Source organism: Enterococcus sp. 3G1_DIV0629 (assembly GCF_002141285.1).
Taxonomy (GTDB): domain Bacteria; phylum Bacillota; class Bacilli; order Lactobacillales; family Enterococcaceae; genus Enterococcus_B; species Enterococcus_B lactis.
On sequence record NZ_NGLI01000003.1, the window covers coordinates 115,344 to 173,014 of the forward strand.

General features: G+C 38.2%; 52 protein-coding genes, 1 tRNA gene and 1 pseudogene (2 of these 54 cut by a window edge). 42 read left to right on the forward strand and 12 right to left on the reverse strand.

The window, feature by feature from the left end:
- The 5 genes and pseudogenes from A5816_RS12825 to A5816_RS12845 form a co-directional block, all read left to right on the forward strand.
- Positions 1-848 (forward strand): annotated as a pseudogene (locus tag A5816_RS12825) (peptide cleavage/export ABC transporter); its annotated part reaches 511 nt to the left of the window's first position; the annotation flags it as partial.
- Positions 817-2,232, forward strand: a complete 1,416-nt coding sequence (locus A5816_RS12830; protein WP_002348772.1) for an HlyD family secretion protein — start codon at positions 817-819, stop codon at positions 2,230-2,232. The pseudogene A5816_RS12825 and the gene A5816_RS12830, both read left to right, overlap by 32 nt.
- Positions 2,233-2,264: 32 nt before the next feature.
- Positions 2,265-3,299, forward strand: a complete 1,035-nt coding sequence (gene sppA, locus A5816_RS12835; RefSeq protein ID WP_002294607.1) for a signal peptide peptidase SppA — start codon at positions 2,265-2,267, stop codon at positions 3,297-3,299.
- A gap of 1 nt (position 3,300) precedes the next feature.
- Positions 3,301-3,822, forward strand: a complete 522-nt coding sequence (locus A5816_RS12840; protein ID WP_002294608.1) for an RDD family protein — start codon at positions 3,301-3,303, stop codon at positions 3,820-3,822.
- Positions 3,819-4,205 (forward strand): DUF4064 domain-containing protein, encoded by a 387-nt coding sequence (locus tag A5816_RS12845; RefSeq protein ID WP_086311479.1) that lies wholly within the window; start codon positions 3,819-3,821, stop codon positions 4,203-4,205. The genes A5816_RS12840 and A5816_RS12845 overlap by 4 nt, the downstream gene beginning before the upstream one ends.
- Before the next feature lie 496 nt (positions 4,206-4,701).
- On the opposite strand, the gene A5816_RS12850 is transcribed toward A5816_RS12845, so the two are convergent.
- Positions 4,702-4,774, reverse strand: a tRNA-Lys gene (locus A5816_RS12850).
- A 381-nt stretch (positions 4,775-5,155) separates the two neighbouring features.
- Here A5816_RS12850 and A5816_RS12855 point away from each other — a divergent pair.
- The 7 genes from A5816_RS12855 to A5816_RS12885 all read left to right on the forward strand — a co-directional run bounded on the left by A5816_RS12855 (position 5,156) and on the right by A5816_RS12885 (position 12,353).
- Positions 5,156-5,722 (forward strand): DUF1836 domain-containing protein, encoded by a 567-nt coding sequence (locus A5816_RS12855; RefSeq protein WP_002290590.1) that lies wholly within the window; start codon positions 5,156-5,158, stop codon positions 5,720-5,722.
- Positions 5,712-6,572, forward strand: coding sequence for a DegV family protein (locus A5816_RS12860; protein WP_002374830.1), 861 nt, complete (start codon positions 5,712-5,714; stop codon positions 6,570-6,572). The genes A5816_RS12855 and A5816_RS12860 overlap by 11 nt, the downstream gene beginning before the upstream one ends.
- Before the next feature lie 189 nt (positions 6,573-6,761).
- Positions 6,762-7,466 (forward strand): response regulator YycF, encoded by a 705-nt coding sequence (gene yycF / locus A5816_RS12865; RefSeq protein ID WP_002374828.1) that lies wholly within the window; start codon positions 6,762-6,764, stop codon positions 7,464-7,466.
- 4 nt (positions 7,467-7,470) lie between these two features.
- The gene (gene walK / locus A5816_RS12870; protein ID WP_002290593.1) at positions 7,471-9,306 is read left to right on the forward strand and encodes a cell wall metabolism sensor histidine kinase WalK; all 1,836 of its coding nucleotides are present in this window, start codon (positions 7,471-7,473) and stop codon (positions 9,304-9,306) included.
- Entirely contained in the window at positions 9,303-10,619 is a 1,317-nt protein-coding gene (locus A5816_RS12875) for a YycH family regulatory protein (protein WP_025478526.1), read from the forward strand. Before walK ends, A5816_RS12875 begins: the two co-directional genes overlap by 4 nt.
- Positions 10,620-11,489, forward strand: a complete 870-nt coding sequence (locus A5816_RS12880; protein WP_010732913.1) for a two-component system regulatory protein YycI — start codon at positions 10,620-10,622, stop codon at positions 11,487-11,489.
- Positions 11,490-11,543: 54 nt separating this feature from the next.
- Positions 11,544-12,353: an MBL fold metallo-hydrolase gene (locus A5816_RS12885; protein ID WP_086311480.1), complete on the forward strand. Its 810-nt coding sequence runs from the start codon at positions 11,544-11,546 to the stop codon at positions 12,351-12,353.
- A 100-nt stretch (positions 12,354-12,453) separates the two neighbouring features.
- Here A5816_RS12885 and A5816_RS12890 read toward each other — a convergent pair whose 3' ends face one another.
- Complete coding sequence (locus A5816_RS12890; RefSeq protein ID WP_086311481.1) at positions 12,454-13,083, reverse strand: NAD(P)-dependent oxidoreductase; 630 nt, start codon at positions 13,081-13,083, stop codon at positions 12,454-12,456.
- 169 nt (positions 13,084-13,252) lie between these two features.
- Here A5816_RS12890 and A5816_RS12895 point away from each other — a divergent pair, with 169 nt between their 5' ends.
- On the forward strand, positions 13,253-14,551 hold the full coding sequence (locus A5816_RS12895; RefSeq protein WP_086311482.1) for a PTS sugar transporter subunit IIC: 1,299 nt from the start codon (positions 13,253-13,255) through the stop codon (positions 14,549-14,551).
- A gap of 76 nt (positions 14,552-14,627) precedes the next feature.
- Here A5816_RS12895 and A5816_RS12900 read toward each other — a convergent pair whose 3' ends face one another.
- Entirely contained in the window at positions 14,628-15,290 is a 663-nt protein-coding gene (locus A5816_RS12900) for a CPBP family intramembrane glutamic endopeptidase (RefSeq protein ID WP_086311483.1), read from the reverse strand.
- A gap of 223 nt (positions 15,291-15,513) precedes the next feature.
- On the opposite strand from A5816_RS12900, the gene groES reads away from it, so the two are divergent.
- The 5 genes from groES (at position 15,514) to A5816_RS12925 (ending at position 20,505) form a co-directional block, all read left to right on the forward strand.
- Complete coding sequence (gene groES, locus A5816_RS12905; RefSeq protein WP_002288862.1) at positions 15,514-15,798, forward strand: co-chaperone GroES; 285 nt, start codon at positions 15,514-15,516, stop codon at positions 15,796-15,798.
- 51 nt (positions 15,799-15,849) lie between these two features.
- Positions 15,850-17,475 (forward strand): chaperonin GroEL, encoded by a 1,626-nt coding sequence (groL, locus tag A5816_RS12910; RefSeq protein WP_086311484.1) that lies wholly within the window; start codon positions 15,850-15,852, stop codon positions 17,473-17,475.
- Between the two features lie 330 nt (positions 17,476-17,805).
- On the forward strand, positions 17,806-19,212 hold the full coding sequence (locus A5816_RS12915; protein WP_002310042.1) for a PTS sugar transporter subunit IIC: 1,407 nt from the start codon (positions 17,806-17,808) through the stop codon (positions 19,210-19,212).
- A gap of 82 nt (positions 19,213-19,294) precedes the next feature.
- Positions 19,295-19,567 carry a hypothetical protein gene (locus A5816_RS12920; RefSeq protein ID WP_002310043.1) on the forward strand — a complete coding sequence of 91 codons (273 nt, stop codon included), beginning with the start codon at positions 19,295-19,297 and terminating at the stop codon, positions 19,565-19,567.
- Between the two features lie 14 nt (positions 19,568-19,581).
- A complete protein-coding gene (locus A5816_RS12925) occupies positions 19,582-20,505 on the forward strand; it encodes a LacI family DNA-binding transcriptional regulator (protein WP_086311485.1) in 924 nt (307 codons plus the stop codon).
- 115 nt (positions 20,506-20,620) lie between these two features.
- Here A5816_RS12925 and A5816_RS12930 read toward each other — a convergent pair whose 3' ends face one another.
- On the reverse strand, positions 20,621-21,373 hold the full coding sequence (locus tag A5816_RS12930) for a MerR family transcriptional regulator (RefSeq protein WP_086311486.1): 753 nt from the start codon (positions 21,371-21,373) through the stop codon (positions 20,621-20,623).
- Between the two features lie 222 nt (positions 21,374-21,595).
- Here A5816_RS12930 and A5816_RS12935 point away from each other — a divergent pair, with 222 nt between their 5' ends.
- On the forward strand, positions 21,596-21,952 hold the full coding sequence (locus tag A5816_RS12935) for a DUF1827 family protein (RefSeq protein ID WP_086311487.1): 357 nt from the start codon (positions 21,596-21,598) through the stop codon (positions 21,950-21,952).
- 423 nt (positions 21,953-22,375) lie between these two features.
- Here the strand turns inward: A5816_RS12935 and A5816_RS12945 are convergent, their stop codons facing one another.
- Positions 22,376-23,917, reverse strand: coding sequence for a helix-turn-helix domain-containing protein (locus A5816_RS12945; protein WP_086311488.1), 1,542 nt, complete (start codon positions 23,915-23,917; stop codon positions 22,376-22,378).
- A 440-nt stretch (positions 23,918-24,357) separates the two neighbouring features.
- Here A5816_RS12945 and A5816_RS12950 point away from each other — a divergent pair, with 440 nt between their 5' ends.
- From A5816_RS12950 to nadE, 7 genes are all read left to right on the forward strand, one after another.
- Positions 24,358-27,150: a hypothetical protein gene (locus tag A5816_RS12950; protein WP_086311489.1), complete on the forward strand. Its 2,793-nt coding sequence runs from the start codon at positions 24,358-24,360 to the stop codon at positions 27,148-27,150.
- 73 nt (positions 27,151-27,223) lie between these two features.
- Positions 27,224-27,520, forward strand: coding sequence for a hypothetical protein (locus A5816_RS12955; protein WP_010732927.1), 297 nt, complete (start codon positions 27,224-27,226; stop codon positions 27,518-27,520).
- Positions 27,510-28,082, forward strand: coding sequence for a hypothetical protein (locus A5816_RS12960; RefSeq protein ID WP_002374805.1), 573 nt, complete (start codon positions 27,510-27,512; stop codon positions 28,080-28,082). Before A5816_RS12955 ends, A5816_RS12960 begins: the two co-directional genes overlap by 11 nt.
- Positions 28,083-28,104: 22 nt before the next feature.
- Positions 28,105-28,728 carry a hypothetical protein gene (locus A5816_RS12965; protein WP_086311568.1) on the forward strand — a complete coding sequence of 208 codons (624 nt, stop codon included), beginning with the start codon at positions 28,105-28,107 and terminating at the stop codon, positions 28,726-28,728.
- A gap of 106 nt (positions 28,729-28,834) precedes the next feature.
- Entirely contained in the window at positions 28,835-29,863 is a 1,029-nt protein-coding gene (locus A5816_RS12970) for a DUF916 and DUF3324 domain-containing protein (protein ID WP_086311490.1), read from the forward strand.
- A gap of 552 nt (positions 29,864-30,415) precedes the next feature.
- A complete protein-coding gene (locus A5816_RS12985) occupies positions 30,416-31,888 on the forward strand; it encodes a nicotinate phosphoribosyltransferase (protein WP_002374800.1) in 1,473 nt (490 codons plus the stop codon).
- Between the two features lie 11 nt (positions 31,889-31,899).
- On the forward strand, positions 31,900-32,724 hold the full coding sequence (gene nadE, locus A5816_RS12990) for an ammonia-dependent NAD(+) synthetase (protein WP_038399083.1): 825 nt from the start codon (positions 31,900-31,902) through the stop codon (positions 32,722-32,724).
- Positions 32,725-32,798: 74 nt separating this feature from the next.
- Here the strand turns inward: nadE and A5816_RS12995 are convergent, their stop codons facing one another.
- On the reverse strand, positions 32,799-33,689 hold the full coding sequence (locus tag A5816_RS12995) for a transcriptional regulator (RefSeq protein WP_002310057.1): 891 nt from the start codon (positions 33,687-33,689) through the stop codon (positions 32,799-32,801).
- A 201-nt stretch (positions 33,690-33,890) separates the two neighbouring features.
- On the opposite strand from A5816_RS12995, the gene A5816_RS13000 reads away from it, so the two are divergent.
- The 3 genes from A5816_RS13000 to A5816_RS13010 all read left to right on the forward strand — a co-directional run bounded on the left by A5816_RS13000 (position 33,891) and on the right by A5816_RS13010 (position 37,345).
- Complete coding sequence (locus A5816_RS13000) at positions 33,891-34,892, forward strand: family 43 glycosylhydrolase (RefSeq protein ID WP_086311491.1); 1,002 nt, start codon at positions 33,891-33,893, stop codon at positions 34,890-34,892.
- 17 nt (positions 34,893-34,909) lie between these two features.
- On the forward strand, positions 34,910-36,148 hold the full coding sequence (locus A5816_RS13005; protein ID WP_086311492.1) for an oligosaccharide MFS transporter: 1,239 nt from the start codon (positions 34,910-34,912) through the stop codon (positions 36,146-36,148).
- Between the two features lie 117 nt (positions 36,149-36,265).
- Entirely contained in the window at positions 36,266-37,345 is a 1,080-nt protein-coding gene (locus A5816_RS13010) for a GntR family transcriptional regulator (RefSeq protein WP_086311493.1), read from the forward strand.
- Between the two features lie 58 nt (positions 37,346-37,403).
- Here A5816_RS13010 and A5816_RS13015 read toward each other — a convergent pair whose 3' ends face one another.
- Positions 37,404-38,804 (reverse strand): sugar porter family MFS transporter, encoded by a 1,401-nt coding sequence (locus A5816_RS13015; RefSeq protein WP_086311494.1) that lies wholly within the window; start codon positions 38,802-38,804, stop codon positions 37,404-37,406.
- Positions 38,805-39,022: 218 nt separating this feature from the next.
- Between A5816_RS13015 and A5816_RS13020 the strand changes: the two genes are divergently transcribed.
- The 4 genes from A5816_RS13020 to A5816_RS13035 all read left to right on the forward strand — a co-directional run bounded on the left by A5816_RS13020 (position 39,023) and on the right by A5816_RS13035 (position 44,247).
- Positions 39,023-40,684 (forward strand): xylulokinase, encoded by a 1,662-nt coding sequence (locus tag A5816_RS13020; RefSeq protein WP_086311495.1) that lies wholly within the window; start codon positions 39,023-39,025, stop codon positions 40,682-40,684.
- Positions 40,641-41,339, forward strand: coding sequence for an L-ribulose-5-phosphate 4-epimerase (locus tag A5816_RS13025; protein ID WP_086311496.1), 699 nt, complete (start codon positions 40,641-40,643; stop codon positions 41,337-41,339). Before A5816_RS13020 ends, A5816_RS13025 begins: the two co-directional genes overlap by 44 nt.
- Before the next feature lie 15 nt (positions 41,340-41,354).
- On the forward strand, positions 41,355-42,779 hold the full coding sequence (gene araA, locus A5816_RS13030; protein ID WP_086311497.1) for an L-arabinose isomerase: 1,425 nt from the start codon (positions 41,355-41,357) through the stop codon (positions 42,777-42,779).
- A gap of 307 nt (positions 42,780-43,086) precedes the next feature.
- Entirely contained in the window at positions 43,087-44,247 is a 1,161-nt protein-coding gene (locus tag A5816_RS13035; RefSeq protein ID WP_002374788.1) for an NAD(P)-dependent oxidoreductase, read from the forward strand.
- Here the strand turns inward: A5816_RS13035 and A5816_RS16575 are convergent.
- Positions 44,224-44,364, reverse strand: coding sequence for a hypothetical protein (locus A5816_RS16575; RefSeq protein WP_002321042.1), 141 nt, complete (start codon positions 44,362-44,364; stop codon positions 44,224-44,226). The genes A5816_RS13035 and A5816_RS16575 overlap by 24 nt on opposite strands.
- Here A5816_RS16575 and A5816_RS13045 point away from each other — a divergent pair, their 5' ends adjacent.
- Positions 44,365-46,224 carry an LTA synthase family protein gene (locus A5816_RS13045; RefSeq protein WP_086311498.1) on the forward strand — a complete coding sequence of 620 codons (1,860 nt, stop codon included), beginning with the start codon at positions 44,365-44,367 and terminating at the stop codon, positions 46,222-46,224.
- 109 nt (positions 46,225-46,333) lie between these two features.
- Positions 46,334-46,768 carry a hypothetical protein gene (locus tag A5816_RS13050; RefSeq protein ID WP_002310078.1) on the forward strand — a complete coding sequence of 145 codons (435 nt, stop codon included), beginning with the start codon at positions 46,334-46,336 and terminating at the stop codon, positions 46,766-46,768.
- Positions 46,769-47,024: 256 nt separating this feature from the next.
- Here A5816_RS13050 and A5816_RS16335 read toward each other — a convergent pair whose 3' ends face one another.
- Both A5816_RS16335 and A5816_RS13060 read right to left on the reverse strand, forming a co-directional pair.
- Complete coding sequence (locus A5816_RS16335; RefSeq protein WP_002310079.1) at positions 47,025-47,186, reverse strand: hypothetical protein; 162 nt, start codon at positions 47,184-47,186, stop codon at positions 47,025-47,027.
- 18 nt (positions 47,187-47,204) lie between these two features.
- Complete coding sequence (locus tag A5816_RS13060) at positions 47,205-48,227, reverse strand: lactonase family protein (protein WP_086311499.1); 1,023 nt, start codon at positions 48,225-48,227, stop codon at positions 47,205-47,207.
- 127 nt (positions 48,228-48,354) lie between these two features.
- On the opposite strand from A5816_RS13060, the gene A5816_RS13065 reads away from it, so the two are divergent.
- Together A5816_RS13065 and A5816_RS13070 are read left to right on the forward strand one after the other, a co-directional pair.
- Entirely contained in the window at positions 48,355-48,708 is a 354-nt protein-coding gene (locus A5816_RS13065) for a PTS glucitol/sorbitol transporter subunit IIA (protein WP_086311500.1), read from the forward strand.
- 11 nt (positions 48,709-48,719) lie between these two features.
- Positions 48,720-49,886 carry an AI-2E family transporter gene (locus A5816_RS13070; protein WP_002291475.1) on the forward strand — a complete coding sequence of 389 codons (1,167 nt, stop codon included), beginning with the start codon at positions 48,720-48,722 and terminating at the stop codon, positions 49,884-49,886.
- 89 nt (positions 49,887-49,975) lie between these two features.
- Here A5816_RS13070 and A5816_RS13075 read toward each other — a convergent pair whose 3' ends face one another.
- Both A5816_RS13075 and A5816_RS13080 read right to left on the reverse strand, forming a co-directional pair.
- Positions 49,976-50,596 carry an NAD(P)H-dependent oxidoreductase gene (locus A5816_RS13075; protein WP_002287272.1) on the reverse strand — a complete coding sequence of 207 codons (621 nt, stop codon included), beginning with the start codon at positions 50,594-50,596 and terminating at the stop codon, positions 49,976-49,978.
- A gap of 190 nt (positions 50,597-50,786) precedes the next feature.
- On the reverse strand, positions 50,787-51,083 hold the full coding sequence (locus A5816_RS13080; protein ID WP_002291478.1) for a rhodanese-like domain-containing protein: 297 nt from the start codon (positions 51,081-51,083) through the stop codon (positions 50,787-50,789).
- Positions 51,084-51,286: 203 nt separating this feature from the next.
- Here A5816_RS13080 and A5816_RS13085 point away from each other — a divergent pair, with 203 nt between their 5' ends.
- From A5816_RS13085 to A5816_RS13105, 5 genes are all read left to right on the forward strand, one after another.
- A complete protein-coding gene (locus tag A5816_RS13085; RefSeq protein ID WP_002374782.1) occupies positions 51,287-51,937 on the forward strand; it encodes a TetR/AcrR family transcriptional regulator in 651 nt (216 codons plus the stop codon).
- Between the two features lie 15 nt (positions 51,938-51,952).
- The gene (locus A5816_RS13090; RefSeq protein WP_002314103.1) at positions 51,953-53,680 is read left to right on the forward strand and encodes an ABC transporter ATP-binding protein; all 1,728 of its coding nucleotides are present in this window, start codon (positions 51,953-51,955) and stop codon (positions 53,678-53,680) included.
- Positions 53,677-55,569, forward strand: coding sequence for an ABC transporter ATP-binding protein (locus A5816_RS13095; protein WP_010732943.1), 1,893 nt, complete (start codon positions 53,677-53,679; stop codon positions 55,567-55,569). The genes A5816_RS13090 and A5816_RS13095 overlap by 4 nt, the downstream gene beginning before the upstream one ends.
- 204 nt (positions 55,570-55,773) lie before the next feature.
- The gene (locus A5816_RS13100) at positions 55,774-56,643 is read left to right on the forward strand and encodes a VOC family protein (RefSeq protein WP_010732944.1); all 870 of its coding nucleotides are present in this window, start codon (positions 55,774-55,776) and stop codon (positions 56,641-56,643) included.
- Between the two features lie 207 nt (positions 56,644-56,850).
- A protein-coding gene (locus A5816_RS13105) for a serine hydrolase (RefSeq protein ID WP_086311501.1) crosses the window boundary here: on the forward strand, positions 56,851-57,671 show its 5' portion. 205 nt of this gene lie beyond the right edge of the window; the window shows 821 of its 1,026 coding nt (coding positions 1-821); it begins with the start codon at positions 56,851-56,853; its stop codon lies beyond the right edge, outside the window.

A 57,671-nucleotide genomic window follows, 5' to 3' on the forward strand; every position in this document is an offset into this window, starting at 1 on the left:
AAAACATTATTAATTTACAAGTGAAAATGCAAACGGCTCAAGTTGCAAATAATCGTTTAAATGAAATTTTCGCGATTGATTCAGAAAAATCGAACCAGTCTTTTGAATATATGCTTTCTGAACAATTATTTCAACAAGATATCACTGTAAAAAACGTTTCATTCTCGTATAGCATGAAGGCCCCAACGTTGAACGAAATTTCATGTACAATTCCTTCGCACAGTATAACGGCTATAGTTGGAGTTAGTGGTTCTGGAAAATCAACTCTTGCAAAGTTATTTGTTCGTTTTTATGAAGCATCAGAAGGATCGATCCATTATGGAAACATTAATCACTTAGACATTCCTTTTCAGATATTACGCGATCGAGTGACATATTTGCCTCAAGAGTCATTTTTCTTTAGTGGAACAATCATTGAGAATCTTATATTCGGTTTAGATAGCCCACCAAGTTTCGAACAAATAATAGAAGTTTGTGAGATAGTCCAACTAAATGAATTTATTAATCAACAGCCATTACGTTACGAGACTTTGTTGGAAGAAGGTGGAAATAATCTTTCAGGAGGGCAACGACAACGATTAGCCATAGCACGGGCTTTATTAAAAAATCCGGACATATTAATTTTAGATGAAGCAACTAGTGGATTAGATACCTTGTTAGAACATGCCATTATGAATTATCTCCTCAATTTAAAAGAAAAAACGATTATTTTTATTGCGCATCATTTACCAATAGCAAAAGCATGTGATCAAATTTTAGTTCTCCATGAAGGGCATTTGGTAGAAAAAGGAACGCACGATGAACTTCGTTTTGCCGATGGTATCTATCAAAAATTATGGGAAATCTAGGAGAGGGAAACAATTTATGCAGAATAATAATTGGTTCGAACATTCTAGTATCTATACTAAACAACATCATAGCTTCTACCGTTGGGTGTTATACCCTGTAATTCTTTTTTTATGTATTATTGGATTGTTTTTAACCTTTGCTAAAAAAGAGGTTGTTATTCGGACAACGGCTCAATTGAACCCCGAAAAAATAGAGAAGTTACAAGTGCCATTAGAAGCTAAAATAATGGAAAACTTCCTAAAAGAAAATCAATTTGTTCATAAGGACGATGTGTTGGTTAGATTGGATTGTTCTTTAATAGAGAATGAAAAGGCTCAGATAGAACAAGAAAACCAACGTATTACTCAACAAATAAAGATGGCTCAGCTATTTATTGAAAGTATAAGTAAAGGAAAAAATTTGTTTTCAACGGATGACAGTTTTGGCTACAGTAATCAATTAAAGAGCATGTTGTCAGAAAAAGAATCACTCCGCTACGCTTTGAAGCAAAGTGAATTAAATGATCAAAAGCAATTAGAAGTATACGAAAAGACAAAAAGACAACTAGAAAAACAAATTGAGAGTTCAGATAGTAAATTACAAGAATGGCAACAAGTACAGGTAGCTTGGAGTAATAATCAATCATTAAAAGATTTTTCAAAAGAAATGATGGCAAACTATGAGAATTGGCAAGAACAACTAAATAATGTTTCTGATGATCAAAAAAATCAAGTGAAACTGACAATTTCAGCAAGCATAAATGAACAAATTGAGCAACTAAAAAAAGAAGTAGAACAGTATCAGTCAGAAAAAGCTAAATTAGTTAAACCAACTACTTCTGAGAATGACAGAATTAGTCAAACGGAAAAAGGAAAGCAAGAGCTAGAACAAGCAATAACAACTGTAAAACAAACAGTTACAGAGCTAAATGAAAAACAAGAGAAGAACCAGTCAGTTATCAAAAGTTTGGACGATCAACTTTCAAAAGGAATACTAAAAGCTCCTGTATCTGGAACGGTTCATTTAAATGAAGAAACAAAGGGACAAGCAGAACTAGCCAAAGGAACAGTGCTTGCAGAAATTTATCCGATCCACGAAAAATCAAAAATGAAATTTACAGCACTTTTACCTGCGAATGAAAGTACCTATATTAAAGAAGGGATGAAGGTTCATTTTAAATTGGATCAAAAAGGTGGGGCTCCGATTACGATCGACGGAACTTTAGATGAAATTTCAGAAAATTCTACTGCCACTGAGAAAGGTGTTTTTTATGCAGTGAAAGGAACGTTAAAAACAACTCAATCGTTTCCGTTTCGTTATGGATTAACTGGAGAGTTGTCTTTAATTGTAGGAGAAAAAACATATTGGCAACAAATTGTCGATGTGTTTCTAAATAAAAAATAATTATTTTTACTAAGAATATAGGAGGAGTTTATATGAATAAAAGAAGATGGATTGCTGTGGGAGTAGCGTGCGGATTATTGTTACTATCCATTATCGTCGCGCTAATTCCAGGAAAAGATAAAGAGGAAGCATCAAATACAACCCTAACAGGAATAAATAAGATTTTTTACGGATCTAACGAAATCACAGAAGAAACGTTAGAAGAAGGCGCATCAAATAAAAAGATTGTCAAACTATCCGTCAATGGAGTTATTGCAGATACAGGTGAAAGCAATCTTTTTAGTAGGGAACAATATAACCATCAGAATTTTTTAACACAGCTAAAGAAAATTCAAGAAGACAAAGCGGTTAAGGGAGTGTTATTAGAAGTAAATTCACCTGGGGGAGGAATATATGAAAGTGCTGAGATTGCTAAAGAAATGGCAAAAATTAAAAAGCTAGATATTCCTATCTATACTGCATTTAAAAATACAGCGGCAAGTGGAGGTTACTACATTTCTGCTGGATCAGATAAAATATTTGCTACGGAAGAAACAACAACTGGATCAATTGGTGTCATTATTTCTGGTTTAAATTATTCTGGCTTATTAGAAAAACTTGGCGTAACTGATGCGACGTATAAAAGTGGTGCATTAAAAGATATGATGTCACCTCAACACAAACCTTCAGAGGAAGAGAATAAAGTTATACAGGAATTTGTGATGAGTGCTTATGATCGTTTTGTCAATGTTGTAGCAAAAGGAAGAAATATGGATACTAATGCAGTGAAAGAACTTGCGGATGGAAGAATTTATGATGGTAACCAAGCAGTAGAAAATGGGTTGGTGGATCAAATTGGTTACTCTGAAGATGCATTAGATTCCCTAAAAAAAGAGAAGAAATTAACTGATGCGACGGTTATAGAATATAAAAATGACACAACTGGCTTTGCTTCTTCTTGGTTAGGTAATAAGATTGCTGAATGGCAAGGGCTAAAGGCAACTACATCAGATCGTGTAATTTCAGTTTTTGAAAAACTTGGATTTTCTGATACTCCAAAACCAATGTATTACTATGGAGGGCTATAAAATGAATAAGAAGAGTGGCATTGAAACTTTGCCTAATTATGTATTTGCGGGATTTTGGTTACGATTTTTTGCTTTTCTTATTGATTTAATTTGTATTAGCATCATCACCCATGCTACTATAGGTCTCTTTTACAAAATCATGGGACTGGAATCTGACAAATCCATTATTACTTTTTATGGTATAGCGTCATTAGCTATTTATTTAACCTATTTTGTACTTTTGACTAAGCTGAATTCAGGACAAACAATTGGGAAAATGATTTTTGGGATAAGAGTAGTGAGCTTTGAGGAAAAAGAGCTAAGTTGGCAAACTATCTTTATTCGTGAGTGTATATGTAGGTTTATATTAAAAAATTTTGTATTTCAAATTGGGTATTTGGTGGCTGCTTTCACACCCAAGAAACAACATATTGGGGATTATTTTTCTAACACGTCAGTGGTTGTTATTCGTTCATTAGAAGCTATTAACTATGGTCAAAAAATTTCTAATTCTAAAACACTTAATCTGGAGAGAATTAAATGAATAAGAGAAAAACAGAGTTTATTTTGATTTTAATTAGTGGAATAACAGGGATTTTATGTAGTCTTTTAGCATTGATGGGTGGTATGTTTCTATCTTCTATTGATTCAACTACTTTAAATACTACAGAACTAACCAGTAAGGATATAGATATGTTAGTCAATCTAAGCGGGAATGCTGTTTTATTTGGAGGAATTACCCTAGTTTTTTCGATAATGATTTTCATAATAGGTTTTTTAGTAAGAAAAAATCAAAAAACAGTGGTCTATGGTATTAGTTTACTCATTTTATCTATTATTCCATTTTTTCTTTTAACATTATTGTGGGTAATTCCTGGAGTTTTAGGTATTATTGCGGGATTGATGCTTCTAATAAGAAAGTCTTAATTAGGCAATGTGTAGACAACGTGAAACGAATTAATCAATTAAAAGCTAAATACGTTTTGAGAAATGATAACTTGTAGTCGATGGAAGACATGTAGATAAAAAAACTACGTGTCTTTTATTTATTCTAATTTTTTCGAAAAAAAGACACTCTCTGATTGTTGTATTAATGGAAAAGGGGAAAGCAGCAAGTAAATTTAGTTTTTCTATTAAATATTCTCCACTTTTTAACCTTTTATAGTACTTAGATTTAATCCTATATGTTTAGAGAGTTCATTGGCAGCATGATTTTGCAAAGCTTCTCGAATTATTGTTATATTAGAAACTTTACTGTTCATAATTATGCTTCTTTTTTAACTCAAAGTCCAAAGGGCTACAGTGGACTTTGAGTTAAAAATAAAAAGCCCTAGTTATTTTGAAAAATAAAAAAAGAACAGCGTAAATGTTTTCGAAATGCTTTCGCACCAACATTTACCTGTTCCGTGGGTTTGGCACCCAATGGGCCGTGAGGGGCTCGAACCCGCGACCCGCTGATTAAGAGTCAGCTGCTCTACCAACTGAGCTAACGGCCCGTACAAAAAGTACTTAATAATAGTAGCACTAAGAATTTTAAAATGCAAGACTACATTTAAAGAAAATCAGAAAAATCTTTACTTCCTTATAGGAAATCATTCATAGATTATTCACATTTGCTCGCTATTATATAAGCATACCAACAAACAAAGTTCTTGCAAGAGAACAAACCCTAACACTTTTTTCATTTTTTACTCCTTTCCCGCCGTCTCCCCGGCGGGTCTCCTGTTCTTAACGATAAAAGACAAGAAGGCTTGGCCTTCTTGTTTTTTTGCTTTTATAAAATTCCATTAATTAAATCATCTAGTTCAAACAACTAGATTGAATGTTTATGATAACTTTGGTATCATGTTAATGAAATGAAAAAAGGAGCGGTTACGATGGAAAAAATGCGTCAGCAATTAATGGAGTGGGGAAAAGAACTGGAAACATTCCGTCTGCCTCACTGGGAAGAGCTCCCCGACCTAGAACTTTATATGGATCAAGTCAGAACGTTAGTTGATCGTTATCTTTCACCTGTGATACAAGGAGAAAAGCATCCATTGCTGACCTCCTCTATGGTAAACAACTACGTTAAACTGGGTTTGATACCAGCACCAGTTAAAAAAAGATACAACAAAGAACATGTAGCATTTTTACTTGCAATTACTACATTGAAACAAGTATTGACTATTCCTGAAATCAAAGAAGGAATATTGTTCCAAGGAAAAACAGTGGGGATTCGTGAAGCTTATAATCTATTCTGTGATGAACAAGAAGCAGCTGTATGGATGGTCAGCCAATTAGCACAAGGCAAATCCCATCCCCAAAAATTCGACCAGGCGACCCCTGTAGAATATATTGCTGTAAGAGCAGCAACTTTATCGTTTGCAATGAAACTTCTTGCGGAAAAAACGATTGTTCTAGAAACCGAATACTTAAAAGAGGAGAAAACAAATGAAAAATGATAAAATCGCGATTTTAGTAGATTCTGGTACGGATGTGCCAGAAGAATTGATAAAAAAATATGAGATGTACATGATTCCTTTGAAAATTATTTATAAAGATCAGGTATATACAGATAAAATAGATATTACACCTGAAGAAATCTATCAACGTTTGCCAGAGGAAATTCCAGGTACATCTTTGCCTGATGGCGAGTCGATCACAGAAATCTTTGAGCAAATCAAAAAAGATGGTTATGAAAAAGTACTTGCGGTAACGATTTCCAGCGGATTGAGCGGGACGTATAACGTGGTTCGTTTGATTGCAGAACAGCAAGAAGAATTGGAAGCTTATGTACTAGATACGAAAAATATCGGTATTGGCGCGGGTTTTTCTGCAATACAAGCAGCGAAATGGCTAGAAGACGGTGTCGAGTGGAATCAGCTGATCAGTAATTTGAATGAATTAGTCGAAAGAACAAAAGTTTTCTTTAATGTTGCGACATTGGAATATCTCCAAAAAGGTGGACGGATTGGTTTAGTTGCTTCTATTTTAGGAACCGCTTTAAAGCTTAACCCGATCATCTCCTGTAATGATGAAGGAATCTATTACACAGTAGGAAAAGCTAGAGGACGTAAAAAAAGTTTGGATAAGACGGTTGCTTACGTCAAAGAAAAAATCGGCAATGCCAAGGTTTTTAACTTAGCCGTTGCCCACGGTGATGCGAAAGAAGAAGCGATTGAAATGGAAGCGAGGCTCAAAAGAGAGTTCCCGCAAGCAAACCAAATCTACTTTGGTCAAATTTCTCCGGCATTAGTAGTCCATACTGGTCCGGGATTATTAGGTGTCGGCGTACAAGTTTTAGAAGGATAAATCAAAAAAAGGAAAACAGTGAGGTGAAAATCAGTGTTTTCCTTTTTTTATTGAAGTTAGAACAAAAAAAGAAAGTATTTTGCACTCCCATGTTAATTTTCTCTTTTGTTTTATAGGCAAAGATGAAACAAAACCAGAAATACGGTATAATGAAAAGGTGTGACAATAATATATAAGAGGTGGCTCTTTATGAAAAAAGTTTTAGTTGTCGATGATGAGAAGCCGATTTCGGATATCGTCAAATTCAATTTAGCCAAAGAAGGCTATGATGTTTATACTGCATATGATGGGGAAGAAGCCTTGGAAAAAGTTGCTGAGGTAGAACCTGATTTGATTTTACTTGATTTGATGCTACCTAAAATGGACGGCTTAGAAGTGGCTCGTGAGGTACGCAAAACGTATGACATGCCAATCATTATGGTAACAGCCAAAGATTCTGAAATTGATAAAGTCCTAGGCTTAGAATTAGGCGCGGATGACTACGTGACTAAGCCATTTTCCAATCGAGAATTAGTGGCAAGGGTCAAAGCGAATCTTCGTCGTGGTGCCACGGCTACGAAGGAACCAGAAGATGCGGCTCCTGCGGAATTGACGATTGGTGATTTGACCATCCATCCAGAAGCTTACATGGTGACGAAACGAGGAGAAACAATCGAGTTGACACATCGTGAATTCGAACTACTTTTTTACTTGGCGAAGCACCTTGGGCAAGTGATGACAAGAGAACATTTATTACAAACGGTTTGGGGCTATGATTATTTTGGAGATGTACGAACAGTGGATGTAACTGTACGTCGGTTGCGCGAGAAGATCGAAGATAATCCAAGCCATCCAAATTATTTAGTGACACGCCGTGGTGTCGGTTACTATTTGCGTAACCCAGAACAGGAGTAATTGGATGAAAAGAAAAGTCCGCTTTTTTCGATCAGTCAATTTTAAGATCGCTATTACTTTTATTTTGATTTTATTGATCTCGATCGAAATTATTGGCGCCTATTTTATACGTGGATTGGAACGTTCCACGATCAATACATTTATTAAAGATATGAATCAAACGGTGGAATCATTAGCGACGACAATCAGTCCGGAATTAAATCGCAAAGATAACGTAGATGACGAAGAGGTAAATGCGAATATCAAGAGATTTATTGAAAACAGTGCGACTAGCGATATCATCGAAATACGGGTCGTTGACGAAAAAGGGATCATCCGAGGAACAACTGATGTCAATGAACAAAGCGCTGTGGGAAAGAAAAATGATTATGTCGATATCAATGATTTCACAACTAAACGGTATGTTGCTTTAGATAACGACGATAAACGGGTGAATATCAATGTTCAACCGATCCTGTCCCCGACCGGCGATGCCGTTATCGGGGCTCTTTACGTCAAAAGTAATATCGAACAAAAATATTCGGAAATCAATAATACAGCAGTCATTTTCTTTACTGCCTCACTGATTGCTGCGTTTATTTCAATGATCGTCTCCGTTTTAGTGGCTCGTTCGATTACTCAGCCAATCGGTGAAATGAGAGAACAAGCCATTCGAATCGCTAGAGGAGACTACAGCCGGAAAGTCAAAGTGCATGGACAAGATGAACTAGGGCAGTTGGCTGATACCTTCAATCAGTTAGCTGAACGTATCGAAGAAGCTCAAGATACAATGGAAGCTGAACGCAATCGGTTGGATAGCGTGCTGTCTCATATGACAGACGGCGTCATCGCGACAGACCGCAGGGGGAAAGTCATTACGATCAATGATATGGCTGTTTCCTTGCTAGATGTCAAAAATGAGGAAGCAATTGGACAATCGATTTTGACACTTTTGGATATCGAAGAAGAATATACCTTGCGTAAATTATTAGAAGATCCAAACGAAATGGTACTTGACCGTTCAACCAGTACATTGGAGAGCGATCAGATGATCTTACGAGTAGACTTTTCCATGATCCGTCGTGAATCAGGTTTTATCAGCGGATTAGTAGCTGTCTTGCATGATGTGACAGAACAAGAAAAAACAGAACGGGAACGCCGTGAATTCGTTTCTAATGTTTCCCATGAGCTTCGTACACCACTGACAAGCATGCGCAGTTATATCGAAGCATTGAGCGAAGGTGCATGGAAAGATGAAGAAGTAGCACCAAATTTTTTGAAAGTAACATTGGATGAAACAGATCGGATGATTCGAATGATCAATGATCTCCTGAATCTATCTCGCATGGATACAGGAAATACCCAGCTTCAATTAGAGTATGTCAATTTTAACGAGTTAGTGAATTTTGTTCTTGACCGTTTTGATATGATGGTGGGAAACCAAGAAAAAAATTATAAGATCCGTCGTGAATTCACGCAAAGAGATCTTTGGGTCGAAGTAGATACAGATAAAATCATCCAAGTAGTTGATAATATCATGAATAACGCGATCAAGTATTCACCAGATGGGGGAACGATCACCTGTCGCTTATTAGAAACGCATAATAACGTGATTTTAAGTATTACCGACCAAGGATTGGGGATTCCTAAAAAAGATCTGAACCGAGTGTTCGAACGATTTTATCGAGTAGATAAAGCACGTGCAAGAGCACAAGGTGGGACAGGACTTGGATTAGCTATTTCTAGAGAAGTAATCAAGGCGCACCGAGGCGCGATTTGGGCAGAGAGCAAGGAAGGAAAAGGATCGACTTTTTATATCTCGCTGCCATACGAACCTTATGAGGAGGAATGGTGGGAATGAGAATTTCTGAAAAAGTCGTTCGCGTAGGACTTATTTTGATGGTTGCATTAAGTTTATATTTCTCTTATGCCATCTGGCTGAGTCCAGCAGGGAAAAGTTCGATCAGCGTCGATGAGACAAACACTCAAATGATCGAGTCTCAAAGCAATCGGAAAACTTCTGAAGTTTTTCTTCCACTTCATGTCACGTGGCACCATTCGGGAACGATCCAAGAAACCAACAGTGAAAATCTCGTGTACCGATTGCAATTGATCATCGATAAAGCAAGATTCGGGAAGCTTTCTGAAGTCGTTTCGGGAGATGAATCACAATTCGAACAAGTGAAAAATCTGACATCTGGTTTCGAGTTGGCCTATAATGCGCCTTTTTTGCTAAGAGAATATAAGGAAGCATTTGATTTAGATGTAGACGTCTCGAATTTGGCAAAAGAAAGCGAAAATATGTATTTTACTAGAATACAATTCGATCAAGGAAACAAAAAAATCCGATTTTTGAATTATTCGAACCACCTTGTATATGAAGCGAATATTTCATTGAATTGGGAGGATATCAACAAAGAATTAACAGCAAACGACACGAAATGGACAGAAATGTCAACAGAACCGTCGACGATCGACACGCAATATGCTACGAAACATTCAATCAAGTTGAAAAAGTACAGCTATATCCTTTCGCAGCAACCCTATACACTTTTTAGAAATGCTTTTTTCCAGAAGCCAGATAGCGTGAAAAATAATGATGAAAGCAATGAATTGATTTTTTACGGTGGGAATGAAACGATGTCTATCCATTCGGAAACGCAAGTAGTTGATTTTCGAGGAGAGCTGCCAGAGAAAAAAGAAAATGCTAGTGTATTTTCTGAAAGTTTTCCCTATATTAGCAAATTAGGCAGTTCTTTAGGGAATCTCAGATATTTTGACCGCAGTGACAATACAATCGATTACCGGATCTTCGTGGAAGGCTTCCCGGTTTTTGGGACGGACAGCAGAGGACAGATCGGTGTGGAAGTTGGCGGTGAAACAAACGGTTCGGTGCAAGTGAATATCCAAACCAGTTTGAATACGATTCAAGTACCGATACCTTCAGATGAAGAAGTAGAACTTGCAAGTACGAATGAAATCATCCAGCAGCTGGAAGCTAAGGGAGCAGATAGCAACAAGATTGGTTCAGTAATCGTTGGCTATACATGGCAAAATGTCAAAGAAACGAATCGCGTCGTTGATCTCTTACCTGAATGGTATGTGAAATATAAAGATAACTGGTATTCAGCTAACGACCTTCTGGAAAAATTACCTGGATTGGAGGCGAATTAATTGGATTTTAAAAAAATCGAATGGATATTTTTCGTCGCTTTTTTAGGGTTGAATGTGTTTTTATTCAGCAGTTATCATGATGCGGTATACCAAGAAAACAATGTCATTCGTTCTGATCAGACTGAATCAATTCAACAACGTCTGGCTAGTGACGATATCACTTATACGGGGAAGATTTCTTCTGAGAGCAAGCAAGGCTATTATCTTAGCGCGGAACAGACCAATCTTAGCACTTCATTAGCAAATTATCGCAAGGCTGGAAAAAGCGGATTGTTGGAAAGTGGCGTGTTTTTAGACGGCGATGTTTTGACAAAATCCTTATCCAGCTCAGAAGCTGAAAAGAACGTGATTGATCCAGATAAGATCAGCAGTTCTTTGGAAGATTTTTTAGCTAACAAAGACAATATTTTGTTCGGTAATGAGTATGTGTATACGAAAAACTTTTCTCATTTAGAAGAAGAACCACTAGAAATCCAAGCAAGCCAAGAGTATGAAGGTATTCCGTTCAATGATGATACAGCAAAAATCGTTCTTTCTTTAGAAAAAAACGATAACGATTATAGTATCACGAAATACATGCAGACGCATTTATCTGATATCGAGCAGCTGCGTGAAAAGACGGAACTGTATACAGAAGAGGAAGCAATCAATACATTGTACATCAATAATAAAATACCAAGAGGATCAAAAATCTTATGGCGTCAACTAGCTTATTCCTGTATTCTGAAAGTCCGGGAAAAAAATGTGTATGTTCCTGTTTGGCATGTAGCGATCGAAACAAGTGATAAAGTGGTTCAAATCGAGAGCGTCAACGCTTTCAGCAATACGATCGTGACAAACAATACTGTACCAAAAGTGGAAGATCAATAAAAAAGCGAGTATAATGAAAAAAGTTTACAAAGTAAGAAGGGAAGTAGGAGTCAAATGGCTGAAGAAAAACCAGCTTTTAAAATCAGTATCCTAGCAAGTGGAAGTTCGGGTAATTCACTTTATATCGAAAGTGAAAAAAAACGGCTTTTGGTCGATGCAGGACTTAGCGGTAAAAAAATCACTTCCTTGATGGCTCAAATTGATCGGACACCGGACCAATTAGATGGAATACTTGTGACGCATGAACATCGAGACCATATACATGGTGTAGGTGTCTTAGCTCGTAAGTATCATTTGGATGTTTTTGCCAATCAGCAGACTTGGGAAGCGATGGAGCCGCTGATTGGGAATGTACCAGTGGAACAAAAACATCTATTTGAGATGGGAAAAGTAAGAACATTCGGCGATATCGATATTGAGAGTTTCGGCGTCTCCCATGACGCAGCAGCTCCGCAATTTTATCGTTTCCATAAAGAAAACCGTTCATTCGTCATGTTGACGGATACCGGATACTGCAGTGATTACATGCGAGGTGTCATTGGAAATGCCGATGGTTATTTGATGGAAAGTAACCATGATCTTGAGATGTTACGCATGGGACCTTATCCGTGGAATCTAAAACAGCGTATTTTAGGAGATAGAGGGCATCTTTCCAACGAAGATGGTGCACTTGTCATGACTGATGTGATCGGTAATCGGACCAAACGAATCTATCTTGGTCATCTTAGCAAGGAAAACAATATGAAAGAACTTGCTCATTTAACGATGGAAAATGTTTTGAAAGAAAAAGATTTTGGCGTTGGACATGATTTTGAAATCTATGATACAGATCCAGATGAAGCAACTGAGCTATTTTCGATTTAAACAGTTCAGTCAATAAAAAATAAAAACAGAAGATAAAATCAATCAGTGTTGGTTTTATCTTCTGTTTTTATTTTTTCAGATCATTGACAAAATAACCGTATTATCGGCTGACTACACTGATATGCTGTTTTTCATGTTGTTTATCCAGTATCTCATCTACTAATGCAATCGCGTAATCTGCCATGCTGATCGTACTGTCGCCAACAGCGTTTCTTTGTAAATAATCATCACTTAATAAATAAGTGCCTGTACGCTTGCCGTGTGGATCAAATAAAGAAGCTGGACTGATATAAGTCCACTGTAGATTTTTAGATTGTTTCAATTTTAGCAATCCTTCGTACATATTGAAAGCTGTTGGATAGAAGGGTGCATTTTTAGGCACTTGGTCAATCATACGAGTCGTCTTTTCTGTATCTAAGAATAACGAAGAGGCACCCCCAACGACAATTAAGCGTGTATCGGTTCCTTCAAGTATCTCAATCAAATGGGACAAAGAAGTTTGATGCATTTCTTCTTTTCCTTTAGGAGCGTTGAAAGTATCAACGACAACATCAAAAGATGCAAGATCAGTAGTTGTCAACTCAAATAAATCCTTTTGTATAAACGAAACATCTGATGGCAATTTTTCTGGATGACGCACGATTGCCGTCACGTCTAAATCTCTGGACAATGCTTCGTCTAAAATAAATGAACCTGCATGACCAGTAGCGCCAATGATTGCGATTTTCATAAAAAAACCTCCTTTTTTATTCCTGTCCATTGTAAGCAGTTACTGGATATTCGTCAAAGAATCCGTTTTTTGAAAAGCTTAGTGCGCATTCCTTTCATGGTTCGTGATCATTGGGTATAGTTAAATTAAGAAAACTAGTTGATCAAATAGAAGATGAAGGAGATAAGAAATGAAAGAGTGGTTAGATCGTACCTTTTTACCAATGGTAACATCTGTTGTGAATCTTAGACCCTTAACTGCTTTGCGTAATGGAATGACTTATACGATCCCGATAATTATAGTTGGTTCGCTGTTTTTCTTATTTGCTCATTTTCCTGTAGCTTACATCGCTCAGTGGATAGATAAAACAGGATTTTCTATGTATTTTAAACAAGTATACCAGGCTACATTTGACGTGATAGCCTTTTGGATCGTTTTTGCTATTGCGTATGCTTATGCAAAAGAAGAAAACATCGATCGCTTGCCAGTCGGCATGACAGCCTTGTCTGCTTATCTACTACTTATTCAGCCACTTAATGTTCAGGTAGAGATAGATAATATCTGGACAGGCGGTGAAGGGATAATAGGAGCAGTTGCAACCGGGCTCCTCATTGGATGGGGCTATGCACGTTTAGCAAGATTTGCGAAAGGATGGAGGCAAAATGGGAAGATTCCTGAAAATGTTTGGCAGTCTTTTACTTCATTGATCCCAATACTTGCTATAGTTACTTTTACGCTTATAGGTTCAGCGGTTTTTCAACAGTTGTTCGGGATGACTGTCATTCAAGGAATATGGACGTACGTCCAGCTTCCGATCCAATCGTTGATAGACACGTTATTCGGTGTGCTTTTATTAGGTTTTTTTGTCCCGTTTTTATGGCTATTTGGTCTTCATGGATCTGCGATGGTCAATGGGTTGGTTAGTCCGATCTTACAAGCAAACTCATTAGCAAATGCAGAAATCTTAGCCTCTGGAAAAGAATTGACTGTGGCAAATGGCGGGCATATCGTTACTCAGCAATTTCTTGATCAATTCATGACTGTTACCGGAGCAGGTTTGACGTTAGGGGCTGTATTTTTTATGATGTTTTTTGCGAAATCGAGGAAATACCGAGAATTAGGAAAACTTTCTCTTTTACCAGCCTTTTTCAATATCAATGAATCGATTATTTTTTCCACACCGATCGTGATGAACCCGATGATGGCTGTTCCTTTTATTTTCGCGCCGATCCTCTCGGGATTGATTACCTATTCCGCTTTATATTTTGGATTTGTTCCTTTATTTACAGCGGTCCAAGTTCCTTGGACAACACCGCCGATCCTCTCGGGTTTTTTAGTAGGCGGAGTGCCTGCAGCGATTTTACAAGGTATCGTGCTGGCAATTAGTTTTTTTATTTATTTCCCATTTTTGAAAAAAATAGATTCTGCAAACTTCAAAAAGGAAAGACAGACAAAAAATGATGGAACAGCAGAAAAGATCATCGACTAAAAAAACAAAAATACTCCTGTCGCTTTAGATTGGAAAAATCACCAATCTAGGATGACAGGAGTATTTCTAATCATGTTTATACCAGTCCTTTTTGGACAGCTAATTGAACAAGAACAACTAATGTGTTCATCCCTACGTGTGTGATCATCGATGTCCAGATCCGACCAGTAGCTTTGTACTCTAGGCTGAAGAAGAAACCTAGGAAAAAGTAAATCAGCAAATGACCATCATTATGAGCAAACGCAAACAGCAAAGAGCTGATCACTGCCCCGACCCAAAAATTTGAATACCGGCTGATGATCCCCAGTATGCTGCGGCGGAATACGAACTCTTCCATGATGGGTCCTGCAACAGTTGTCGCCAAAATAAAAGCAGGTGCTTCCATGATCATCTGGATGATATTTTGTGTATTCTCAGAAGGGGTTGCTTCGCCAAACAATACAGATTCCAGCATGACAGCAATGCTTTGCAGAATCAATGCGACAAAGATCCCCACTAATCCATAAATAACGATCTTTGGAACAGAAGCTTTTTTTACTGCTGATTCGATTGCTAACGGTTCACGTTGCTTAAAATAAAAAATAGCTAGGACAACCGCGCCCAGTATATACATGACTGCAGTTGCTGTGATCAATTCAGACGTAGATTTTACAAGTCCTATCGAAGCTAGGATCAAGGGTGAGATAAAAATTAGACCATAGCAAAAAATGCTGAGGAAACTATATTTTTTTAAAGACATGTAATTCCTCCTTTAAGGGATAACAAGCATGCAAGGCAAGCTTTTATCGATTGATTTCAATTATATCATAATTTCAATAAGCAACTGTCAGAATAAAATTTCTTTTCTTTGATTTAAAAGCTTGCAAAAAAGAGGGAGAATGAGTATTATTAAAAATGTAGGTTAGCACTCGAAGGTTAAGAGTGCTAACGGATTAAAAAAAGAGTTATCGGAGGGATTTATCGTGTTAAAACCATTAGGTGATCGCGTCATTATCGAAGTCGCAAAAGAAGAAGAAAAAACTGTCGGAGGAATCGTTTTAGCTTCTGCAGCTAAAGAGAAACCCCAAACTGGGACAGTTGTTGCAGTCGGTGAGGGCCGTTTGTTGGAAAACGGTGAAAAAGTTCCTGCCGCTGTGAAAGCAGGCGACCAAGTTATGTTCGAAAAATACGCCGGTACAGAAGTAAAATACGAAGGAAAAGAATATCTGATCGTCGCAGGAAAAGATATCATGGCGATTGTTGAGTAAATTTTGAAGATAGAAAAAATAATCAAAAATAATCGATGAGGTGAATCAATCATGGCAAAAGAATTGAAATTTGCAGAAGACGCACGCGCAGCTATGTTACGCGGGGTAGATAAATTAGCAGATACAGTGAAAGTAACATTAGGACCTAAAGGCCGAAATGTCGTACTAGAAAAATCTTACGGCTCTCCATTGATCACAAATGATGGTGTGACGATCGCAAAAGAAATCGAGTTAGAAGATCATTTTGAAAACATGGGTGCAAAACTTGTATCAGAAGTAGCATCAAAAACAAATGATATTGCCGGTGACGGAACAACGACAGCAACTGTTTTGACACAAGCAATCGTTCGCGAAGGTTTAAAAAACGTAACTGCAGGTGCTAATCCTCTAGGCATTCGCCGCGGGATCGAATTGGCAACAAAAGCCGCAGTGGAAGAGTTGCATAATATCTCAACTGTTGTTGATTCAAAAGAAGCCATTGCACAAGTAGCAGCTGTTTCTTCAGGTTCTGATAAAGTTGGACATTTGATTGCTGATGCAATGGAAAAAGTTGGAAACGACGGTGTCATCACAATTGAAGAATCAAAAGGAATCGAAACAGAACTAGATGTTGTAGAAGGTATGCAATTTGATCGTGGTTACTTATCACAATATATGGTAACAGATAACGACAAAATGGAAGCTGTTCTAGAAAACCCATATATCTTGATTACAGACAAAAAAATCTCTAACATCCAAGATATTCTGCCATTGTTAGAACAAATCTTGCAACAATCACGTCCATTATTGATCATTGCTGACGATGTAGATGGCGAAGCATTACCAACGCTTGTCTTGAACAAGATCCGCGGAACATTCAATGTAGTAGCTGTAAAAGCTCCTGGCTTCGGTGATCGTCGTAAAGCAATGCTTGAAGATATCGCTATTTTGACAGGTGGTACAGTAATTACTGACGATCTAGGTCTAGAATTAAAAGATGCAACAATCGAAAACTTAGGAAATGCGTCTAAAGTTGTTGTAGATAAAGACAATACAACGATCGTAGAAGGTTCAGGAGAAAAAGGAGCCATCGAAGCGCGTGTGCAATTAATCAAAAACCAAATTGCTGAAACAACTTCTGATTTTGACCGCGAAAAATTACAAGAACGCTTAGCTAAATTAGCAGGCGGTGTAGCTGTTGTTAAAGTCGGTGCAGCTACTGAAACAGAATTGAAAGAATTGAAATTACGCATTGAAGATGCATTGAATGCTACGCGTGCCGCAGTAGAAGAAGGAATGGTCTCAGGTGGTGGTACAGCTCTAGTGAACGTTATCAGCAAAGTTTCTGCTGTAGAAGCAGAAGGAGACGTGGCAACAGGTATCAAGATTGTTGTTCGTGCCTTAGAAGAACCAATTCGTCAAATCGCTGAAAACGCTGGTTATGAAGGATCAGTGATTGTTGATAAATTGAAGAACGTAGAACTAGGTACTGGTTTCAACGCTGCTACTGGAGAATGGGTAAACATGGTTGAAGCAGGTATCGTAGACCCAACCAAAGTAACACGTTCTGCCTTGCAAAATGCCGCTTCCGTTTCTGCCTTGTTATTAACAACAGAAGCAGTCGTTGCAGATAAACCAGAACCAGCAGCACCAGCAGCTCCTGCAATGGATCCATCAATGATGGGCGGTATGATGTAAGAAAAGCACCTTGCTTATCTAGCGTAGCCCATTATTTGAGAAAGATAGATAAAAAGTAGAAAAGGAAGCGAAATACTTCCTTTTCTACTTTTTTTGTATACTTATTCATAATAAGTGTTATTTAAATGGTATCATTTGCTTTTGCGAGTAGTTGGAAACTATACTATTTATAAAGGATTATGCATATTTTTTGAATTCGCATAGTTATTTATTTTATCTGCTAAAAACAGATAGCCAGATAGGAATAACTATGCTATATTTATAATATCATTATAATGTATGCGTATTCAAAATGGAGCTTCGGTAACAATAAAAACAGGAGGAGAAAAAATGAATGGATTAATGAGTTGGATGGAGAAGTATATTTTGCCAGTTGCAACGAAAATCGGGTCGGAGAAACACTTGGTTGCATTGAGGGATGCTTTTATTGGTACGATGCCAGCTACGATGGCAGGAGCAATTGCTGTTTTACTGAACGCATTTATGCGGGATTTTCCGAATACGTATCTAGGTGAAGGGAATGCAATCACGACATTTTTTACCCCAGTCATTGGCGTAAATGGATTGATCTGGAATGGTACTTTAGCTATTATGGCAGTGGTCTTTGCCTTATCACTAGGAGCGAATCTAGCGAAAGCCTATGAGGTCGATCCTGTCTCAGGAAGTATTGTTTCTCTGGTTGCTTTTATTATTGGCTTACCCGATGCAGCAACAGCGGTGTTGACATTGCCCGAGAAGCTTTCGCAAGACGCAGCAGATTTGATTACTTCTGCAGGTGGTGTGATTGCTGGAACGCCAGACGGAGGACAAACGTTATCAGTAGGCGCATGGGGCTATTTTAATTTTGGTAAATATATGGGTGGGTCTGGTTTATTCACTGCTATGATCTTTGGATTTATTTCTGTCATTATTTTTGCGATTCTGATCAAGAAAAAGATCATCATACGGATGCCGGATTCTGTGCCACCTGCTGTAGCAAGAGCTTTTGCGGCGATTATTCCTGCATTAGTTTCTTTATACGTCGTTGGTGTGATTAATTATATCTTTAGACAAACAGCTGGCGAGCCGCTGATTGACTGGATTTCTGAAGCCATCCAATCTCCTTTGATGAACTTGTCACAAGGTTACGGAGCGGTCTTTATCATTGTTCTTCTTGTGCATGTTCTTTGGTTTTTTGGTCTTCACGGCACAAATATCATGTCACCCGTTTTGCAGACCTTATATGGTACCGCGATGGTCGAAAACACGAATGCCTTTCAAAATAATGAGCCCATCCCTTTCAAATGGGTGGCAGGTTCTTTTGAAGCTTTTGTCTGGCCGGGAGGAGCTGGAGTCACGCTGGTGTTGATAGTTATGATTTTATTTTTATCTAAACGGGCAGATTATAAAACGGTAGGAAAGTTGGGGATTGCACCAGGAATCTTCAATATCAATGAACCAGTGATGTTTGGTCTTCCTGTTGTGTTGAATCCGCTGTTGATGATTCCGTTCATCTTGGCACCTCTTGCGACTGCAACGATCGCCTATTTTGCCACGATGGCTGGGCTTGTTCGTCCGGTTGTAGTAAATGTGATCTGGGTCATGCCAACGATCATCAGTGGATTTTTAGCTACTGCGGGAGATTGGCGAGCCATCGTTTTAACAATCGTTAATTTAATAGTAGCTGCTTTGATCTGGGCGCCATTTATTTTAGCAGCAAACCGCTTAGATCCAAATTTAGGTGAACCAGAGGAATAGAACTTTTCTATTGCAAAACAAACTCCTTGATATGAGACGCGTTTCATACACTATACTCAAAGTATCAAAAGGAGGGCTTGCAATGAATACCTATGTAGAGATAACAGATGGCACAACGAACAAATATTTTTATGCGTTTGTCGAGTTTAAGGGGTCCATATTAACGTTGTACAGTTTTCAAGGGCTGAATAAGAATATAGTAAAAGAAATACCGATGAATGAAATCGAAACGTTGACAAAAGATATATATTGGGGTGGACAGCGGATCAGTTTTTCTCATGATGGAAAAATGTATCAGTTTTTTGAATGCGGTCCAGCTGTGGTAGACTATTTACAAGAAAATCTTTTTGTATAGGTGGCGAAGCAGCAGTGGCAAATATTCGAGATATCGCAAAGCTCACAGGTTATTCAGTTTCTACTATTTCACGTGTAATCAATGGACATCCATATGTAGATGAGGAAAAAAGGAAAGAAATACTTGCGGTCATGAAAAAAGTCGATTATATCCCTAATGCAAAAGCCAGACAGTTGAGTTATGGAAAAACGAAAAGTATTGGAGTAATCTTGCCTTATACCAACCATCCGTACTTTGATCAGCTGATCAGTGGGATCATTGAAGAGGCGTTTGACTATGATTACAAAGTGACGCTTTTACCGACGGGTTATCAGAAAGAAAAAGAGCGAAGCTATCTTGAAGAATTTGCAGCTAAAGCGTTCGATGGATTGATCATCACATCTCGTGCCAATACACTAGAAGATTTGCTAGATTATCAAAAATATGGTCCTCTAGTTTTTTGTGAAGAAATCAAGGAAAAACAGGCAAGTTGCGTCTTTATTGATCGAGAACAATCGATTACAGAAGGTCTTTCTTATTTGAAGCAGCAAGGGGTAAAACGATTGGGCATCACATTGGGGCGAAGTGGCAGGCTGAGTTATAATTCAAAGATCACTTTGCAACTATGTCGTCGACTTTTTCCGTTTTTTGATGAGTCACTTGTTTTTTGGGATTGCATAGATGCAGAGAAAGGAAAACAAGCAGGTAACTTTTTTAAAGACCATAGAGTTGATGGGGTTTTTACAAATTCGGATATGGTCGCAGCAGGCATCTTGCAAAGCTATCTGCAAGATAAGACACCAGTGGTGATTGGACGCGATAATTTGCTGATCAGCGAGCTTCTTGGCTTTCCAACGATCGATCACCATCTGGAAGCTTGCGGAGAAATGGCTTTTCAATTGTTTCTTACAGAAAAAAAGGATAAAGTGAAAATACCTTATACGTTTATTCAGCGCTGAATTTTGGCAAAACACTTGTAAAAAATGAATCAGACACCAAATGTTAGTATAAAAAATCTAACTTTGGTGTCTGATGTTTTGTTGTTCGGTCGTTTTTGTCGGATCATGTAAACTGTTATGCCTTTTTTTGGATGATTTCATTTAATGCTTTCGCTGCACCTTGACCACTTCGTTCGTCATAATATGCAGTGAATCGTTCATCGGCTTCGTACATCACCCCTAATCCTTTATGCGCTTCTGGCTGATATTCAGACCAGCTGTAAGATAACCACTTCTTATGAGCTTGAAAGATGCGATCTGCTAAGTTTTCATCTGCAGGGGCTTGTAAATAAAGAGTGAGATCAGCTAACATCTGCTTTTCAACAGTTTGCATTTCTTCATACGTTTCTTTATCCATATTCATCCATTTTTCGTTGGATGCTGTAACCTTTTCTTCCCCGTATTTTTGTCGAATCTCTTGTCCATAAGTTTCTTCATTTTCTTTCAATTTTTGTTGTTTGAACCCTTCAAATTTTTCTTTATCACTCATTTTTCTTCCTCCTTCGTATCTATCAAGTGTTTGTTGGACAGTTGCCAAGAGGATGTCGATTTGTGCCCGTTTTTCTAGAAGCATCTGCTGATGTTCGATTAAAGCTTTCTGGTGGTCAAAATGCGGATTATCTAAGATTTCTTGAATATCCTCCAACTTGAATGCCAACGTTCGATAAAATAAGATATGTTGCAGACGATCGACTTCTTTTTTGCCATAAATCCGATAACCTGAGGAATTGATCCTAGCTGGCTTTAGCAGTCCAATCTCATCATAAAAACGCAAGGTTCTCGGACTGATTCCCGATATCTCTGACATTTTCTTTATTGTGTATTCCATTATTTTTCCTCCTGACAAATGTAAGCATAATCCTTTACGTAACGAGAAGGTCAAGAAAAAAATGTATTTTTTTCTCATGAAATTATGTTATACTATTAAGTGATAAAAGGTAAATCCTTTTGTTTTTAAAGGTTCAATTGTAACCGATTCCTTAATGTTGGGAACAACGGGGAATATATATGGGATTGAATCTAAATCGACTATATAGAAAAGAGGAATGAGATGAAGCTAATCGAAACACCTGTGAATAGTAATTTAAATATTAAGACATTTTATCCTAAAGTAGTAGAATTCTTTTTTGGGAATACGGCCATTAATTATTACAAATTATTTTCGTTAGATCGGACACAGTTGCTGCTAGTGGACACATATGATAAAAAGCAAGTTGTGATGATCAATACGAAGAAAAAAATCACAAGGCAAGAAATCGACTATGCGATTCATCACGTTTTAAAAATGACACGGGAAGATGTCAAAGTCCATGTAGGAGTGAAACAGGAGCTGGAACGTGCCGGAATACAATTCAAACGTCCAAATAAAGATATTGTAGTTGTCGAACAAAAGAATCCGATTGATTGATGTCCTAATCGCTAATCATCTTTATGCTAAACCGCTCCATACTTATGATGTATACAGTAAAAAAGAGGTTGTGAAAAAGCTGTTCTGCATCAAGTAATAAGAACAGCCAAACAAAAATAGTTCGTCATATTTTTTGTTTGGTTGGGCTTATTACCGCAGATGCAAGCTTTTGAGCACCGTTTAAGGAAGAGGTTGTGAAATCAGTTTTTGAGCTAATACCGAGGGTCAGCTGATTGAGCACCGTTTACCAAGAGGTCGTAAGCCTGCCGTTCAGCTCCGAGTCACAAGAAACAATTTCAAAAAACAGCTTCTTATGTTTTATGGATATTGTGACTTGTGACCGAGGAGTTAGCAGGAGAACACCATTTATTCGGAAAAAGGGACTGTGACAGACTTTTGTCGCAGCCCTTTTTTGCAATCCAATTATACGAACAGTTGTGGTTTAATTGACGGCAGCTTTTTTCTTTCAGGTCTTTTTAAAAGCAAGTGAAACTTCTTATTTTCATGAGCTTTTTTCAATTCAAGGTACAACTTGACATAATCTGTCTTTCCTTCCAAAAAATTCACTACATAATAACTTGTATCCGTTTCTTTGGGCATAAGATGTACAGAAGAGACGATCAGAAAATCAATGGGTTGTATTTCTTCATAGGATAATTCCTTCAGTTCGATAAAGGACAAGTCTTTTAAAAAATTCTTGATATCTTGGGTAAAAAAATAATTTGTTTCCATCACTAAAGAAACTTGTAACTTAGTTGAATGTTCATTGTCCTCACAACATTGCAAAGTCAGCCATGCAAATATTTCAGCTAAATCATTACAGCAAATAGAAAGCCATTGATAATTATGTCGCCGCCCCATCTTGTTCAAGAAGAAGGTAAAATGCTCTTTTAAATAGTAATAACTTGAAGACTTCTTTTTATGAAAATAATTCATTAGAAAGAAAAGTGTCGGTACACGCTTTGGAAAAAGATAATAACAAAAAAGAATATTAAATAAATGGAGGTGAACAATTTGATTGTGTTGAAAAACACGGTCATCAGGAAAAATCTCAGTTTGCCAATAATTGTCAAGTTCTTTCAATAATGAAGAAAGCAGCTGTCCTTTTTTGTCGAATATGTCTAAAGCTTCATTAAGAGTAGGATTCTCATATTGAAAGGTCGGTGCATAAAACACCATAAATTGTGCAAAACGAAATTCACTGTCTTGATGAGAGGTGGGAATAGAAAAATGTTCACCAAAAAGGCATTTTATTCGATGATCATTACTAAAAACTGCTTCGCTATAGCGAGGGTCATCCTCTACATAGTGACCTTGTGCAATCCGCTGAGTGGTAATCCCAGCAAAAAGACAAACTTCTTTTTTTCCTACGAAACTCCAATTTAAAGATGTATGCTTAGTAAGTTCAGCCAATTTTTTTAATAACTCAGATTTTGAGACGTAAAAAGCATAATCTTCATTTCCGCGAGAAGCTGCCCAAAGAATATTGAATAATATCAAGCGAATCAAGCGTTCGTCTCCTTTGAAAGATAATTGGCTGCGATTAAAAATGACATCGAATTCCTGTACATAATCGGCTAATGACTGCAGATGCCGCATAGCAGAAGCACGACTAATGAAATTTTCTTGGCAGAATTCCACCAGATTTTTCTCTGGATAGAAAAGAGAAGATTTGATCGCGCGATAAGGGAGGCTATGCTGGATAAGATATGAATAATAATAATCATAGTTTAAATCAGTTGGCAGATTCTGGTTGATCTTGTTTTTTGACAATAATTTGAATCCAGAAAAGCAAAAGGCATCAAATTCATTCTCCATTTCATTCAATATATTTTTTACGATAGTAGAAGATAGATCAAGTTTTTTACTGATCTTTTTGATAGTTAATTCATGTTGCTCCTCCAATAGATGAAAAATTGCTAACTTGCGGCGTTCTTTCTGGGTAAACACAATATTGAAAAACATAGGACCTCCTTTTTGATTGCTTATTTCTTTAAATAATTAAAAATACAAATATTTTATAAACTATTATTCAACTCCAGATCATTTCTAGATACCTCTTCATTTTTCTTTATATCCACTTAAATTATATTTTTCTCATTTTTTTGATTTTATTCCCATTTTATTGTCTCAAATTTGATCGATAAATACAATTTATTTGAGAAACCACTTTCATTATTTATAGGTTAATGTTTTTTATTAAGTTGATTGCTACCTTTTATTATGGATTTAATGTCTGTTTACGGTATTTTTTTGTTATTATATTTTTTAACACCTTTTTTCTAATCTATTTGCAATCTTATTTTAATTAAGTTAAATTTTAGTTATCGGATAAAAGATGAGAACGACTATATCGGAGCTTTTTGAAAAAATCTCACTAATATTCAAGAAGGGGAAGAGAGGAAATGAAAAAAACGAAAACTGTCTCACATTATGGCAGTGTAGTTTTTATGGTTGCTGTACTATTTTTATCGCAACTTACGGGACTGTCGCAGATCACTTTTGCCAAGACTGAGTCTGAAAAAGTAGTAGCTGATGAACATGCGAATATTGTGATCGATTACGAAATGGATGAGGAACTGAAGCAGATACAATGGAGTATGACGTATGAGAAGCATGCAAAAGATGAAGCTGAATATCAAATGCAATTTAAGCTGGAAATAGTTGAACATGAAGGATTATTACTGAGAGAAAGCATTCAGGAAATCGAACGAACCTTTGGAAAAGTAGGACCAGTTGATGAGGAATGGTACTACGCAGGTGATTTTTCTTCGGAGAATGAGAGAATTGAAATCGTTTTTAAAAGCCTCATAGTAGAAGAATATAATCAATATCATCTAAAAATTACGCCAAGACTGATGAAACAAACAGGAGATGAATTAGAAGAGATATTCATTGGTGACCAGACAGAGTACGTAGTCGCAGTTGATTTGCCGGAAAATACCGCCGTATCTGAAATAAATGGGGAGCCTACTGAGATTTCTGATAAGCCAGAAGCATCAAGAGAAGAACCAGTGGAAAATGCTCAAACAGAAGCGGAAGAAGTTGAAACCTATGCCGCAAATACATTAGATTCCAATTTGAATGGTGCTTTTGCAGATGCTATTCCTTTAAATCACTTGTTTGCAAGACCAAGTCATATTTTCACACTTGCACCTAATGTCGCAACATTAGATCAAGACTACCGATTAAGTTATATGACGCCTTCAAATTTGAGTTCATTGCTATATAACAGAGGGCATATGGTTTCAACAAGTTCTAACAGGATTGATTTTACGAACATGTCTACGGATATCGGATTTACAAGTTATCTCTATTTTGATGAAGATACAGAGGGAATCACGTTCTTTCTTCATGATGGGAATCCTACTAATTTGTTTTTCAGCAGACGGGGTATCTACAATATGTATGATCCTACAGCAGGGCATTCACCTAAGTCATTAGGAGCGTATTATCACCCAGATCTTTTGACAGGTATAGCTCCTATTGATAAATATATAGCGAATGGAATGATTCTTGAATTCGATAATAAAATTTCTAATGGTCCTCTTCTAAATCTCAATGCATTAGGAGATCGAGAATTCTCTGGTGCCCATATTGCAGCAGCGCCTTCGGGTAATCCGACTACTAAATCTTTTAAAAAAGACTTTGGCAGAAACAGTGAATTTTCGACTGGTAGCTGGTGGAAATTGGATATCAACATTACCCCAGCAGGGATGCTTACCTTTACAATGGAGGATCTGCGCCAAACAGGAGGATATGGCATAACAGAAGGCGTCATCAATATCAATGACTATTTTACCAATCTTCCATCGAAGAAACTATATTGGGGATTCACTGCGACTGCTGAATTTTCCCTTCTTAGTCCTCGTGCAGATGCAGCAATCTTTTTAACCAATCCACGATTTGAGGTCCAAGGGGAATTGGTGCATGAGATTACAACGCAAGAGCAAGGTGTGACGGTGAATGTGAATGGCAAAAAAATCCCTATCAATACAGAATTGGAACACACCGTTACATTTTACAACGAAGAAGGCGATGGTAGTATCTTCCTTAATCCTAGCGAAGATAATGGTATCACTATCTTGACTTCTGATGAAGAAGAAAGTAAATCCAATCCTTTTGAGTTTACTGAATTAATCTTATTAGAAGATGGCTATCAACCATATTTTACGTATCAAGAACTAGATAGTGACGGTAAAAATGCTACATCAATAGATGTAAATGCTTTTTATGTTTCATCCACCCAGCGCTTTTATCCAGAGGAAGCTATCGAGATTCCTATAGGAACAGAAGTGACGTTGCATTACAAAACAAAAGTAAAACCAGAGTTTCAAGGACTTGAAAACCATAACGTCTATGAACGGGTAGAGTTTATTGGTAGATCAGGCACTACAACCGGTGAGTATTATCATGCTCAAGTCGAACATGCAGTTGAATACGAGATCCAGCGTGAACCTAACCACCCACCAGAAATTGACAACTTACGAACGACAAATGAAGTGTTTGGCGAAAAAAATACATTTATTGATTTTCAAGATCCGTTCCATTTTACATTTGATTATCTTGATCCAGACTTAGATCGTTTGTATTACAGCGTATGGATCAATGATGAGTTATTGATTGAAAATCAGATAATCACAGATGCAGAAGAAGAATTCAAAATGCATCAATCACGAGGGTTCAAAATCGATCTAAAAGATTCAGAAGGTGTTTTCAAACTAGGAGAAAATACAATCAAGCTCACCCTTACTGATAATCGACCTATCAATGATGAGATTACTTATCTAGAGCTAAATGGAACCTTCACTGTTGAAGGATTTATCGGATTTGAATTCGTGACAGAAGAATACAGCTGGAAGTATGCTCGATCACAATTGCCAATGAACAGACAAGCACAAGCTCGTGAAGAAGGGATGCGTGTTGTTACTAGAAACACATTGAATACATCGGATTCATATAGAGTGACCGTATCCGCTGAAGAACTAAATCATGTGGATATGCAACATGCGATTAGTGAAGAGTATCTTGTGTTCAAAAATGAACGGGGAGAAATCGCACTTTCTGCTTTAACGCTTGAGATTGACAAAAAGTATGAATTTTCGGAGGAAGAAGGGCTATTGCTGCGGCTAAACAATCAAGAGGCGTTAGGCGTATATTCTGGAACGATCACGTGGAAAATTGAGGATGTGTTATAGCAAGAAGCTAGCTTTGAAAGGGGGGATCGTATGGCTGGCTAGATACTAGAAAAAAAGTGGAAAGGAGAAAACAATGAAATCAAAAATCCGATACTGGATAATTTCTGTTCTTCTTCTACTCCTGTTCTCGTTATCGATGCCAGTGGTGAATGCTGCTACCCAAGCTGGTGAAACGCATGCAGTCATAGAAATCAATGAACGGGAGATAGGAAAGCAGACTGAAATGGGAGAAGAAAAACAGAAAAGCAGTTTTCCAGAGGCAAATGAAGCAAAGGCAGGATTGATTTCATTTGCTGGGACGCTGTTGATTATCGGCGTTATTTTAGTCTATCGTCATCAAATACGTGGAGGCGAAAAACATGAAAAATAGATTTTCGCTAGCGTTATGGAGTGCATTATTCATAGGAATGTTTAGCTGTTCTTCTGCTGTTCACGGACAGACCGAGGGCACGACTTCTCTGAAAATCGTTCCTTTGAATGAACAATTTCCACGGATGCTATACATTGATGATTTACTGTTCGTATCGCGCTATACAGATGAACACAATCAAATCCATCGAGAGAGCAACGATTTATCGATTACCTTTCTTGATTCTCGAAAAGAGAGCACAGAATGGCAACTACAACTGAAAACAGAAGACTTCCGTTGTAAAAAAGATGGCCATCTTTTGACTGCCGATTATCAATTAGGCAGAGGCATGTTCAGCGGAAAGAACGAAGAAGCTGTCGAAGGATTGGAAGCTTTCGAATATGATCACCAAGATGCAGGAAAAGAGTATCGTACGATCATCCAGTCAACAGGAAACAAAGAACGTGGAATCGTTACATATACGATTCCTGGCGAGCAGTCAACACTCTCTTTTCCTGAGGGGACATCTAGTGGTCATTACTACTCGAAACATTATTGGCGATTTGTGAATGCAGAATTTTGATGAGAAAAAAGGAGGACAAAAAATGAAAAAATTAGTAGGGGTTTTAAGTACAAGTGCGATGTTATTTACATGTTTTGCACCAACAGTCATGGCAGCAGAATTTGGTGAACCAATGGATGGAACGACTAGAGTGGAGATCACTGACTTTTTAGTAGTGGATGATCTTCCAACTTACCCAGGAATTTTTACACTCGATGATGTTCCTGATATCGATTTTGGTGAACATACGGTCGAACAGATCAGTACGAATGCTACTGTTGAAGGTTCTTTCGTTGGAGAATTAAGAGCTTCCGACTTTCGTCCGCTAGAAGCCAGCAAAACAGAAGCTTTAGAATTGATCAGCGAATACACTGGTGTTGAAGATACAACAGAGCTGACATCAGCTTGGGAGAATGCTGTAGTTGCGGGAGATTGGGTATTGACAGTAAGTGCAACAAACTTAACAGATGATATTGCTTCTGCTCTTACGATTAATGGAGAAAATGTATTAGAATCTGCAACAACTCTTCCGATATCTTATGTTTCAGGTACATTTGATCATATAAATGAGCTCACATCAGAAGCGCCAACACTAACAGTCAAAGCGAATACACCGGTTGGAGAGTATACTGGGACAGTTACTTACACAGCAGTTGATTCGATCTAACAGCAATATTACAAGTAAAATAATTTGTTTTACTTGTAAACAACCGCAAAAGGATGGAGCGGATAAGCTAACTCCATCCTTTTTACATAAAATGGAGGGATGAAAAGTGAGACGACATTTAGTATTGGTTTTGATAATTTTGTTAATACAGCTAGTTTTTCCTGGAATCGTCGTTTTTGCTGATGAAAACCATGGAGCAGACTATAGCGTCCATCCTATTTTACCGGACAATCAGCGAGAAGGACGTTCATTCTTTGATTTACGAGTAGAACCTGGAACAAAACAGACACTACAGATCCAGATCAATAATTTTTCTGACCAGGAGCAAACGTACTTTATCAATGTCAATACAGCTCAGACAAACGGAAACATAGTGATTGACTACGGACAAAATGAATTACCAGAGGAATCAATCATTCAGCAACCCATTTGCGCATTGGTCGATTATCCAAAAGAAGCAGTGATTCCAGGGAATAAAGCAGGAGTCGTTACTTTAGAAGTACAAGCACCTGATACTTCCTTTGATGGAATCTTATTAGGCGGGATCCAAGTGAAAAAAGATTTTTCAGCTGAAAAAGAAGAAAGTAATCAGCCTTTTTTTAGCGAATACGCTTATGTGGTTGGGTTGATGATGAGCGCAAATGACAAGGAAGTTGTGCCGGATCTGAAGTTGAATGAGGTACGTTCCGAAGTGATCACCAACAATGCTGGTGTGGTTGCTGTGCTAGAAAATCCTCAACCAATCAATATCAAGGGAGTGACCGTTGAAGCAACTGTTCATTCAAAAGGACAGGAAGAACCGATAATGACACGAAAAATCGAAAATGGTGGTATTGCTCCTGAATCAGTTTTTGCTATGCCTATTTATCATGGGGAAGCTGGAAATACGAAACCTTTAGAATCGGGGGATTATCAACTTTTAGTCGAAGCACAAGATGAGACAGGGCAAAAGTGGTTGCTGACAAAAGACTTTACGATTACGAAAGAACAAGCAAACTCAGTCAATCATGAGGTTTTTACTGTAGAAAATAATACAAATTCTTTGTTGTATATCATTATCGGTGCCCTAGCAGCGGTTCTTTTAGTCGGTGGTTTCTATGTATATCGCAGAGGAAAGAAATTCCGCAGAAGGTGATTCCTATCGAATATTAAGTGAAATCTGTTTTATAAGAAGTAGGAAAAATAAGAGTAGGGGCTGTGACAAAAGTCTTGTCGCAGCCCTTTTTTCCGGATAAACGGTGTTCTCCTGCCAACTCCTCGGTCACAAGTCACAATATTCAATAAACATGAGGAGCTGTTTTTTGAAATTGTTCCTTGTGACTCGGAGCTGAACGGCAGGCTCACGACCTCTTTCTTAAACGGTGTTCAATCAGCTGACCCTCGGCATTAGCTCAACAAACGGCAAAATATGAGGAACTATTTTTCCGTTTGTTTCTCTAATACTCAGGTCAGAACGCTGATTTCACAACCTCTTCCTTAAACGGTGTTCAAAAGCCAGTTTCTCGGTATTAAGTCCAATTTATGCAAAAATGTGGAAAGCCATTTTCACAAAATTTTTCTTAATACTCGAAACTAAGCGGCTTTTTCACAACCTCTTTTTCAGAAAATAATGAAGATTTCTTTTCCTATCAATTTTTTTTGTTATAATGGGTAGGAAATGAAAACTTGCCAAGAGGAGTAATACAAGATGAATAATACTTACCCAGACGACAGTTTGACGCTGCATACGGATCTATATCAAATCAATATGATGCAGACATACTGGGAATTAGGTCGAGCTGATTTACATGCTGTTTTTGAATGTTATTTTCGAGAAATGCCTTTTAACCACGGGTACGCGGTTTTTGCAGGATTGGAACGGTTAGTCAATTATTTAGAGAATCTGACGTTTAGTGATTCCGATATTGCTTACTTACGTGGCTTAGAAGTCTATCCTGAAGGGTTTTTGGAGTATTTACAAAATTTTGAATTTAAAGCAACGGTTCGTTCTGCTCGTGAAGGTGAATTAGTTTTTGCAAATGAACCATTGATCCAAGTGGAAGGTCCTTTGGCACATTGTCAATTAGTAGAAACAGCACTGTTGAATATGGTCAATTTTCAAACGTTGATCGCGACAAAAGCAGCTCGCATCAAATCTGTGATCGGAGAAGATCCGCTCTTGGAATTTGGGACTAGACGAGCGCAAGAATTGGATGCGGCAGTCTGGGGAACTAGAGCGGCATATATCGGCGGAGCAGATGCAACAAGCAATGTACGTGCTGGAAAGATATTTGGGATACCAGCTAGCGGGACTCATGCGCATTCGTTAGTCCAATCTTATGGAAATGATTATGAAGCATTTATGGCGTACGCTAAAACCCATAAAGACTGTGTGTTCTTAGTCGATACTTATGATACGTTGAAATCAGGTGTGCCAAGTGCAATCCGCGTAGCAAAAGAATTAGGTGATAAAATCAACTTCCAAGGCGTACGTATCGACAGTGGAGATATGGCCTATATATCTAAGCGTGTTCGGGAACAATTAGATGCAGCTGGATTTACGGAAGCAAAAATTTATGCTTCGAATGACTTAGATGAAGCAACGATTTTGAATTTAAAGATGCAAAAAGCTAAAATTGATGTATGGGGTGTTGGAACAAAACTGATTACCGCTTATGATCAGCCAGCCCTTGGTGCAGTATTCAAACTAGTATCAATTGAAGATAGCGAAGGAAACATGATGGATACGATCAAGTTATCAAGCAATGCGGAAAAAGTGACAACTCCAGGAAAAAAACAAGTATGGCGTATTACTCGAAACTCTGATGGGAAATCTGAAGGAGACTATGTCACATTATGGGATGAAGATCCACGAGAAGAAGAAGCTATCTTTATGTTTCATCCAGTGCATACGTTTATCAATAAAACTGTTCGGGATTTTACCGCTCGCCCCGTTTTACAAGATATCTTTATCGAAGGAAAAAGAGTATACGAACTACCTGTACTAAACGAAATCAAAGAATATACAAAAGAAAATCTAGATTCACTGTGGGAAGAGTACAAACGAGACTTGAATCCGCAAAAATATCCGGTCGATCTATCTACTGAATGCTGGAACCATAAAATGGCTACGATGGAACGAATGAAAAAAAGCGTAGCAGAACTTCATACAGAAGCATAGGAGGAGAATAAATGAGCCTGCAAACAGAAATCATCAATGAATTAGGTGTCAAACCAACAATTGATCCAACAGAAGAAATTCGTAAAAGTATTGATTTTATGAAAGCTTATTTGAAAAAATATCCGTTTCTTAAAACCTTCGTATTAGGTATTAGCGGTGGTCAAGATTCTACTTTAGCAGGTCGTTTGGCGCAACTAACGATGGAAGAAATGCGTGAAGAAACGAAAGATGAAAGCTATCAATTTATCGCTGTTCGTCTTCCTTATGGTGAACAAGCAGATGAAGAAGATGCAAAAGCTGCCCTTGACTTTATCCAGCCTGATGTCAGTCTGCGAGTAAATATCAAACCAGCTGTTGATGCACAAGTACAAGTATTAAGTGAAGCAGGTGTGGAAATCAGCGATTTTAACAAAGGAAATATCAAAGCACGACAACGAATGATTACACAATATGCCGTAGCTGGAGAAAGAGCAGGAGCTGTGTTAGGGACAGATCATGCTGCAGAAAACATCACTGGCTTTTTCACGAAATTTGGTGATGGGGGAGCCGATATCTTACCATTGTTCCGTTTGAACAAACGGCAAGGGAAACAATTGCTTCAAGCATTGAATGCACCGGAAAAGCTATACACAAAAATTCCGACTGCAGATCTTGAAGATGGGAAACCAATGATTGCGGATGAAGTCGCACTAGGTGTTACGTATGACGAAATCGATGATTATCTAGAAGGAAAAGAAGTTCCCGCTCAAGCACAAGAAAAAATCGAAGCGTGGTGGAACAAGACGCAGCATAAACGTCATTTGCCAATTTCTGTTTTGGATGATTTTTGGAAATAACAATAAAATAAAAAAACAGCCGTCCCTTCATAGGGATTGGCTGTTTTTTCTTTATAAAATAGAAAAGAAAAGTATCAGCTGTAGTAAACTTTTAATTTGATATCCTGGTCGTAATTACCGAATCCTTTACCAAATAAAGTACAGCCACCTACATGTTCGGCATCTTCTTTCACTTCGATTCGCAAATGCCAAGTGTCTTGATCTTTAGGGATGTCGTTGATCGTGATGTCTGACAAAGGTTCCCCATTCATATTTGTCAAATGTTTGGTGATTCGAATCGTCTTCAGCAAGCCGTATTGATTGAGATTATCTGGATACCAGTCAGGCGTATATTTCCCGCGGATATCAGCAAAATCTCCAGGGCTCGTCCATGTTCCTAGCTCTACGCCATTTAGGCTGAAAGTGATATCGGAAGGCCAATTGTCATTTGAAAAAGGAAATTCAGAAGAAATTTCCACAGAAACTTCCAACATTTCTAATGTATCCTCTGCATTCAAAAAATTAGGTGACTGATACTCGACAAACCCGCTGGTAAACCAGAGGATACGAGCATCCATCCTTCGAGGATCCACAAAATAGCGTGGTTCATCCACTTTTCCGATAAAGTCATGGATCGTCGCTAAACCACATGTCGGTTCAATTGCATAATTCGTATAGTGACCAATAGGTATCGATGTTTCTTTCGTGTCAAAAGCATTGAATATTTTTTCTGGGAAACTGATATCTATTTTATCGACACGAAGGCTCGAAATTTTTTGTTGTCCTATTTTCTCTGTTTTGATGATGTTTGCTTCTTCTAACTTTTTCACGTGCATCGTCGTGATCGCGCTGCTTACTCCAAGTTCTTTTGCCAAATCTTTGACATTCATCTTCTTTTTGGAAAGCAGCTGAATGATCCTGATTCTTGTTTTGCTAGCTAATGCTTCATATACCGGTAAGGATTCCTCGTTTATTTGTAGTTGCATAATTTTCCTCGCTTATTTTTCTGTTAACTATATATTAACACTAACATTAATATAGTCAATCTTTTTATAAATTACGGCTTTTATTATTAACTTTTATATTAATTATATCTAGTATTTGTTTTATAATTAACAAAAATATTATTGACAACGCTTTCTTAAAGAGGTAACATTCATTTATAAATTAATTAAGGAGGAGACACAATGACAGTTGAAGTACAAGAAGAAGTAAAAATCAAAGAGATGAATGAGAATTATCAAAAGCCGTTGATTATTCAAAGGGCAGATCCATTTATCTATAAACATGTGGACGGATATTATTATTTCATTGCTTCTGTGCCTTCATACGATCGTATTGAATTACGCCGTTCAAGAACGATTGCTGGTCTAGCTTATGCAACACCACGTACAATCTGGCGAAAACATGAGACGGGCGAGATGAGCAAACTAATTTGGGCTCCAGAGATTCATTATATTGCTGGAAAATGGTATATCTATTTTGCTGCAACGCATACAGAAGAGATTATTGATGGATTGTTCACTCATCGAATGTATTGTTTAGAGTGTGAAGCGCAAGATCCGATGGTAGACGAAAATTGGCACGAAAAGGGTCAAGTGGTGTCGCACTTAGATACTTTTTGTTTAGATGCCACAGTGTTTGAACAGAATAATCATTTATATTATGTTTGGGCACAAAAAGACAATGCTATTGAAGGAAATTCTAATTTATATATAGCAGAAATGACTAATCCGTGGACATTGAAAACAGAACCAGTTATGCTGACAAAACCAGAATTTGAGTGGGAATGTAAGGGCTTTAAAGTAAATGAGGGACCTGCAGTATTGATGCGGAATGGAAAAATTTTCATCACTTATTCTGCAAGCGCTACCGACGAAAATTATTGTATGGGAATGATTTATGCTGATTTGGAATCTGACTTATTGAAAAGAGAAAATTGGACAAAGGTGACAGAACCTGTTTTCCAGAGCGACCTTTCTACACAACAATACGGACCTGGACATAATTCTTTTACTATTGCAGAAGATGGAGAAACAGATATTCTGGTTTATCACTGTCGGGACTATACGGAGATCAAAGGTGATCCGCTATACGACCCGAACAGACACACAAAAGTACAAGCTTTTGGTTGGGGTAACGATGGTTTCCCAATTTTTGGCAAGCCGCTTCCATATTTGAATGACTAAGAGAAAGAGGGAGAATCATGAAAAACGAATCGAATCATTTTTGGAGCTTTGCGGGCACCCATTTTACGTATTTCTTTATCTGGGCAACAGTTTTCGGATTTTTGTCGTTATGGCTGCAGCAAGTAGCAGATCTTGACGGAACGCAAGCAGGTATCATCTTTTCGTTCATGGCATTCGTTTCTTTGTTTTACCAGCCGATATTTGGGATATTATCGGATAAATTAGCATTCAAAAAGAATCTATTGATAACTATCACGATAGCTGGAATGTTCATTGGCCCATTTTTCCAATGGCTCTTTATTCCTCTTTTATCAATCAATACTTTTTTTGGAGCGATCATCGGCAGTATTTATCTAGCTTTTGTTTTAAATGGTGGCGTAGGAGTAGTTGAGACTTACGTTGAACGGGCAAGTTTAGTGAATAAATTCGAATACGGACATTCACGTTTAGGCGGTTCGATTGCTGGCGCTCTTGCGGCATTCGTAGGCGGAATTATCTTTACGCAAAATCCTAATTCTATTTTTTGGCTTTGCTCATTTATGGCGACAATCTTGACTGGACTAGTGATTTTTGGAGATAAAGTAAATCTTAAAAGCAGTGAAGTACCAGTAGAGGAAAAAAATGAAGTGACCAGAAAAGAGATTTTCACTTTGTTTAAAAATAAAAACTTTTGGCTCTTGTGTCTATTCTTTGTTGGGACAGCCGCTATCTATGATGTAGTAGATCAGCAATTTGCTATCTACTATCGGACTTTTTTCCATGAGGTATCTCAGGGAACAATCATCTACAGTCGATTGCTTTCAATCCAAGTAGCTTTGGAGGCGATGATCATGATCCCAATGCCGAGCCTTATCAATAAAATCGGTGCGAAAAAAGGGATGATCCTGTTTGGCTGTTTGATTTTTATAAGAGTGATGCTTAGTGCATTGGCTCCCAACTGGATCGTATTGTCAGGGGCTCGATTGATTGCAGCCGTAGAAATGCCACTGCTTCTTGTTTCCGTTATGAAATATATTTCTGGCGCATTCGATTGGCGATTGTCAGCAACTGTATATCTTCTAGGGTTTAATTTCTCCAAGCAAATCTCAGTTTTTGCATTCTCTACTATTGCTGGAAAAATGTATGACAGCATAGGGTTTAAAGAAACATATATTTTTCTAGCAGTATTGGTGCTCGTAGTGACGGTTATTGGTGCGATTGGGCTAAAGAATCCAGATAAAAGAATAACACCGGTTGGTTTAGAAAAAGGAATATAGTTTCCTAAAAACAGGAGAAAGAAATAATCAGAAAGAGACAACTGGATATTTCCAAGTTGTCTCTTTCTTGTGTATAATGGATACATATGTACGTACAAATAAAAAGGGGCAAGGCAAATGGCAAAATATCAAGACATTGCAGATGAGATAAAACAAAAGATCCTTCATGAGGAATACGAAGTAAATACAACCATTCCTTCAGAATTCAAGCTGCAAGAAATATATGACGTCAGCAGACATACGATTCGGCAAGCAATCGCTGTGTTGGTAAATGAGGGCTATCTGCGTAAAGAAAAAGGGTCGGGCACATATGTAGATGACAGCTATAAGAAAGAAAAAACACCATTGAACAGAACAAAAACGATCGGTGTCATCACCACATATCTCTCTGATTATATTTTTCCGTCAATCATTCGAGGAATCGAAAATGAATTACGAGAATCTGGGTATTCATTGCTTTTAGCCAGTACGAATAACGATCACGAATTGGAGAAAGAGTGTTTGAAGAAAATGATTGCTTATGGGGTAGATGGTTTGATCGTTGAGCCTACGAAAAGTAATCAGTATAACCCAAACTTAGCACTTTATGTTGCTTTGAGAGAACAAGGTATTCCGATGGTGATGATCAATGCTGCTTATGAAGAGTTAAATGCCTCTTATATTTGTTTAGATGATGTGAAAGTCGGTTTTATGGCAGCGGAATATTTGATAAAAAAAGGACATCAGCGTCTGTTGTTCATCACAAAAATCGACGATCTTCAAGGAAAATACAGGATGAAAGGTTTTATCAGCGCGTGTGAACAGTATAATGTGCGTTTTTTGATGGAAGATATCATTACTTTCACCACAGAAACACGAGAAACAATCGCTGAAAAAACAGTACAACGGTTGAAAGAAGAACAAGCTTTAGATGGCATCATTTGCTATAACGATCAAATAGCTAGTTTATTGCTAGATAAGTTGACAGAAAATGGCTATCATATTCCAGATGACCTATCGATCGTAGGAACAGATGATTCTTCTTTAAGCCATTTAGGGAATAAAAAATTGACAACATTGACGCATCCAAAAGAAAAGTTGGGACAAGATGCCGCACGGTGGATCGTCACAACGATTGAAAAAGGACGGGCACAGCCAAATATTCTCTATGAACCTGTACTAGTTGAACGGGAAACAGTAAAAGAAAACGAAAAATAAGAGACGGGTTTTTACCGCCTCTTATTTTTTATATCGATTTGGAGCTGTCACAACATCTTTAAGAATGATGGATAGAAATACGTTTAGGATAAGTTTTTTTAGATGCACTTTGTTCGATTTCCTCTAAAGATTTCCCACGAGTTTCTGGTACGATCTCTTGAATAAATAAAACCCCTAAAAAGCAGATGATCCCAAAAATACCGAAAACGATTTCTTGAGACATAGAAGCAGTCATCACAGGAAAAAGCAAGCCGACTAGGAAAGAACCAATCCAATTAAAAGAAGAGGCTAGGCCAGATGCTCGCCCGCGGACAGCTAGTGGGAATATTTCGCCTACGATTACCCATGTCAGCGGAGCCCATGTGCAAGAATAAAATGCGACATAAATACATAAAAACAAGAGAATCAACAACGAATTTGTATGAGCATCCAGTACAGTTCCTAAAACAGCTGGTAGGATGAAAGAAAGTCCCATCACGCTACCGCCTATTTTCAATAAAGTTCGCCGATTGAACTTGTCTGCAATAACCAAAAAGAGCAAAGAACCAGCAACTAAAATGATTCCTTGGATGATCGGCCACATCAATGCATCGCTCGCTGCATGCCCAGTCGCTTTTTCTACGATCAGCGGAATATAGTAAAAAATAGCATTAGCTCCTTGAAATTGCTGGAATACTGCTACACCAATACCGGCAATAACTAACGAACGATACTTTTCTAAAAACAAAGTATGCCAAGAAGTTACGGTTGTCTTTTCTTGTTTGACATTCAGCTGGATTTGTTCGAATTCCTGTTCAGCTTCGTTTGGTGTCCGAATATAGTTCAATACTCTTTTTGCCTCTTCCAAGCAACCAGATTGCACAAGAAAACGCGGTGACTCTGGTAGAGCTAAAACGCCGAAAAATAAAATCAGTGCAGGGACAGCAGCAAGCCCTAACATCACGCGCCAAGCCATCGTTTCAGGTAACCCTTTTAGCAAATAATCTGCAACGTAGGAAAGGAGCATGCCAGAAGCAATCATCACTTGATTGATCCCTGACAATCTTCCCCTTAGTCTAGCAGGAGCCATTTCAGACATATAAGCAGGAACTAGGGCAGATGCAGCGCCAACAGCTAAACCTAGAAGAATCCTTGCTGCAATCAGAAAATAAGAACCATTGTGAGGGGCAGATGCAGAAAGGACAGAACCAGCCATAAAAATAAGTGCAGAAAGAAGAATCATTTTTCGTCGTCCAAGCTTATCAGAAAGAAGACCAGATAAAGAGCCACCAAGGATCGCACCTAACATGACCGAAGACGTGATCCATCCTATCAAAGAAGCTTTACCTGCCAAACCCCAATCATGCTGTAAAAAAGGTAAGGCGCCGGTCATAACACCAATATCATACCCAAATAGAATGCCGCCAAATGCGCCAAAAAAATAAATAAACGATGAGGAAACTTTTTTTTCTTTTTTCATAAGTATTCTCTCCTTCTAGAATTTCGAGAAGGCGGTTGATCAGATTTTGTAAGCAATTTCATTCTATAACTTATGTACGTACAAAACAAGCGTTTTTTATTATATTCTTGAAAATAACTGCTTGACATGTACGTACAAAAGTATACAATAATCATTGTAAGCGCTACTAAAAAAGACGGTTTGATCAGGTTTGACGAGAAGGAGGGAGTTAAATCATTATGAAGGAAGTAAATGCGCAAAGTATGTTAGATGTCATAGATGGTCGTACATCTTTAGGGATTGAGTTTGGATCAACTAGGATCAAAGCTGTATTGATTGATTCATCTTTTACTTCTATTGCAGCTGGTAGTTATGAGTGGGAAAACAAACTAGAAAATGGTATCTGGACCTATTCATTAGAAGATATTTGGAAAGGACTGCGCGTCAGTTACCGAAAAATGGCAGCAGAAGTATTCGAAATCTATGGCGAAAATCTTACGACGATCGGGTCGATTGGGTTTAGTGCAATGATGCACGGTTATCTAGCTTTTGATAGCAAGGAACAGTTACTAGTACCATTTCGTACTTGGCGGAATACAATCACTGAAGAAGCAGAACGAATATTAACGGAAAAATTTCAATACAATATTCCGCAGAGATGGAGTATCGCTCATTTGTATCAAGCTATCTTGAATAAAGAAGAACATGTGAGAGAAATTGATTTTTTGACAACGCTTGCAGGGTATGTTCATTGGCAGCTTACTGGTGAGAAAGTACTAGGCGTAGGAGATGCATCAGGCATGTTTCCTATCGATCCTTCAACGAAAACCTACCATCAAGAAATGAAAAATATTTTTGGTCAATTAGTCGAAAAAGAGCATGTAGCGATTGATTTGGATCACATTTTGCCTAAAGTTCTAGTAGCAGGAGAAGAAGCTGGCAAGTTAAGCGAATCAGGAGCTTATCTGATCGACCCTACGGGAAACCTGAAACCAGGAATCCCGATTTGTCCGCCAGAAGGAGATGCAGGAACCGGTATGGTCGCTACGAACAGTGTAGCCAAACGGACAGGGAACATTTCGGCTGGTACTTCCGCCTTCGCTATGATCGTATTAGAAAAAGAACTAGAAAATGTCCATCCGGAAATCGACATGGTCACTACACCTTCAGGAGAACTAGTAGGCATGGTTCATACGAATAACTGCTCTTCGGATATCAATGCTTGGGTCAGTATTTTTGAAGAATTTACAAATTCTTTGGGTATGGAGATAAGCAGAGATAAATTATTCACGGTATTATTCAACAAAGCGCTAGAAGGCGATACGGATTGCGGGGGGTTACTTTCTTATGGTTATTTTTCCGGTGAAAACATTACAGGAGTAAATGAAGGAAGGCCATTATTTGTACGTACACCAGGTAGCCGTTTTGATTTAGCGAATTTCATGCGGATCCATTTAGCCAGTGCTTTTGGTGCAATGAGAATCGGAATGGATATATTGAAATCTGAGGATGTCCAAATTGATCGTTTAGTGGGGCATGGGGGGATTTTTAAAACACCAGAAGTTGGACAGCGGATTCTAGCATCTGCTATGGAGGCACCAGTTACAGTGATGGACACAGCCGGAGAAGGTGGAGCGTGGGGAATCGCGTTATTAGCAGCCTATATGATGGATCGATATGGGAAGTCTTTAGAAAACTTCTTGGCAGAAGACGTGTTTGGACAAGACCAAGGAGTCACCATCACACCTTCAGCAGAAGAAATAGCAGGCTATCAGATATTTATGAGACGTTACCGTGAGGGGATCGACATTGAAAAAACAGCGATTCATCAATTGCAAGAAAAAGGAGTGATAGAAAATGCTGGAACAACTGAAAGAAGAAGTATACCAAGCAAATCTTGACTTGCCTAAACACGGACTCGTCAAATATACATGGGGAAATGTGAGCGCTTTTGATCCTGAAACACGATATTTCGTTATCAAACCTAGCGGAGTCAGTTATGAAGAGATGACAGCAGACGACATGGTCGTTGTGGACTTGGACAATCATATCATTGAAGGTAAACTCAATCCCTCTTCGGATACGCCTACTCATGCTGTTTTATATCGTTCATTTCCTCAAATCGGAGGAATCGTCCATACTCACTCGACATGGGCGACGATCTGGGCACAAGCAGGATTGGATGTTCCTGCGATGGGGACGACGCATGCAGATACTTTTTATGGATCGGTACCTTGTGCTCGATTTTTGACACAACAGGAAATCGACAGCGGGTACGAATATGAAACAGGAAAAGTTATCACAGAAACATTCAAAGAACGCAAAATTGATCCCTTAGCAATTCCGGGGGTACTTTTACACGGACACGGTCCATTTACTTGGGGGAAAGATGCGCAAAGTGCGGTAATGAACGCAGTCGTACTAGATGAAGTATGCAAGATGAATTTATTTACCAGACAGCTCAATTCATTTTCAGAAGAGCTGCCTCAACGGATTTTAGATAAACATTATTTACGAAAACACGGAAAAAATGCGTATTACGGACAAAACAAATAAAAGGAGTGGCTAATTATGTTGAATATTGGAGAAAAAGAATTTTGGTTTGTTGTAGGATCACAGCATTTATATGGGGAAGAAGCACTGCGAGAAGTAAAGAAACATGCACAAGAAATGGTCGATGAACTGAATGAAAATGGCCAATTGCCTTATCCTATCCGCCTTCAAGAATTAGCAGTTACTGCTGACACGATCACAAAAATCATGAAAGAGGTCAATTATCGAGAAGAAGTAGCAGGTGTGATCACTTGGATGCATACTTTCTCACCAGCAAAAATGTGGATCCGTGGGACAAAGCTTCTACAAAAACCATTGCTTCATTTAGCTACGCAATATAACGAAAGCATTCCTTGGAAAACGATCGATATGGATTTCATGAATTTAAATCAATCCGCTCATGGTGACCGCGAATATGGGTTCATCAATGCTCGATTAAATAAACAAAATAAAATCGTCGTTGGCTACTGGAAACGACCTGAAATCCAAAAAGAGATTGCTGCTTGGATGGATGTTGCAGTAGCCTATAATGAAAGTTTTGGAATAAAAGTGGCTCGTTTTGGTGACAACATGAGAAACGTGGGTGTCACAGAAGGAGACAAAGTGGAAGCACAGATTCAATTTGGTTGGACTGTTGATTATTTTGGTATCGGAGATCTTGTACAAGTAATCGATCGCGTATCAGACGAAGAAGTCGAACAATTATTTGAAGAGTACAAGGAATTGTATACCTTCGACTATGGTGATTATGAAGAAAAGACATGGGAAGAACATGTAAAAGTACAAGCTCAGCAGGAAATCGGTATTCGCCGTTTCTTAGAAGAAGGAGGCTATAACGCTTTTACGACTAATTTTGAAGACCTATATGGGATGAAACAACTGCCTGGACTAGCTGTACAGCGTTTGATGGCAGAAGGATACGGTTTTGCCGGGGAAGGCGACTGGAAAACTGCAGCGATTGATCGGTTGCTGAAAATCATGGCTCGAGGAAAAGATACAGGATTCATGGAAGATTATACTTACGAGCTAGCTAGTGGCCAAGAAGCAATCTTGGAATCCCATATGATGGAAGTAGATCCGACGCTTGCTGCGACGAAACCAAGAATCGTTGTTTCTCCTTTATCAATGGGAGATAGAGAAGATCCGGCGCGTCTTGTATTTGATGGGAAAGCAGGAGAAGGGGTAGTCGTATCGATGGCAGATTTCGGTACGCATTATAAACTGCTGATCAATGAAGTAGAAGCCTTTGAACCAACGACTGAAGCACCTAATTTACCTGTTGCACGTGTGTTATGGAAAACTAAACCGAATTTCCATGAAGGTGTCCATTCATGGATTCAGGCAGGTGGCGGTCATCATACCGTTGTCTCGCTAAATCTAACAACCGATCAAATTGAAACGTGGGCAAAATTAGTTGAGTTGGAAACAGTTGTTATTAGATAAAAAGAGGTTTTGAAAAAGCCGCTTAGTTTTAAGAAAAAAGAAGAGATTGACGAAAATTGCTTTTCAACTATTTTTGAAATTTTGTCTTATTATCAATGTCAGCTAACGGAACACCATTTATCAAGATATCTCACCCTCAATATTTTGCTCTCGAAAATAAGGCTTATGGCAGTAACTTGTCATAGCCTTATTTTTATCACTAATCCTACTCTGCTCTAACTGCTCTTTTTGCTTCTAGGAAGTCAAATGGTAAACAGTTGTCTAATTGCAGAAATTTCGAGATACTTGTTAGTAAGGAGGGGGTTTTATGTATCACGTTCATTTGATTGATGCTATTCCAGAACAAGAGATAGAAAAGTTACAAGGGGAATATTTCAAAATAATAGATGATTTGCCAGCCGAAGGAATAGTCATTCGTAGTACGAAAGTGAAAGACGAATGGCTTACACCAGATTTGCTAGCAATTTCAAGAGCTGGTGTTGGGGTGAACACGATCAACGTTGAAAAAGCTTCTGAAAACGGGACGATCGTCATGAATACACCAGGTGTAAATGCTAATGCAGTAAAAGAGCTTGTTTTGTGCTGTTTGCTCTTATCTTCCCGTCCGATAATCGAAGCAAGTCGTATGGTACAAACACTAACAGGTCCTAATATTTTAGAACAAGCAGAAAACAAAAGAAGTGCTTATGTGGGACGAGAGTTGCAAGGCAAAACCATCGGTCTTCTTGGTCTTGGAGCGATAGGCACAAAAGTAGCGCTAAGTTGCTATGGCTTAGGGATGGATGTCTTGGGTTATTCTATCCGCGATGCCCAGTTGGATTATGTTCGGCAAGCAGATTTAGAAACAGTTCTTTCTGCCTCGGATTACATCGTAGTCATGCTGCCGTTGACAGAAGATACAAAAGGATTGATCAATCAGGCGAATATAGAAAAAATGAAAAAAGATGCTGTACTTATCAATGTAGGAAGAAGTGAAATTGTTGATAAATATGCTGTTATGCAAGCATTGGAAAAACAACATCTGGCCAAATACGTGACTGATTTCCCAGAAGAAGAGTTCTTAGAAAATGACCGTATACTTATGTTGCCTCATCTAGGGGGATCGACTCAGGAAGCTTTGGCAGACAGCGGACGTTTGGCAGTTGAATCCTTAAAAGATTATCTGTTGTTCGGTACGGTTAGAGAAGCGGTCAATTATCCATCCGCACGAATGTTTTTCCAAGCGCCGTTTCGATTCACTATATTTTATCAAAAGAAAACCAATATATTAGCAGAGATATTTTCTCTGCTGAATGAGAACGAGCTAGCGATCGCAGATATATCGCGTAACCATAAGAATGAGCATGTCTACATATTGATTGACATAGACAGTACTGATTTTGAACAGCTCAATCAAGTGAAACAACAGCTAGAAAAAATTTCTGGAGTACGAAAGGTCCGCTTATTAAAGAAACCAGAAAGGCCATAAAGAAAGAGAATATTTGGATTTCATTAATTCTTCTTTCCGTTCTTTACTTTCGAATTTCGTACAACTAAAATAAGAGAAGCAACATTCTTTTATTGATAGAAATGAAGGAGCAAGCATTTGAAAAGATATATAAGCAGACTTTCGACCAAACAGAAAAAGATTTTAAAAGGAACAGCAGCGATCATCAGTATCTTTTTTCTTGTTGTTTTTAGTAATTTATTTTTGCAGTGGTGTCAAAATAATCTATCCGTAGACCTTGCGTTGAAATTTGCTTTTTCTTGGCATACGGAAAAATTCTTCTTAGCCTGTCTCGTCTTGCTGATCATTCTTATTTTTCTGATTGCACTAGCAGGATCTGTCCCTTTAGGTTCCCTTACGTATGTCGTAGCCATCGGTGTATTAGGTTTTGCAAATTATATGAAAATGAGTTATCGGCAAGAACCGATTTATCCAGACGATTTGAAGATGATCACTGAAATCGGATTGCTGAAAGATATGACCGGCACTATGCTGTTTACAGTGATTTTAGCTGCCGCAGGAACCGTGCTAGGATTGTTTTGCTGGTACATGTTTCGAAGCCTGAAAAAAGGAAGGCGATTCCAATTGATCCGATTAACGACACTGCTTGTGGCAATTGGACTGCTAGGGTATATCAGTAATTTCAACAATCCCGATAATTTGTTGCGAAAAGCATATAATAAAACGGCACTATGGATACCTTACAGTCAGAAAATGAACTACTATAACACTGGTTTTATCGGTGGGTTTTTGTACAATCTGAAGGTAGAACCAATGGATGAACCTGAAGGATATTCGAAAGCAAAGATCAAAGAAATCACTGAAAAATACCAGAAGCTAGCAGATGAAAAAAATAAAGCTGTAGAGGAAGAGTCGCCGAACATCGTGTTCGTGATGAGTGAAAGTTTCTCAGATCCTAGTCGATTAAACGGCGTAGAAGTATCTGGTGAGCCATTGGCAGATTATTATGAAGTAGCTGATCAAACATATAGTGGCAATATGCTTTCTCAAAACTATGGCGGTGGAACAGCAAATATCGAATTCGAAGCATTGACTGGTTTTTCTATGGCGTTGTTTAATGCGCAACTCACCACTCCTTACACGATGCTAGTACCAAAAATGGATCAGCTTCCTTCTATCGTTTCAGCGTTAAACGCACAATCATACCAGACGACAGCGATCCATCCATACAATACTTCGATGTATAAAAGAGAGGATGTTTATCAGACATTAGGATTTGACCAGTTCATCAGCGAGCGTACGATGACCTATACGGATACGATAGAGAATAATCCATATATTTCTGATGAGTCAGCTTACAAAGAAGTAATGACACTTCTTAAGGAAGAAAAAACACCTCAGTTCATTCATTTAGTCACGATGCAGACACATATGCCTTATAATGGAAAGTATGATAAACTGAGCTATTCTGCAGAGATTTCAGATGGAAGTGGGACGCTTGACTTAGAGAATTATCTGCAAGATATTTCCTATAGCAGCACGGCACTGAAGCAGTTCACGGAAGAATTGAAGAATCTTTCTAGAAGGACTCTAGTTGTTTTTTGGGGGGATCATCTGCCAGGGATCTATTCAGATACCATCCAAGCCAAAAATGATAAACAAACATTACATGAAACACAATTCTTGATGTTTGACAGTAAAGGGAAATTAGAAAAGCAAACGACTCAAGATGCAATCACCAGTCCTTTTTATTTTGCAGCGAATCTAATGGAACAGACGAATCAGACAACGAATGGCTTTTATCAGCTGCTTTTATCATTAGAACAGGAACTTCCGGCGTTTGAACGAGAACTGTACTATCAAAACGGACAGTGGTATAAAGAAGCGCAATTCAATCGCTCGCAACAAGAGATTTACGACGAATATCAATTGATCCAATATGACATTGTCGCAGGGAAACAATATAGTTTAGCAGACGGTTTCTTTGAGCACGAATAAGAATGGCGAGCTGTATAGAAACCATTAAATTTTTTCAAGTACTTGTCATTTGAGGATAAAAACAAGTAGAATAAATAATAACAACAATGGAGAAAGTAGGAAAACAAACATGTTACCGAATATTGGCTATTATGTGCAGTCCATCGATCAAATCGTCAAGGAAACAGAAGCAATCGGAGAAGGAATGCATCCGAAATATGAAGTGATCAGAAACGCAATCGATGAAGGAAAAACAAGTGAACTGGACAGATCGACCCTTGAAGAGACCGTCCAGTTATTTGAAGAAGGAACAAAAAAATATCGGGCAATGCTTAAGAAAGTCAGTACATTGCGCCCACCAGCAAAAGCAATGGGCATTCATAAAAATTTTGAAAAAGCTTATCTTTCATATGTAGCAGGCTGTGAAGAAATGATTCAAAGTATTGATCTTGAGTCAGGGGTAGATAAAGATTTATTCAATACATCTGAAGCAAAACAAGACCAAGCGACTGACCAATTGACAGCTGCCATCCAAAAAATGACTAATTTGTTATTGAAAAAATAGAAGAAAAATTTGATGACAATAAAAACTAGAGTTATCTAATATAAATGTAATATTGTCTTTATGATAGAGTAAACAAAATCCTTTATGATAAGAACATACCTATAACCAACAACCTTGTACTTACTCAAAATTGAGTAAATACTCCTTTTCCGCAGAGTCTAACCAACTCGGCGGTTTTTTTATTTATAGAAAAGGACATCAGAACAGACGAAAAAGTCTTGCGCTGATGTCTTTTTCAGATAGTATGGAAGGCTGATTAGTTTTCTACATTCCGTACATATTGTTCAAAGTAGTTCTGTAAATCGGCTTTGAGTTTCTGATATTCCTCTTCGCTATACTCTTTATCTTCGATTTTTCCATCAAAGAAAGGAATATTCAGTTCTTCCCGCAGCCTGTCTAATACGTCTTGCTGATTCATTTTATTCTCCTTTTTTTGCTAACGATCAAAATAAACACAGACACATTCTGGTGCATAGACATCTTTTTGCAATAATTCTAGTAATCCTGTTTCAGGATGACGGCGGTATAATGTCAGATTATCGGTATTCTGATTGGCACATACGACAAAACCATTGCTTGGATCTAGTGCGAAATCGCGAGGAAAATCTCCTTCTGTTGAGATGATTTGTTTATTTTGGATGTGAGAACCATCTTCGGAAACTGCGAATACGGCAATCGAGTTGTGTCCCCGATTAGAAGCGTAAAGGAACTTGCCATCATTGGAAATGCGAATAGCAGCCCCTCCATTTTCACCGTCGTATTCTTCTGGCAAGGTCGATATTTTCTGTAATTCTTCAAAATCACCTGTTTCTTTATCATAAGAAAGCACTCGGACTGTGCTGTCTAATTCACCAAATAAATAGGCGAATTGTTCATTCGGATGAAAGACGAGATGGCGAGGGCCTGTTCCTGGCTCTGCAGTGAAGGTAGTGACAAGATTCAATTTGCCGTTTTCGGACACATCATAAGTATACACACGATCTGTACCAAGATCACATACGACTAATCGTTGGTCAGGAGTCAGATCCGTATAGTGGACATGCGCATGATCTTGGTTTTTATGAGGGCCTGTCGCTTCTTGATGGAATACTGAATCCGCTGCTTTCAGCTCGCCATCTCCTAATATGTGATAGACATTTACTTCGCCTTTATGGTAGTTGGCCCCATAGAGCAATTGCCGTGTTTCATCAACCGCTACATAACATAAAGGAGCCCCAGACTCTGTTACCGCATTCAAAAAACGAAAATCCTTATCGTACGCACCGGCACCACCTAATCCGTCTATACTGGTGACCGTGTAAAGATTGCCAGCTTTGCTTTTTGCTAGGTAGGTAGGGCTGTTCTCTTCAACAGCCAATGAAAGACTGGATAATTCTTCTTTTTCTGTATCAAGGTCGATCGTATAGATTCCTTTGCTTTCGCGACGCGTATAGGTTCCTAAAATTATCTTTTCGATCATATGAGCTGATTCCTCCTAATGGTAATGAAATAGTTTTCGTCTTTATTCTATCACATAATTATTCCCCAAGGCTAAAGAATGAGAATGTGTTATACTGTTTTTGAAAGCAAGTAAAGGAGAGAGTGCGATGATTCAGGCAACGATTACAGAAATTGGAACAGAAGCAATAAACAAGGAAGAACCGATGCTGATTTTGTTCGATAAAACAGCAACAGCTGCCTTGCGAAAATATTCGGTGATTCAAGAGGTGTCGAAAGACGAACCTTTTTCTTTGAAAGCAGACGGAACGATTACTTTTGATGATCAGTCGTATACGATCGATTATGTCGGTCCGATGGCCAATGGAAATTTAGAGACGGTAGCTCACGTATCATTGATTTTTGATACCTGTCCAGAAGAAGGACAAATTGCAAACGGAATCTATCTTCATCCGCATGAACTGCCTGCTATTGGTTTGGGAAGCCAAATTATTTATAACTAACAGGAGGACTTATGGAAGGGAAAAATAAGAAGAACAGACCGGTGTCTTGGTTTTGGCGCTGGTTTTTAAATAATCAAGTGGTCACAGCTTTACTTGTTGTATTGTTAATATTGCTGATCGTCTTTTTATTTACAAAAGTTTCTTATTTGTTTGCACCGATCTGGCAATTTTTAGCAATCGTAGGACTACCTATCATTCTAGCAGGCATCTTGTATTACTTGATGAATCCGGTAGTTGATTACTTTGAGAAGCGAAAAGTACCAAGGCTCTATAGTATCATTGGGCTGTTTGTTTTGGTCGTTGCATTAATCGTATGGGGAAGCGTAGTGATCATACCTAAGATCCAAGAGCAAACAGTCAGCTTTATCAGTAACTTTCCTCAATACGTTGATACGATCGATAATAAATTGACCGAGATCTTGAGAGACCCGCTGTTCAACCAATTTCGTGAACAGTTAGAAACAGCAGGTGATAAGTTCATGAATTCAGCAGGTGATATGATCCAAGACATATCTAAGAGTACAGTTCAGAGTCTTGGGAGTTTTGTTGGTGCGGTAGCGACTATTTTAGTAGCTTTGCTGACGATGCCGTTTATCTTATTTTATTTATTGAAAGATGGTAAGCGATTAGCCCCTTATTTCGTCAAGTTTTTACCAACGCGCATGCAAAAACCGACGTTGAATGTGCTGAGTGAAATGAATAGTCAAGTTTCTTCATATATAAGAGGGCAACTAACTGTGGCTTTTGCTGTGGCAATCATGTTTATGATTGGTTTTGCAATCATTGGTTTAGAATATGCTGTCACGTTGGGGATCATTGCAGGGTTCTTGAATCTGATCCCCTACTTAGGTTCATTTTTAGCAATGATTCCAGCCATCTTTTTAGCTATTGTGGCAGGTCCATTCATGATCATCAAGGTACTGATCGTTTTTGCAGTAGAACAGACAATAGAAGGACGCTTGATCTCTCCGTTAGTATTGGGAAATCAGTTAGCAATCCATCCAGTAACGATCTTATTAGTTCTGCTGACGTCAGGGAAATTGTTTGGGATCGTTGGTGTGATCTTGGGGATTCCTGTTTATGCAGCAGCTAAAGTAGTGATTACTCATGTTTTTGAATGGTACACAACGATTTCTTCTCTTTATGAAGAAAATCCGTTGAAAAAGCAGAAAGAATAACAAAAAGAGACAGAGGAAAATATCCAAAGCACAAATGTTGCTTTGAAGATTTTTCCCTCTGTCTCTTTTATATACATTTACCTCAATTTTTAAAATGATTTACCTAAAGCAGCAGCTTTATCTAATGCATTTTGCATCAACTCATCTGCACGGTCAGGGTCATAATCGATTCCTTCGATGAATAGTTGATCTACTTGATCGATGCCTACAAAGTTCAAAATACCTTTTACATATTGAGAGGCAAAGTCTTGTCCGTTGTATACACCGCCGTTAGATTGGATGTGCAGTGCTTTTTTACCTGTCACTAATCCTTCTGGCCCGTTTTCTGTATAGCGGAACGTTTTTCCAGCTACATTGACGGTATCGAACCAAGCTTTTAATTTTGTTGGGATATTTAGATTCCATAAGGCGTTTGCGATAACGATTTTATCAGCAGCAAGGAACTGATCAGTCAATTCATTGAAACGAGCAATTTTTTGTTGTTGACTTTCTGATAAGGAAGTGAATTCTGCACCAGCACGTAATGCTTCCCAACCTGATAATAATTCTTCATCGATTTCTGGAATATCATCGCGATAAAGTTCCAAAACAGTCACTTCATCATCTGGATGATTTTCTTTATAACTTGTTAAAAAAGACGTCAATGCCTTAACTGTACGTGATTCTTCTGCAGTTAGGGGATGACCTTTGACTACTAAAACAGATGCCATATGCTTACCTTCTCCTTTTATTGCTATGATTGTTATAACTATGACTAACAAAATCAGTTTACTCGAAAAAGAAAAGGCTATCAAGTCATATTGATAAGGTTGAAGAATAAATAACTAAAAAAAGACAGGATATAAAAGAGGCTGTGACACGATTTTTGTCACAGCCCCCTTTGAATCTAACAAGCAATGTTCAAGCAACGCTTGACTGAAGAGCTTCCATCCCACCAATGATATAAACAGCACGAAATCCGCTAGCAGTAAGTTGATCGGCTAATGCTTCTGATCGTCTGCCTGTGTAGCTTAGAATATAATAAAGTTTTTTTGGATCTAGATTTTTTAATTGTCTTGGCAAGATAGCAGCGGGGATAGAAAGCGAGTGGCTTAAGTGTTTTTTTGTGTAATCTAAAGTATTTCTTGTATCTAAAACGATGCTGTCAGCATCGAGCGGCAATTTATTGAAGTCTTGGACACTAATTGATTGGGCCATTTATCTCATCCTTTGTTTAGTATGTGGCTATTTTAATGGGCAGCTCTCATTAATTCAAATGGAAGGATTCCTCTTATCACTTTTTTAATGTATCGGATAATAATGAAAAAAACTATGCAAATGTCTTGCAAAACAGGTGGGAGGTGTTATAATGACATAGCGTCATATGACAATGTGTCATCTTAGAAGAAAGGAGGATCCATATGCCGACACAGACATTTTTCCATTTGCCGAAAGAAAAACAAAAAAGGTTAATTGAAGCGGCGAGAATCGAGTTTTCTAGAGTACCTTTAAAAGAAGCCTCGATTGCTAATATCGTCAAATTAGCGGATATCCCTAGAGGCAGTTTCTATCAGTATTTTGAAGATAAAGAGGATCTTTATTTTTATTACTTTGAGACAATGAGACGTGACAGCTCTAAAGATATGTTGCAACTAATGAAAGAATCCGATGGTGATCTATTCAAAGGATTCGAATCCTATTTTTCTAAAATGATTTATGAGATTTTGGAAGGTGAGAATGCTTCTTTTTATCGTAACTTGTTTATGAACATGGATTACCGTGCCTCAAGAAAAGTCGCTCCTCATACGAGTCGCCAAAAAACGCCTCATGATCCACATAAAGAACACAAACAAGATGCAAAAGAGTTGCTTGAATTGATTGATCGGACGAAGCTGAAAGTAAAAAATGATCATGAATTGGAATTACTGATCCAATTAGTGATGAATACTGTCTTTACAACAATTGCGCATTCGTATCGCTTATTTTCAACAACTGAAGATTACTCAGTAGAGCAAGCAATCAGTGAATTCAATTTGAAACTTTCTTGGCTGAAAAACGGAGTATATAAATAGAAAGAAGGGAACTAGATGCTAAAAATCGTAAAACGGATCTCCTTGACTTCAGCAATTGCAGCTGCAGTTTTCATGGTGATCCAAGTACTGGCAGATTTATATTTGCCGACACTTACCTCCAATATTATTGATAAAGGGGTAGCACAAGGAGATGTCGATTATATTTGGCATACAGGTTTTGTGATGATCGGTTTTTCTTTGATCAGTATCTTAGCTGCTATTGCAAATACATTTTTTGCTACTCGAGAATCACAGAAACTGGGTAAGCAATTGCGCACGGATGTCTATAAAAAATCAGAGAGCCTGACAAAAGATGCGTTTGACAAATACGGAACGGCCTCTTTGATCACAAGAACGACCAATGATGTGACTCAAATCCAAATGGTCACACAAATGTTTTTACGTATGATGATCAATGCACCAATCACGTTGATTGGCGCAAGCATACTTGCTTATCAAAAAGATCATCAGTTGACAAAAATCTTCTTAGTCGTCATTCCAGTAATGATTATTTTGATTGGCGGAATCATGTATTTTGCTGTTCCATTATTCAAAAGCATGCAAAAGAAAACTGACCGTTTGAACTTGGTATTTCGAGAAGGGTTGACAGGTGTCAGAGTCATCCGAGCATTCGATAAGACGCGCTTTGAAGAAAATCGTTTTGATTTAGCGAATAAAGATTATACAAATACGGCAATCAAAGTTAATACGATCGTCGCATTAATGATGCCGATGATGACATTGATCATGAGCGGTACAAACGTAGCAATCACTTGGTTTGGTGGACACTACATAGCAGATATGACCTTGGAAGTCGGTAATCTGATTGCATTTATGACTTATGCGATGCAGATCTTGATCAGCTTTATGATGCTTTCCGCTATTTTTATCATGGTACCTCGTGCACAAGCTTCAGCTGACCGTATCAATGAGGTGTTGGATGAAAAAATCGGTATCCATGACCCTGAAAATCCTAAAACAGTTTCTTTTGCTGGAAAAGAAGCAACATTGGCCTTTAATCATGTCAATTATCGATATCATGGAGCAGAAAAACTTGCATTGGAAGATATTGATTTTCAAGCTAAGTCAGGCGAGATCGTCGCAATCATAGGAGGAACTGGTTCAGGTAAAACGACCTTAGTCAATTTGATCCCCCGATTATATGACATCGAATCTGGTTCGATCCAAATAAACGGAACGGACATCAGTGAAATGACTCAATATAATTTGCGGGAGCTAATGGGCTTTGTTCCTCAAAAAGCAGTTCTTTTCTCTGGAACGATCCGAGACAATATGCAGTATGGTAAGCCGGATGCAACAGATGAAATGATTTGGAAAGCGTTAGAAATCGCACAAGCTAAAGATTTTGTTTCAGAGATGGAAGATGGCTTAGATAGTCATGTGGAACAAGGAGGAGGAAACTTCTCCGGCGGACAAAGGCAGCGTCTAGCAATTGCACGGGCATTAGTCAAAACAGCCGACATTTATGTGTTTGATGATTCCTTCTCAGCATTGGATTTCAAAACGGATGCCAATCTTCGCCAAGCATTGAAAACGAATATGAAAGAAAGTATCACGGTTTTAGTTGCTCAACGAGTAAGTACAGTAATGGATGCAGATATGATCCTTGTGCTAGATGAAGGAAAACTGGTTGGCAAAGGAACACATGAAGAACTATTGGCAACAAATGAAACTTATCAAGAAATCGTTCATTCACAACTAAGAGAGGAGGACTTAGCATGAGTAAAACAAACACACGTCCCTCTCATGGACCAGCAGGCGGTCCAGGACACGGCGGACCTGGCAGGAATCTCGGTGTAAAAGGGGAAAAGCCTAAAAATTTCTGGGGAACGGTACGCCGATTGTTTGGCTATATGTCTAAACGTATGGTTGCAATCATCGCTGTATTTGTACTAGCAATAGCAGCCGTGATTTTCCAAATCCAAACACCAAAAGTTTTGGGGAAAGCAACCACAGAAATATTCAAAGGTGTAATGGCTGGCGCGCAACAGATGCAGCAAGGGCAACAAGTAACAAAATTTCCGATAGACTTTGATAAAATTGCGCAGATCATTGCAACAGTAATCGTGATGTATTTGATCTCTGCTGTATTCAACTTTTTACAGCAGTTTATTATGACGCGTGTTTCACAGCGGACAGTTTATGAGTTGCGTCATGACTTGGAAGCCAAAATGAATCGTGTACCGATTTCCTATTATGATACACATACAAATGGCGATATCATGTCTCGAGCAATCAATGATATGGATAACATCGCGAGCACGTTGCAGCAAAATCTGACTCAATTTGTAACTAGTGCGGTCACACTGATTGGAGTCATCGTGATGATGCTTTCAATCAGTTGGCAATTGACGTTAGTCGCGTTATTGATGATTCCTTTAAGCTTGATCATCGTGATGATCGTTGCGCCAAGATCACAAGTATTTTTCGCAGATCAGCAAAAAAGTTTAGGTTTATTGAATAACCAAGTAGAAGAAACATATGGTGGTCATACGATCGTTAAAACATTCAATCATACTGAAAAAGATCAGGAAGTATTTGAAAAAGAAAATCAGAATCTGTATGCTGCTGGTTGGAAAGCTCAATTTATTTCGGCAATCATCATGCCGCTGATGAATTTCGTTAAAAATCTAGGCTATGTGTTCGTCGCTGTACTAGGCGGAGTAAAAGTTGCAAATGGGAACATGACATTAGGGGATGTTCAAGCATTCTTGCAATATACGACACAGTTCTCTCAACCAATCACTCAACTTGCAAGTTTGATGAACACTATCCAATCAACGGTTGCTTCAGCCGAACGAGTATTTGAAGTGTTGGATGAAGAAGAGATGTCCAATGAAAAATCTGGCCTTCCAGAAGAAAAAGATACACCATACAAAGTTCGTTTTGAAAATGTTCAATTCGGCTACACACCAGATAACTTGTTAATGACTGATTTCAACTTGGATGTCAAACCTGGCGAGATGGTCGCTATTGTAGGGCCAACCGGTGCAGGAAAGACGACACTGATCAACCTTCTTGAACGGTTCTACGATGTTTCTGGAGGTAGTATTCGTTACGATGGTGTAGATACTCGTGACCTTTCACGTGATGAATTGCGCGCACAGTTTTCAATGGTACTGCAAGATACGTGGCTGTTTACAGGAAGTATCTATGACAATATCAAATATGGGAACGACGATGCAACAGATGAACAAGTCATTGAAGCTGCTAAAGCCGCTCACGTAGATGATTTTGTTCGTAAATTGCCAGAAGGATATAACACTGTATTAAACGAGGATGCAAGCAATATTTCGCAAGGGCAGCGTCAGCTGATCACTATTGCGCGGGCATTCTTAGCAAATCCGGATGTCCTGATCCTTGATGAAGCAACATCTAGTGTAGATACACGAACAGAAATACTGATTCAAAAAGCGATGAACCGCCTATTGGAAAACCGAACAAGTTTTGTTGTCGCTCACCGCTTGTCTACAATACGCGATGCAGACAATATTATTGTGATGAATCATGGTTCGATCGTAGAAACTGGAAACCACGATACATTGATGGAAAAAGACGGATTCTATGCAGATCTTTATAACAGTCAGTTTTCTGAAGAAGAAGCTTCATAGAAACGTACAAATTTATTATTTTTCTTTACCGCATGAAGCACATTTCAAGAAAATGAGTTTCATGTGGTTTTTTACTCATTTATTTACAAAAAACAAGTAAAATGCGAAGTTTCTCACACTTTTTTTAACAAAATCAAAGTTATTGCTTGAAAGAAGAAGAATCCATCGTTAAAATAAAGCTTGACGTAGAGGGGAGCAAGAAATATGAGAGATTTTCAATTGGGGGCTGCCACCTATTTAAAAAGTGTAGCCATTCGGGTGAAAGACCGAGATAAAATGATTGATTTTTACAAGAACGTTGTTGGCTTTGATTTGAAAAGAGAAGAAAACGAATTAGCCATTTTAGGAACAGAAGAAGCTGGAAGTGAAATGTTGCTGCTGGAAGAAAGTCCTAGAGCGAATGATCACATGGGGGAGATCAAAAAGCTGAACCGTTTCTCATTGATTATCCCTAGCACAGAAGAAATGGCAGATATTCTTTGCCGTATACGTAAAAAGAATTATCCAATCAAAGAAGCTTTAGAAGATCATGGACGTATGGGGATTTTACTCGTAGACCCCGAAGAGAATGAATTAGAAATTTACCATGAAGAGAATAAGAGTGACCAAAGAGAAGTTCCAGAGACGATGGATCAAGAAGCGTTGTTAAGAAAATCTGAAGAAAAATTCAGTAAACTATCAGCAGGATCTTATTTTGAAAAAATCCATTTAAATGTTACTGATTTAGCAAAAGAACGCCAATTTCTTAATCGTGTCCTTGGTTTGAAGGTACATAATGAAGAAGAAGGCATCCATGTATTGAATGAAGGAGATTTCCATGTTGGATTGACAGAAGCAAGTGGTGGTGCCATCGATTTGCCTACAGATGAAGTGATTGGCCTTGATTTTCTGAAATTCATGATTGATACTGAAAGCATGGAAGGACTGATTGCTCACTTGCAGCAATTATCAGTCGATTTCTTCTTGGACAAAAAGCATACAGTACTCACAATCTATGATGCCATAGGAATCGAATGGTGGTTCGTCAGTGAGCCAAAAGAAAAGAATAAAACTGACATTCGATGCGACGCTTAACTTTTTCTTTCTTAACGATTGTCGCATGTCTCGTCATTTTATGAACGGTCATACTATCACTTGTTCTAGAGATAGAAAGAGCAAACAGTATACCGAATGAAACTGCGTGGTTTTCCGCGCAGTTTTTTTGTGTAAAAAGGTTGATTCCTCATAGATTAAGCTTTAAGCTTGGACTGTAAGAATCTGACAGAAAAGCAGGAGAAAAAGATGTACCCACAAACGAAACAGCTTATTTTGAAAAAAATGGAAGAAGGATTTTATCCAGGTGTAGCAGCCGCCTTCATCAAAGAAAATCAAGTAGAATCATTTACAGCTGGCTTTGCCCAAGTCGTTCCTGAAAAACAGCCGATGACAGAAGATCTGTTGTTTGATGCAGCATCACTGACGAAAGTCGTTGCAACCACTTCATTAGTTTTGCGTCTATTAGAAGATGGAAAAATAGAACTCGATCAACCACTGCATAAATATCTTTCTGAATTTGAAAATCAGACAATCACTTTGCGTCATTTACTGACACATACTTCTGATATCAAAACATGGATACCAAACAGAGATGAGCTATCTCAGGAAGAATTGATTGCCGCTTATTTGAAGCTAGAACCAGGTGAGCAACTAGGAAAAGAAGTAAAATATACAGATGCCGGAACGATTCTTCTTGGATTGATGCTGGAAAAAATTTACCAAGAAACTGCAGTGGAAATCTTTCAAGAACAAGTATTGGAACCATTAGGAATGATGAACAGCTTATTTCTTCCTTTTCCTTCCAAAAAAATCGTTCCCACAGAACAACTGCCTTCGGGTGAGGTTTTGCGTGGACAAACTCATGATCCGAAAGCAAGAGTTTTAGCTGAACATGCAGGAAATGCTGGGCTCTTTATCGATTTGAACGACAGCATTACTTTTGTCCAAATGTATTTGAACAAGGGAAAAATCAGTAATGGTCGGTTTTTAGAAGAAGAAACGATTGATTCTTTGCTACAAGATCAAACTCCAGAAAAAAATGGCTATCGTTCTCTAGGGTGGGATTT

Excerpts from the sequence above, each read along its gene's own strand:
- A5816_RS12830 (WP_002348772.1), top strand. The coding sequence starts at position 817 with ATGGTATCTATCAAAAATTATGGGAAATCTAGGAGAGGGAAACAATTT.
- sppA (WP_002294607.1), top strand. The coding sequence starts at position 2,265 with ATGAATAAAAGAAGATGGATTGCTGTGGGAGTAGCGTGCGGATTATTG.
- A5816_RS12840 (WP_002294608.1), top strand. The coding sequence starts at position 3,301 with ATGAATAAGAAGAGTGGCATTGAAACTTTGCCTAATTATGTATTTGCG.
- A5816_RS12845 (WP_086311479.1), top strand. The coding sequence starts at position 3,819 with ATGAATAAGAGAAAAACAGAGTTTATTTTGATTTTAATTAGTGGAATA.
- A5816_RS12855 (WP_002290590.1), top strand. The coding sequence starts at position 5,156 with ATGGAAAAAATGCGTCAGCAATTAATGGAGTGGGGAAAAGAACTGGAA.
- A5816_RS12860 (WP_002374830.1), top strand. The coding sequence starts at position 5,712 with ATGAAAAATGATAAAATCGCGATTTTAGTAGATTCTGGTACGGATGTG.
- yycF (WP_002374828.1), top strand. The coding sequence starts at position 6,762 with ATGAAAAAAGTTTTAGTTGTCGATGATGAGAAGCCGATTTCGGATATC.
- walK (WP_002290593.1), top strand. The coding sequence starts at position 7,471 with ATGAAAAGAAAAGTCCGCTTTTTTCGATCAGTCAATTTTAAGATCGCT.
- A5816_RS12875 (WP_025478526.1), top strand. The coding sequence starts at position 9,303 with ATGAGAATTTCTGAAAAAGTCGTTCGCGTAGGACTTATTTTGATGGTT.
- A5816_RS12885 (WP_086311480.1), top strand. The coding sequence starts at position 11,544 with ATGGCTGAAGAAAAACCAGCTTTTAAAATCAGTATCCTAGCAAGTGGA.
- A5816_RS12890 (WP_086311481.1), bottom strand. The coding sequence starts at position 13,083 with ATGAAAATCGCAATCATTGGCGCTACTGGTCATGCAGGTTCATTTATT.
- A5816_RS12895 (WP_086311482.1), top strand. The coding sequence starts at position 13,253 with ATGAAAGAGTGGTTAGATCGTACCTTTTTACCAATGGTAACATCTGTT.
- A5816_RS12900 (WP_086311483.1), bottom strand. The coding sequence starts at position 15,290 with ATGTCTTTAAAAAAATATAGTTTCCTCAGCATTTTTTGCTATGGTCTA.
- groL (WP_086311484.1), top strand. The coding sequence starts at position 15,850 with ATGGCAAAAGAATTGAAATTTGCAGAAGACGCACGCGCAGCTATGTTA.
- A5816_RS12915 (WP_002310042.1), top strand. The coding sequence starts at position 17,806 with ATGAATGGATTAATGAGTTGGATGGAGAAGTATATTTTGCCAGTTGCA.
- A5816_RS12920 (WP_002310043.1), top strand. The coding sequence starts at position 19,295 with ATGAATACCTATGTAGAGATAACAGATGGCACAACGAACAAATATTTT.
- A5816_RS12930 (WP_086311486.1), bottom strand. The coding sequence starts at position 21,373 with ATGGAATACACAATAAAGAAAATGTCAGAGATATCGGGAATCAGTCCG.
- A5816_RS12935 (WP_086311487.1), top strand. The coding sequence starts at position 21,596 with ATGAAGCTAATCGAAACACCTGTGAATAGTAATTTAAATATTAAGACA.
- A5816_RS12945 (WP_086311488.1), bottom strand. The coding sequence starts at position 23,917 with ATGTTTTTCAATATTGTGTTTACCCAGAAAGAACGCCGCAAGTTAGCA.
- A5816_RS12950 (WP_086311489.1), top strand. The coding sequence starts at position 24,358 with ATGAAAAAAACGAAAACTGTCTCACATTATGGCAGTGTAGTTTTTATG.
- A5816_RS12955 (WP_010732927.1), top strand. The coding sequence starts at position 27,224 with ATGAAATCAAAAATCCGATACTGGATAATTTCTGTTCTTCTTCTACTC.
- A5816_RS12960 (WP_002374805.1), top strand. The coding sequence starts at position 27,510 with ATGAAAAATAGATTTTCGCTAGCGTTATGGAGTGCATTATTCATAGGA.
- A5816_RS12965 (WP_086311568.1), top strand. The coding sequence starts at position 28,105 with ATGAAAAAATTAGTAGGGGTTTTAAGTACAAGTGCGATGTTATTTACA.
- A5816_RS12985 (WP_002374800.1), top strand. The coding sequence starts at position 30,416 with ATGAATAATACTTACCCAGACGACAGTTTGACGCTGCATACGGATCTA.
- nadE (WP_038399083.1), top strand. The coding sequence starts at position 31,900 with ATGAGCCTGCAAACAGAAATCATCAATGAATTAGGTGTCAAACCAACA.
- A5816_RS12995 (WP_002310057.1), bottom strand. The coding sequence starts at position 33,689 with ATGCAACTACAAATAAACGAGGAATCCTTACCGGTATATGAAGCATTA.
- A5816_RS13000 (WP_086311491.1), top strand. The coding sequence starts at position 33,891 with ATGACAGTTGAAGTACAAGAAGAAGTAAAAATCAAAGAGATGAATGAG.
- A5816_RS13005 (WP_086311492.1), top strand. The coding sequence starts at position 34,910 with ATGAAAAACGAATCGAATCATTTTTGGAGCTTTGCGGGCACCCATTTT.
- A5816_RS13010 (WP_086311493.1), top strand. The coding sequence starts at position 36,266 with ATGGCAAAATATCAAGACATTGCAGATGAGATAAAACAAAAGATCCTT.
- A5816_RS13015 (WP_086311494.1), bottom strand. The coding sequence starts at position 38,804 with ATGAAAAAAGAAAAAAAAGTTTCCTCATCGTTTATTTATTTTTTTGGC.
- A5816_RS13020 (WP_086311495.1), top strand. The coding sequence starts at position 39,023 with ATGAAGGAAGTAAATGCGCAAAGTATGTTAGATGTCATAGATGGTCGT.
- A5816_RS13025 (WP_086311496.1), top strand. The coding sequence starts at position 40,641 with ATGCTGGAACAACTGAAAGAAGAAGTATACCAAGCAAATCTTGACTTG.
- araA (WP_086311497.1), top strand. The coding sequence starts at position 41,355 with ATGTTGAATATTGGAGAAAAAGAATTTTGGTTTGTTGTAGGATCACAG.
- A5816_RS13035 (WP_002374788.1), top strand. The coding sequence starts at position 43,087 with ATGTATCACGTTCATTTGATTGATGCTATTCCAGAACAAGAGATAGAA.
- A5816_RS16575 (WP_002321042.1), bottom strand. The coding sequence starts at position 44,364 with ATGCTTGCTCCTTCATTTCTATCAATAAAAGAATGTTGCTTCTCTTAT.
- A5816_RS13050 (WP_002310078.1), top strand. The coding sequence starts at position 46,334 with ATGTTACCGAATATTGGCTATTATGTGCAGTCCATCGATCAAATCGTC.
- A5816_RS16335 (WP_002310079.1), bottom strand. The coding sequence starts at position 47,186 with ATGAATCAGCAAGACGTATTAGACAGGCTGCGGGAAGAACTGAATATT.
- A5816_RS13060 (WP_086311499.1), bottom strand. The coding sequence starts at position 48,227 with ATGATCGAAAAGATAATTTTAGGAACCTATACGCGTCGCGAAAGCAAA.
- A5816_RS13065 (WP_086311500.1), top strand. The coding sequence starts at position 48,355 with ATGATTCAGGCAACGATTACAGAAATTGGAACAGAAGCAATAAACAAG.
- A5816_RS13070 (WP_002291475.1), top strand. The coding sequence starts at position 48,720 with ATGGAAGGGAAAAATAAGAAGAACAGACCGGTGTCTTGGTTTTGGCGC.
- A5816_RS13075 (WP_002287272.1), bottom strand. The coding sequence starts at position 50,596 with ATGGCATCTGTTTTAGTAGTCAAAGGTCATCCCCTAACTGCAGAAGAA.
- A5816_RS13080 (WP_002291478.1), bottom strand. The coding sequence starts at position 51,083 with ATGGCCCAATCAATTAGTGTCCAAGACTTCAATAAATTGCCGCTCGAT.
- A5816_RS13085 (WP_002374782.1), top strand. The coding sequence starts at position 51,287 with ATGCCGACACAGACATTTTTCCATTTGCCGAAAGAAAAACAAAAAAGG.
- A5816_RS13090 (WP_002314103.1), top strand. The coding sequence starts at position 51,953 with ATGCTAAAAATCGTAAAACGGATCTCCTTGACTTCAGCAATTGCAGCT.
- A5816_RS13095 (WP_010732943.1), top strand. The coding sequence starts at position 53,677 with ATGAGTAAAACAAACACACGTCCCTCTCATGGACCAGCAGGCGGTCCA.
- A5816_RS13100 (WP_010732944.1), top strand. The coding sequence starts at position 55,774 with ATGAGAGATTTTCAATTGGGGGCTGCCACCTATTTAAAAAGTGTAGCC.